The 57,671-nt window shown below is 32.6% G+C and carries 49 protein-coding genes and 1 tRNA gene (2 of these 50 running past the window's edge); 37 read left to right on the forward strand and 13 right to left on the reverse strand.

What is annotated here, in order from left to right; genetic code table 11:
- From FLV_RS13270 to FLV_RS13325, 12 genes are all read left to right on the forward strand, one after another.
- A protein-coding gene (locus FLV_RS13270) for an argininosuccinate synthase (RefSeq protein ID WP_243234506.1) crosses the window boundary here: on the forward strand, positions 1 to 389 show its 3' end. Its footprint begins 805 nt before the window's first position; 389 of the gene's 1,194 nt are visible here — the last part of the coding sequence; its start codon lies off the left edge, out of view; it ends in the stop codon at positions 387 to 389.
- A complete protein-coding gene (gene argC / locus FLV_RS13275) occupies positions 382 to 1,359 on the forward strand; it encodes an N-acetyl-gamma-glutamyl-phosphate reductase (protein WP_243234507.1) in 978 nt (325 codons plus the stop codon). The genes FLV_RS13270 and argC overlap by 8 nt, the downstream gene beginning before the upstream one ends.
- 170 nt (positions 1,360 to 1,529) lie before the next feature.
- Positions 1,530 to 2,669 (forward strand): aspartate aminotransferase family protein, encoded by a 1,140-nt coding sequence (locus FLV_RS13280; protein WP_243234508.1) that lies wholly within the window; start codon positions 1,530 to 1,532, stop codon positions 2,667 to 2,669.
- Positions 2,670 to 2,764: 95 nt separating this feature from the next.
- Positions 2,765 to 3,958: a glutamate-5-semialdehyde dehydrogenase gene (locus FLV_RS13285; protein ID WP_243234509.1), complete on the forward strand. Its 1,194-nt coding sequence runs from the start codon at positions 2,765 to 2,767 to the stop codon at positions 3,956 to 3,958.
- A 98-nt stretch (positions 3,959 to 4,056) separates the two neighbouring features.
- Positions 4,057 to 4,818, forward strand: coding sequence for a glutamate 5-kinase (gene proB / locus FLV_RS13290; RefSeq protein ID WP_243234510.1), 762 nt, complete (start codon positions 4,057 to 4,059; stop codon positions 4,816 to 4,818).
- Between the two features lie 86 nt (positions 4,819 to 4,904).
- Positions 4,905 to 5,855 (forward strand): N-acetylornithine carbamoyltransferase, encoded by a 951-nt coding sequence (locus FLV_RS13295; RefSeq protein WP_243234511.1) that lies wholly within the window; start codon positions 4,905 to 4,907, stop codon positions 5,853 to 5,855.
- 91 nt (positions 5,856 to 5,946) lie between these two features.
- The gene (argB, locus tag FLV_RS13300; protein WP_243234512.1) at positions 5,947 to 6,720 is read left to right on the forward strand and encodes an acetylglutamate kinase; all 774 of its coding nucleotides are present in this window, start codon (positions 5,947 to 5,949) and stop codon (positions 6,718 to 6,720) included.
- A 177-nt stretch (positions 6,721 to 6,897) separates the two neighbouring features.
- Positions 6,898 to 7,968, forward strand: coding sequence for a M20 family metallo-hydrolase (locus tag FLV_RS13305; protein WP_243234513.1), 1,071 nt, complete (start codon positions 6,898 to 6,900; stop codon positions 7,966 to 7,968).
- A 40-nt stretch (positions 7,969 to 8,008) separates the two neighbouring features.
- Complete coding sequence (locus FLV_RS13310) at positions 8,009 to 8,998, forward strand: virulence RhuM family protein (protein ID WP_243234514.1); 990 nt, start codon at positions 8,009 to 8,011, stop codon at positions 8,996 to 8,998.
- A gap of 63 nt (positions 8,999 to 9,061) precedes the next feature.
- Entirely contained in the window at positions 9,062 to 10,342 is a 1,281-nt protein-coding gene (argH, locus tag FLV_RS13315) for an argininosuccinate lyase (protein ID WP_243234515.1), read from the forward strand.
- 118 nt (positions 10,343 to 10,460) lie between these two features.
- Positions 10,461 to 11,462 (forward strand): DUF2157 domain-containing protein, encoded by a 1,002-nt coding sequence (locus FLV_RS13320; protein WP_243234516.1) that lies wholly within the window; start codon positions 10,461 to 10,463, stop codon positions 11,460 to 11,462.
- Positions 11,459 to 12,625, forward strand: coding sequence for a hypothetical protein (locus tag FLV_RS13325; RefSeq protein ID WP_243234517.1), 1,167 nt, complete (start codon positions 11,459 to 11,461; stop codon positions 12,623 to 12,625). The genes FLV_RS13320 and FLV_RS13325 overlap by 4 nt, the downstream gene beginning before the upstream one ends.
- A gap of 83 nt (positions 12,626 to 12,708) precedes the next feature.
- On the opposite strand, the gene FLV_RS13330 is transcribed toward FLV_RS13325, so the two are convergent.
- The 3 genes from FLV_RS13330 to FLV_RS13340 form a co-directional block, all read right to left on the reverse strand.
- On the reverse strand, positions 12,709 to 14,013 hold the full coding sequence (locus tag FLV_RS13330) for a T9SS type A sorting domain-containing protein (RefSeq protein WP_243234518.1): 1,305 nt from the start codon (positions 14,011 to 14,013) through the stop codon (positions 12,709 to 12,711).
- A 465-nt stretch (positions 14,014 to 14,478) separates the two neighbouring features.
- Complete coding sequence (locus FLV_RS13335) at positions 14,479 to 15,267, reverse strand: anti-sigma factor domain-containing protein (protein ID WP_243234519.1); 789 nt, start codon at positions 15,265 to 15,267, stop codon at positions 14,479 to 14,481.
- Positions 15,267 to 15,797, reverse strand: coding sequence for an RNA polymerase sigma factor (locus FLV_RS13340; RefSeq protein WP_243234520.1), 531 nt, complete (start codon positions 15,795 to 15,797; stop codon positions 15,267 to 15,269). Before FLV_RS13340 ends, FLV_RS13335 begins: the two co-directional genes overlap by 1 nt.
- A 941-nt stretch (positions 15,798 to 16,738) precedes the next feature.
- Here FLV_RS13340 and FLV_RS13345 point away from each other — a divergent pair.
- Positions 16,739 to 17,326, forward strand: coding sequence for a glutathione peroxidase (locus FLV_RS13345; RefSeq protein ID WP_243234521.1), 588 nt, complete (start codon positions 16,739 to 16,741; stop codon positions 17,324 to 17,326).
- Positions 17,327 to 17,374: 48 nt separating this feature from the next.
- On the opposite strand, the gene FLV_RS13350 is transcribed toward FLV_RS13345, so the two are convergent.
- From FLV_RS13350 to FLV_RS13360, 3 genes are all read right to left on the reverse strand, one after another.
- Complete coding sequence (locus tag FLV_RS13350; protein ID WP_243234522.1) at positions 17,375 to 18,322, reverse strand: tRNA dihydrouridine synthase; 948 nt, start codon at positions 18,320 to 18,322, stop codon at positions 17,375 to 17,377.
- A 345-nt stretch (positions 18,323 to 18,667) separates the two neighbouring features.
- Entirely contained in the window at positions 18,668 to 19,165 is a 498-nt protein-coding gene (locus tag FLV_RS13355) for a GNAT family N-acetyltransferase (RefSeq protein ID WP_243234523.1), read from the reverse strand.
- Positions 19,166 to 19,178: 13 nt separating this feature from the next.
- Positions 19,179 to 20,354: a thioredoxin family protein gene (locus FLV_RS13360; protein ID WP_243234524.1), complete on the reverse strand. Its 1,176-nt coding sequence runs from the start codon at positions 20,352 to 20,354 to the stop codon at positions 19,179 to 19,181.
- Between the two features lie 176 nt (positions 20,355 to 20,530).
- On the opposite strand from FLV_RS13360, the gene menD reads away from it, so the two are divergent.
- Positions 20,531 to 22,192 carry a 2-succinyl-5-enolpyruvyl-6-hydroxy-3-cyclohexene-1-carboxylic-acid synthase gene (gene menD, locus FLV_RS13365; RefSeq protein ID WP_243234525.1) on the forward strand — a complete coding sequence of 554 codons (1,662 nt, stop codon included), beginning with the start codon at positions 20,531 to 20,533 and terminating at the stop codon, positions 22,190 to 22,192.
- 139 nt (positions 22,193 to 22,331) lie between these two features.
- Positions 22,332 to 23,186, forward strand: coding sequence for a S1 RNA-binding domain-containing protein (locus FLV_RS13370; RefSeq protein ID WP_243234526.1), 855 nt, complete (start codon positions 22,332 to 22,334; stop codon positions 23,184 to 23,186).
- Positions 23,187 to 23,362: 176 nt separating this feature from the next.
- Here the strand turns inward: FLV_RS13370 and FLV_RS13375 are convergent, their stop codons facing one another.
- Positions 23,363 to 24,235 (reverse strand): lysophospholipid acyltransferase family protein, encoded by an 873-nt coding sequence (locus FLV_RS13375; RefSeq protein WP_243234527.1) that lies wholly within the window; start codon positions 24,233 to 24,235, stop codon positions 23,363 to 23,365.
- Between the two features lie 111 nt (positions 24,236 to 24,346).
- On the opposite strand from FLV_RS13375, the gene FLV_RS13380 reads away from it, so the two are divergent.
- The 9 genes from FLV_RS13380 to FLV_RS13420 all read left to right on the forward strand — a co-directional run bounded on the left by FLV_RS13380 (position 24,347) and on the right by FLV_RS13420 (position 39,068).
- On the forward strand, positions 24,347 to 24,985 hold the full coding sequence (locus FLV_RS13380) for a rhomboid family intramembrane serine protease (protein WP_243234528.1): 639 nt from the start codon (positions 24,347 to 24,349) through the stop codon (positions 24,983 to 24,985).
- Between the two features lie 52 nt (positions 24,986 to 25,037).
- A complete protein-coding gene (locus FLV_RS13385; protein ID WP_243234529.1) occupies positions 25,038 to 25,730 on the forward strand; it encodes an SIMPL domain-containing protein in 693 nt (230 codons plus the stop codon).
- Positions 25,731 to 25,927: 197 nt separating this feature from the next.
- Positions 25,928 to 26,893 (forward strand): YheT family hydrolase, encoded by a 966-nt coding sequence (locus FLV_RS13390; RefSeq protein ID WP_243234530.1) that lies wholly within the window; start codon positions 25,928 to 25,930, stop codon positions 26,891 to 26,893.
- Between the two features lie 585 nt (positions 26,894 to 27,478).
- Positions 27,479 to 28,048 carry an RNA polymerase sigma-70 factor gene (locus tag FLV_RS13395; RefSeq protein WP_243234531.1) on the forward strand — a complete coding sequence of 190 codons (570 nt, stop codon included), beginning with the start codon at positions 27,479 to 27,481 and terminating at the stop codon, positions 28,046 to 28,048.
- 161 nt (positions 28,049 to 28,209) lie between these two features.
- Complete coding sequence (locus FLV_RS13400; protein WP_243234532.1) at positions 28,210 to 29,388, forward strand: FecR domain-containing protein; 1,179 nt, start codon at positions 28,210 to 28,212, stop codon at positions 29,386 to 29,388.
- Positions 29,389 to 29,596: 208 nt separating this feature from the next.
- A complete protein-coding gene (locus FLV_RS13405) occupies positions 29,597 to 33,031 on the forward strand; it encodes a SusC/RagA family TonB-linked outer membrane protein (protein WP_243234533.1) in 3,435 nt (1,144 codons plus the stop codon).
- 4 nt (positions 33,032 to 33,035) lie between these two features.
- Positions 33,036 to 34,442, forward strand: a complete 1,407-nt coding sequence (locus FLV_RS13410) for a RagB/SusD family nutrient uptake outer membrane protein (RefSeq protein ID WP_243234534.1) — start codon at positions 33,036 to 33,038, stop codon at positions 34,440 to 34,442.
- Positions 34,443 to 34,473: 31 nt separating this feature from the next.
- A complete protein-coding gene (locus tag FLV_RS13415) occupies positions 34,474 to 35,868 on the forward strand; it encodes a TlpA family protein disulfide reductase (protein ID WP_243234535.1) in 1,395 nt (464 codons plus the stop codon).
- A gap of 386 nt (positions 35,869 to 36,254) precedes the next feature.
- Entirely contained in the window at positions 36,255 to 39,068 is a 2,814-nt protein-coding gene (locus FLV_RS13420; RefSeq protein ID WP_243234536.1) for a M16 family metallopeptidase, read from the forward strand.
- Between the two features lie 340 nt (positions 39,069 to 39,408).
- Here the strand turns inward: FLV_RS13420 and FLV_RS13425 are convergent, their stop codons facing one another.
- Positions 39,409 to 39,819 (reverse strand): winged helix-turn-helix transcriptional regulator, encoded by a 411-nt coding sequence (locus FLV_RS13425; RefSeq protein ID WP_243234537.1) that lies wholly within the window; start codon positions 39,817 to 39,819, stop codon positions 39,409 to 39,411.
- A gap of 110 nt (positions 39,820 to 39,929) precedes the next feature.
- On the opposite strand from FLV_RS13425, the gene FLV_RS13430 reads away from it, so the two are divergent.
- Genes FLV_RS13430 through FLV_RS13445 form a run of 4 tightly spaced genes read left to right on the forward strand, consistent with a single transcriptional unit; the run spans position 39,930 to position 43,590 of the window.
- The gene (locus tag FLV_RS13430) at positions 39,930 to 40,727 is read left to right on the forward strand and encodes an SDR family oxidoreductase (RefSeq protein ID WP_243234538.1); all 798 of its coding nucleotides are present in this window, start codon (positions 39,930 to 39,932) and stop codon (positions 40,725 to 40,727) included.
- A 35-nt stretch (positions 40,728 to 40,762) separates the two neighbouring features.
- A complete protein-coding gene (locus tag FLV_RS13435; protein WP_243234539.1) occupies positions 40,763 to 41,611 on the forward strand; it encodes an alpha/beta fold hydrolase in 849 nt (282 codons plus the stop codon).
- 1 nt (position 41,612) lies between these two features.
- The gene (locus FLV_RS13440; protein ID WP_243234540.1) at positions 41,613 to 42,572 is read left to right on the forward strand and encodes an alpha/beta fold hydrolase; all 960 of its coding nucleotides are present in this window, start codon (positions 41,613 to 41,615) and stop codon (positions 42,570 to 42,572) included.
- Positions 42,573 to 42,585: 13 nt separating this feature from the next.
- On the forward strand, positions 42,586 to 43,590 hold the full coding sequence (locus tag FLV_RS13445; protein ID WP_243234541.1) for an NADP-dependent oxidoreductase: 1,005 nt from the start codon (positions 42,586 to 42,588) through the stop codon (positions 43,588 to 43,590).
- Between the two features lie 265 nt (positions 43,591 to 43,855).
- Here the strand turns inward: FLV_RS13445 and FLV_RS13450 are convergent, their stop codons facing one another.
- The 3 genes from FLV_RS13450 to FLV_RS13460 form a co-directional block, all read right to left on the reverse strand.
- On the reverse strand, positions 43,856 to 44,239 hold the full coding sequence (locus FLV_RS13450) for a DUF4345 family protein (RefSeq protein WP_243234542.1): 384 nt from the start codon (positions 44,237 to 44,239) through the stop codon (positions 43,856 to 43,858).
- Between the two features lie 205 nt (positions 44,240 to 44,444).
- Positions 44,445 to 45,392 carry an NADP-dependent oxidoreductase gene (locus tag FLV_RS13455; protein ID WP_243234543.1) on the reverse strand — a complete coding sequence of 316 codons (948 nt, stop codon included), beginning with the start codon at positions 45,390 to 45,392 and terminating at the stop codon, positions 44,445 to 44,447.
- A gap of 61 nt (positions 45,393 to 45,453) precedes the next feature.
- The gene (locus FLV_RS13460) at positions 45,454 to 46,254 is read right to left on the reverse strand and encodes an SDR family NAD(P)-dependent oxidoreductase (protein WP_243234544.1); all 801 of its coding nucleotides are present in this window, start codon (positions 46,252 to 46,254) and stop codon (positions 45,454 to 45,456) included.
- Between the two features lie 104 nt (positions 46,255 to 46,358).
- Here FLV_RS13460 and FLV_RS13465 point away from each other — a divergent pair, with 104 nt between their 5' ends.
- A complete protein-coding gene (locus FLV_RS13465) occupies positions 46,359 to 46,943 on the forward strand; it encodes a TetR/AcrR family transcriptional regulator (protein WP_243234545.1) in 585 nt (194 codons plus the stop codon).
- 134 nt (positions 46,944 to 47,077) lie between these two features.
- Here the strand turns inward: FLV_RS13465 and FLV_RS13470 are convergent.
- Positions 47,078 to 47,161: transfer RNA gene (locus FLV_RS13470), tRNA-Tyr, on the reverse strand.
- A 361-nt stretch (positions 47,162 to 47,522) separates the two neighbouring features.
- Between FLV_RS13470 and FLV_RS13475 the strand changes: the two genes are divergently transcribed.
- The 7 genes from FLV_RS13475 to FLV_RS13505 all read left to right on the forward strand — a co-directional run bounded on the left by FLV_RS13475 (position 47,523) and on the right by FLV_RS13505 (position 56,239).
- Positions 47,523 to 48,425 carry a LamG domain-containing protein gene (locus FLV_RS13475; RefSeq protein ID WP_243234546.1) on the forward strand — a complete coding sequence of 301 codons (903 nt, stop codon included), beginning with the start codon at positions 47,523 to 47,525 and terminating at the stop codon, positions 48,423 to 48,425.
- A 343-nt stretch (positions 48,426 to 48,768) separates the two neighbouring features.
- Positions 48,769 to 49,677: a LamG domain-containing protein gene (locus FLV_RS13480; protein WP_243234547.1), complete on the forward strand. Its 909-nt coding sequence runs from the start codon at positions 48,769 to 48,771 to the stop codon at positions 49,675 to 49,677.
- Between the two features lie 744 nt (positions 49,678 to 50,421).
- Positions 50,422 to 51,255, forward strand: a complete 834-nt coding sequence (locus tag FLV_RS13485; RefSeq protein ID WP_070908004.1) for a 1,4-dihydroxy-2-naphthoyl-CoA synthase — start codon at positions 50,422 to 50,424, stop codon at positions 51,253 to 51,255.
- A gap of 125 nt (positions 51,256 to 51,380) precedes the next feature.
- Entirely contained in the window at positions 51,381 to 52,343 is a 963-nt protein-coding gene (gene menA, locus FLV_RS13490) for a 1,4-dihydroxy-2-naphthoate octaprenyltransferase (RefSeq protein WP_243234548.1), read from the forward strand.
- A gap of 25 nt (positions 52,344 to 52,368) precedes the next feature.
- Positions 52,369 to 53,046: a metal-dependent hydrolase gene (locus tag FLV_RS13495; protein ID WP_243234549.1), complete on the forward strand. Its 678-nt coding sequence runs from the start codon at positions 52,369 to 52,371 to the stop codon at positions 53,044 to 53,046.
- A gap of 448 nt (positions 53,047 to 53,494) precedes the next feature.
- Positions 53,495 to 54,829, forward strand: coding sequence for a DEAD/DEAH box helicase (locus FLV_RS13500; RefSeq protein WP_243234550.1), 1,335 nt, complete (start codon positions 53,495 to 53,497; stop codon positions 54,827 to 54,829).
- A gap of 147 nt (positions 54,830 to 54,976) precedes the next feature.
- On the forward strand, positions 54,977 to 56,239 hold the full coding sequence (locus FLV_RS13505) for an NAD(P)/FAD-dependent oxidoreductase (protein WP_243234551.1): 1,263 nt from the start codon (positions 54,977 to 54,979) through the stop codon (positions 56,237 to 56,239).
- Positions 56,240 to 56,278: 39 nt separating this feature from the next.
- On the opposite strand, the gene FLV_RS13510 is transcribed toward FLV_RS13505, so the two are convergent.
- On the reverse strand, positions 56,279 to 57,508 hold the full coding sequence (locus FLV_RS13510; protein WP_243234552.1) for a multidrug effflux MFS transporter: 1,230 nt from the start codon (positions 57,506 to 57,508) through the stop codon (positions 56,279 to 56,281).
- Between the two features lie 140 nt (positions 57,509 to 57,648).
- Between FLV_RS13510 and FLV_RS13515 the strand changes: the two genes are divergently transcribed.
- Positions 57,649 to 57,671 carry the 5' end (the start) of a hypothetical protein gene (locus FLV_RS13515; protein WP_243234553.1) on the forward strand. Its footprint extends 394 nt past the window's final position, so 23 of the gene's 417 nt are visible here — the first part of the coding sequence; it begins with the start codon at positions 57,649 to 57,651; its stop codon lies beyond the right edge, outside the window.

A 57,671-nucleotide genomic window follows, 5' to 3' on the forward strand; every position in this document is an offset into this window, starting at 1 on the left:
CTGCTGCTCCGTTAATTATAATTAAAGCACACCATTTATTAGAAAAACATACGCTTGGAAAATGGCAACAATACTGGAAAGAACAGTTAGGGAACTGGTATGGAATGTTATTTCACGAAGGTCAGTTTTTGGATCCAGTGATGAGAAATATTGAAACTTTCTTGCAAGACACACAAAAAACAGTAAACGGAACGGTAACAGTTTCATTGAAACCATATCATTTTTCGCTTGATGGTATTGAATCTAAAAACGATTTAATGAACACTGGTTTTGGTCAATATGGTGAAATGAATAATGCCTGGACATCTGATGATGCAAAAGGATTTATTAAAATTCTTGGAAATGCACAAAACATATTTTCATCTGTAAATCAATTAGATCATGATTAATATCGGCATTATTGGTGGTTCGGGCTACACGGCCGGAGAACTCATCAGAATTTTAATGTATCATCCAAATGTAAACATCGATTTTGTTTACAGTACAACGAATGCCGGAAAACCCCTTTCTGTAGCGCATCACGATCTAATGGGTGATATTGAAATGAATTTTACGGATAAAATCAATCCAGAGGTAAATGTTGTTTTCTTGTGTTTGGGTCACGGAAAATCGATTTCTTTTTTAAAGGAAAATCAGTTTGGAAACCACACCAAAATCATCGATTTAGGAAACGATTTCAGACTGAACAAAGATGCTCATTTCGAAGGAAAGGATTTCGTTTACGGTCTGCCTGAAATCAATAAAGCAGAAATTAAAAAAGCAAATTATATCGCAAATCCGGGTTGTTTTGCAACTGCTATTCAGCTGGCTTTATTGCCTTTAGCAAAACACAATTTGCTAAACAATGATGTACATATTAATGCTACAACAGGAAGTACAGGAGCAGGAGTAAGTCTTTCTGAAACTTCTCATTTTAGCTGGAGAAATAATAATATGTCGCATTATAAAGCTTTTGAACATCAGCATTTAGGAGAAATTGGAGAAAGTTTGGTTCAGTTGCAGGATGATTTCGACAGCGAATTGCTTTTTATTCCGAACAGAGGAGATTTTCCAAGAGGAATTTTTGCAACCTTATATACATTATGTGATGATAGTTTGGAAAATTTGGTTGCAAAATACGAAGAGTTCTATAAAAACGAACCTTTCGTAACGGTTACAACAACAAACATCAACATGAAACAAGTGGTTCAGACGAATAAATGTATCATTAGTTTATTGAAAAAAGGAAACCGGGTTCTCATAACATCAATTATAGATAACTTAACCAAAGGTGCTTCAGGACAAGCGATTCAAAATATGAATTTAATGTTCGGATTAGAAGAAACCACAGGTTTACATTTGAAACCAAGCGGATTTTAGGAAAAAATTGTTTCAGGTTTATAGTTTCAAGTTTTACGTTCTGTGCGTAACTTGAAATCCAAATACTGAAACTCAAATCAGTTTCAGGTTTAAAATTCCAAGTTTCACGTTCTGTAAGCAACTTGAAACTTTAAACCTGAAACAAAATAAACAAAATAAACAAAATAAAAATGAACTTATTCAACGTTTACCCATTATACGACATCACTCCGGTAAAAGCAATTGATTGTACCATTATCGACGACAAAGGAGTAGAATATTTAGACCTATATAGCGGACATGGTGTGATTTCTATCGGACACACGCAGCCGGATTATGTAGAAAAATTGAAGAATCAATTAGATCATTTAGGTTTTTATTCGAATGCGATTCAGAATCCTTTACAGGTTGAATTGGCACAGAAATTAGGAAAGCTTTCCGGATTAGAAGATTACGAATTGTTTTTATGCAGTTCTGGTGCTGAAGCCAATGAAAATGCTTTAAAATTAGCCTCTTTCCATAACGGAAAATCAAGAGTAGTAGCTTTTCATAATTCTTTCCACGGAAGAACTTCTGCAGCAGTTGCCGTTACCGATAACAAAAAAATCGTAGCGCCAATTAATGCACAGCAAGTGGTTACTTTTTTACCCTTAAACCAAATCGAATTAGTTGAAGCGGAATTGGCTAAAGGAGATGTTACTGCGGTAATTATCGAAGGAATTCAGGGTGTTGGAGGTTTAGACCAGGGAACAACTGAATTTTTTCAGGCTTTAGAAAAATCATGTAAAAAACACGATGTTGTTTTAATTTTAGACGAAGTACAATCAGGATACGGAAGAAGCGGAAAATTTTTCGCATTCCAGCATCACGGAATCAACGCTGATATTATTTCAGTTGCAAAAGGAATGGGGAACGGTTTTCCGGTTGGAGCAATCTTGATTTCTCCAAAATTCGAAGCAAGTTTTGGATTATTAGGAACTACTTTCGGCGGAAGTCACTTGTCATGTGCAGCTGGAATCGCAGTTTTAGATGTAATTGAAAAACTGGATTTACAGAAAAATGTAAATGAAGTTTATGAATATTTCTTAGAAAAAATCAAAGAAGTTGAGGGAATCAAACAAGTAAAAGGAAAAGGTTTGATGCTGGGAGTAGAATTTGATTTTGATGTAGCGGCGCTAAGAAAGAAATTAATTATCGAAAAACACATTTTTACAGGAAGCGCAAACAACAAAAATCTGCTTAGAATCTTACCACCGCTTACAGTAAAAAAAGCGGATATTGACACGTTTGTAAAAGCTTTGAAAGAAAGTTTAGAAGAACTTAAAAATTAATTTACCAATATACTATATTAATTTGTTTAATTGTTTAACTGGTTAGACGATTAAACAATTAAATAAATTAACGATTAACCAATTAAACCAAAAAAATGAATCCATTATCAATTGAAAAACGAAATCTGGTTTTGCATTCCATGGCAAACTTGGTCGAGCAGGAGCGGAGTTCTATTATTTTAACCAATAAAGAAGATCTTGATGCTTACGATGGTTCTGATTTAGCAATGGAAGAGCGCCTGAAAGTAGATGATAAAAAAGTTGATGAGATGATTTTATCTTTAAATCAATTGGCTGCTCAGGAAGATCCTGTTGGGGTCGAACGTTTTAGTTTTGTTCATGATAATGGAATTCGGGTAACGAATAAAACAGCTGTATTTGGCACGGTTTTAATTATTTATGAATCCCGACCTGATGTAACAATTGAAGCAGGAGGGATTGCTTTTAAATCCGGGAATAAAATTTTATTAAAAGGCGGAAAAGAATCTTTAAAATCAAATTTAAAGATTGTAAGTCTTTGGCATAAAGCTCTGGAAGAAAATGGTGTTTCTAAAGACTGGGTTGAGTATTTGAATTATAATCGCACAGAAACTCAGGCTTTCTTAGAAAATCCGACTCAAAAAGTGGATTTGATTGTACCTCGTGGTGGAGAAAAACTGATTGAGTTTGTTAAAAAACATGCAACTTGTCCGGTTATTGTAAGCGGTCGAGGAAATAATTTTGTTTATGTGCAACAGGAAGCCGATTTGGAAATTGCTTTAAAAGTAATTCTGAATGCCAAAACTGCTAAAATTTCTGCCTGTAATGCTGTTGATAAAGTTTTAATTGATAACAGAATAGAAAATTTTGAAGGTTTTACAGCCATGTTAATTGAAGCCTTAACTGAGTCTAAAGTTGAAATTTTGGTTGACAAATCGCTGGAAACATTTAAAAATACAAAACCGCTTTCAGATGAAAATATCTGGTACGAAGAATTTTTAGATTATAAAATTGTTATCGGAACAGTTAATTCAGATTCTGAGGCTATTTCAAAAATTAATAAATATTGTGGCGGGCATTCGGCTTCAATCATTACAAAAAATGATAAAATAGCACAGGATTTTATGGAAAGTATTGATGCTGCAGCGGTTTATCAAAATGTTTCAACCCGATTTACAGATGGTTTTCAGTTAGGTTTGGGTGGTGAATTGGCGATTAGTACAGACAAATTACATCAAAGAGGACCAATTGGATTACAGCATCTTGTTACCAATAAATGGTATATTTACGGAGAAGGACAAATTAGGTAATTGAGGTAATGTGAAAATTGAGGTAATTAGATAATTTTGAAAACTCTAAAAAAAAATAGGATTTCAGCGTCTTAAAACCTTAGCATCTTTTAGAAAAAATGGCTAAAAAACGGATTTTATTAAAAATAGGAAGTAATACTTTAACCAAAGAAACCAATCATATTTCGCGGGGAAAGATTGAAGACCTCGGAATACAGATTGCAGCTTTAAATGACGAATATGAATTTATCATAGTAAGCTCCGGAGCAATTGCGGCGGCAAAGCAATTTGTAAAGCTGGATAATCAGGATAAAGATGTTTTTGTAAAGCAGGCTTTGGCCTCCATCGGACAGCCTCATTTAATGCGAATTTACAATGAAAACTTTAAGGATTTAGGATTGAATACTTCACAATGTCTACTTTCTTATTCTGATTTCGAAAAAGAGCAGACCAAAAAGAACATTGTAAATACAATAAATGTATTAGTTAAAAACAATTACATCCCGATTATCAATGAAAATGATACCGTTGCGACAGATGAAATTCGGTTTGGGGATAACGATAAATTAGCGGCTTTAACTGCAGTATTGCTAAATGTTGATATTCTGATAATTGCAACCAATACAAACGGAATATATACAAAAGCATCCATCCATGATGAAACTCCGGAAACGATAAAATTGGTTAATGATTTAAAAACGCTTGAAAAAGAAATCGGAGATTCAAAATCATCACACGGAACAGGAGGGATGCAGTCGAAAATTGAAGCTGCCGGAATCGCAAAAGCAGCCAACATAGAAACCTGGATCGTCAATGGATTAAATGATAATTTTATTCTGCGGGCATTAAAAGACGAAATTCCTTTTACTAAAATAATCTAATGAGTCAATTAGAAAATTAGTTAATTAGATAATGCACAATTATCCAATTTTCTAATTATCACATTATCCAAATTAATTAAAAAAACATGAACTACATTTCAATAAAAGATATCGACTCATTATCAAAATGGGTAAAAAGTGCGATAAAAATCAAAAAAGATCCGCTTAAGAATAAGAAACTCGGAAAGAACAAAACTTTGATAATGTTGTTTTTTAATTCTAGTTTAAGAACTCGTTTAAGTACACAAAAGGCGGCCATGAATTTAGGAATGAATGTTATGGTGATGAATTTTGGCAGCGAAGGCTGGACTTTAGAATTTGAAGACGGCGCTGTAATGAATTCGGGTGCTTCAGAACACATTAAAGAAGCTGCTGAAGTAGTTTCTCAATATGGTGATATCATTGCAATACGTGCCTTTGCAGGTTTAGTTGACAAAGAAAAAGATTATGCAGAAACTGTTATTTCAGGGTTTTTAAAACATGCTACAGTACCAATCGTAAATATGGAAAGTGCTGTACGTCATCCATTACAGTCCTTAGCAGATGCGATTACGATGGAAGAATTCAAAACAAAACACAAGCCCAAAGTAGTGCTTTCCTGGGCACCACATCCAAGAGCTTTGCCACAGGCTGTAGCAAATTCATTTGTTGAAATGATGCAAATGCAAAAAGATATGGATTTTGTAATCACACATCCGGAAGGATATGAATTGAGTCCGGAAATTACAAAAGACTGCAAAATCGAATACGATCAAAACAAAGCTTTCGAAAATGCCGATTTTGTTTACGTAAAAAACTGGAGTAATTTTAACGATTACGGAAAAGTAACCAACAGCGATCCTAACTGGACCGTTACAGCCGAAAAAATGGCTTTAACCAACAACGGAAAATTCATGCATTGTCTTCCGGTTCGTCGTAACGTAATTGTAAGCGATGAAGTAATTGATAGTGAAAATTCAATCGTAATTGAACAAGCAAATAACAGAACGTATTCGGCACAATTAGTGTTGCAGAAGATTTTGAAGAAATTGAAATAAAGCTTCTAAGATTCTGAGTTGCTAAGCTGCTAAGTGTTTCAGAATCAAAAAAAAAACTTAGCAGCTTAGAATCTCAGCAACTTAGCACCTTATGCAAGTATCAGTAATAAAAATAGGTGGAAACATCATCGATAATCCAACAGAATTAGAACAATTCTTAACTGATTTTTCTAAAATAGAAGGACATAAAGTTTTAGTTCACGGAGGCGGAAAATCGGCTACGAAAATGGCACAGAGTATTGGCTTGGTTCCACAAATGATTGACGGACGCCGAATCACAGATGCTCCAATGCTGGACGTCGTGGTAATGGTTTATGCAGGACAAATCAATAAACATATTGTCGCGCAATTGCAGGCGAAAGATAACAATGCAATTGGTTTTTCGGGAGCTGACGGGAATTTAATCCAATCTGTAAAGCGAAATCATCCGACAATAGATTACGGATTTGTTGGCGACGTAAAACAAGTTAACACCAAATTACTGGCTACTTTATTAGAAGCCGGAGTTGTGCCGGTTTTTTGTGCTATTACGCATGATAAAAATGGACAATTATTAAATACAAATGCGGACACAATTGCAAGCGAATTGTCAATTGCATTGTCAGAAGTTTTTGATGTTACGCTGACTTATTGTTTTGAAAAACAAGGTGTTTTGCAGGATTCAGAAGACGATTCGTCGGTGATTACAGAGATCAACGAAGTATTATACAATAAACTGAAAGAGGAAAAAGTAATCCATTCCGGAATGATTCCAAAATTGGATAATTGCTTTAACAGCTTATCACGCGGTGTGAAGAAAATCAAAATTGGGCATCACAGAATGCTTCAAAATTCAGATATTTTGCATACAACAATTACATTATAAGATATAGCCACAGATTAAAAGGATTAAAAAATCAGTGAAAATCCTTTAATCTGTGGCAAAAAAATAGAATTGCGCAGTACTTTTAAATTTTAATTTAAGAAATTTGCGCAAATTAAAAATGTCACAGATTTCAAGAGATTATGTGACTTCGAGCCTTAGCGGCAAAGAAACCATACTATGAAAAATATTGCAACGCTTACCCAGGAAGCAATTGATTTATTAAGAAACCTGATTGAAACCCCTTCATTTTCAAGTGAAGAAGATCAAACGGCTCTTTTAATAGAAAATTGGTTCAATCAGAATGAGATTCCTTTTAAAAGAGAAAATAACAATGTGTGGGCTTTCAATAAATATTTCGATGAAAATAAACCTACACTTTTACTAAACTCACATCACGATACTGTAAGACCCAATCAGGCTTATACCAATGATCCTTTCAAAGCGATCGAAAAAGAAGGTAAATTATTTGGTTTAGGAAGTAATGATGCCGGAGGCTGTCTGGTTTCGTTGTTGGCGACGTTTGTACATTTTTACGAAAATCAAAATTTATCACATAATATCGTCATTGTTGCTTCCGCCGAGGAAGAAAGTAGCGGAAAAAACGGATTAAACAGTGTTTTAAAAAGCTTGCCAGAATTAGATTGTGCCATTGTTGGAGAACCAACATTAATGCAATTAGCAGTTGCCGAAAAAGGTTTATTAGTTCTTGATGTCAAAGTAAAAGGAACCGCAAGCCACGCCGCACATCAAAACGACGATAATGCTTTATACAAATCAATTCCGGTAATGGAATGGTTTAAAAACTATAAATTCGACAAAATCTCAGACGTTTTAGGTCCTGTAAAAATGACTGTAACCCAGATAAACGCCGGGAAACAGCATAATGTAGTTCCGTCAGAATGTGATTTGGTGGTTGATATTAGGGTAAACGACTGTTACACTAATTCTGAAATTTTAGAAGTAGTTACAGCCAATGTAAATGCCGAAGTGAAACCAAGATCCATGCATTTAAACGCATCATCTATTCCAATTGCTCATGGTCTGGTTCAGGCCGGAATAGCTTTAGGAAGAACCACTTATGGCTCTCCAACATTATCAGATCAATCGGTGTTGAGTTGCCAGTCCTTGAAATTAGGACCAGGAGAAACCCTACGGTCGCATTCAGCAGACGAATTTATTTTTGTAAATGAAATTGAAGAAGGAGTCGACTTGTATATCAAAATACTAACCGATTTCTTTAAATTATAAATCAATTATATTTTATAGTTTTTAACGAGAACAATTAAATATGCAAAGGCCTATTTTACTTTATCAAACATCAGACAGCAATATAAATGTTGAAGTAACATATATAGATGAAAGTTTTTGGTTAAGTCAAAAAGCTATTGCGCAATTGTTTGGTGTTGAATCAAATACTGTGACTTATCATCTAAAAGAAATTTTTAAAAGCGAGGAATTAGAGGAAATTTCAACTACTCGAAAAATTAGAGTACTTCAAAAAGAAGGAAATCGTGATGTAAATCGCGAAATTGATTTTTACAATCTGGATGCTATTATTGCAATTGGTTACAGGGTAAATTCAAAGCAAGCAACCCAATTTAGAATTTGGGCAACAAAAACCTTAAAAGAGTTTATTATAAAAGGCTTTGTATTAAATGATGAAATGCTAAAAAATGGGTCATCATTTGGTAAGGACTATTTTGAAGAATTATTAGATAAAATTAGAGAAATAAGATCTTCTGAAAGAAGATTTTATCAAAAAATAACTGATATTTATGCTCTGTCTGCAGATTATGATAATAATGCAATAGAGACAAAAAGTTTTTTTGCGTCTGTTCAAAATAAATTACATTGGGCAATTTCTGGTAAAACAGCAGCAGAAATTATTTATACAGAAGCAGATGCCACAAAGGTTCATATGGGTTTGTCAACTTGGAAAGATGCTCCTGATGGAAAAATACAAAGATCTGATGTTGTAATTGCTAAGAATTATTTGAGTAAAAATCATATCCAGGAATTAAATAGAATAGTTTCTGCCTATTTGGATTTAGCTGAAAATAATGCTAAAAGACAATTACTAATGAAAATGGAAGATTGGAGTAATTTTTTGAATAATTTTCTTCAACTTTCTAATTATCCAATTTTGCTCGATAAAGGTAAAATTTCGCAATTAGAGTCAAAGATAAAAGCTGAATCTGAGTTTGAAAAATTCAGAATTATTCAAGACAAAAATTATATATCTGATTTTGATAAAGAAATTTTAAAAATAAAAAAGTAAGATACTTAAAATAATAATTTCAGCAGGATTTTTAAATCAGTTGAATTTCTAAAAATATAATCTATGAAACTTTGGGAAAAAGGAATACCAACAGATAAACAAATCGAACAATTCACAGTTGGAAACGATCGTGAATTGGATTTAGTTTTAGCAAAATATGATGCTTTAGGTTCAATCGCACATGCCAAAATGTTAGGTCAGATTGGTTTACTTACTCAGGAAGAAACGACTTCTTTAGTTGATGCATTAAATGAAATCATCGCTGACATCGTTGTTGGAAATTTCGAAATCGAAGACAGTTTTGAAGATGTACATTCCAAAATCGAATATTTACTAACTGTAAAATTGGGCGATGCCGGAAAAAAAATCCATACCGCACGTTCCCGTAACGATCAGGTTTTAGTAGATGTTCATTTGTATTTAAAAGACGAATTAAAAGCGATAAAAGAACAGGTAAAAACGCTTTTTGATTTGCTAATGGAGTCTGCAGAAAAACATCAAAACGTATTATTGCCGGGTTATACGCATTTGCAAATTGCGATGCCATCGTCGTTCGGAATGTGGTTTTCTGCTTATGCGGAAAGTTTAATCGATGATATTACGATGCTGAACGCCGCTTCAAAAATTGTAGATCAGAATCCGTTAGGTTCTGCGGCAGGTTACGGAAGTTCTTTCCCAATCAACAGAACCTTTACAACTCAGGAATTAGGTTTTGAAACCTTAAAATACAATGCTGTTGCAGCACAAATGAGTCGTGGAAAAGCAGAAAAAACAGTCGCTTTTGCGATGACAAGTGTGGCAGGAACGTTATCAAAATTTGCCATGGATGTTTGTTTGTACATGAGCCAGAATTTTGATTTTATTGGTCTTCCGGCGCATCTTACAACAGGATCGAGTATTATGCCTCACAAGAAAAATCCGGATGTTTTCGAATTAATCAGAGGAAAATGCAATAAGATTCAGGCGCTTCCATACGAAATCACTTTAATTACCAATAATCTTCCAAGCGGTTATCACAGAGATTTACAGCTTTTGAAAGAAGGTTTATTTCCTGCGATTCAAAATTTAAAAGCTTGTTTGGATATAGCCATATTTTCAATTAAAGATATTACGGTGAAAGATCATATTTTAGAAGATAAAAAATACGATTATTTGTTTACTGTAGATACTTTAAACGAAATGGTGGTTGATGGAATGCCATTTAGAGATGCTTATAAAGCCGTTGCAGAACAGTTAGAAGCCGGAACGTATAAGTCTCCAAAAGAAACCAAACATACACACGAAGGAAGCATCAATAATTTGTGTTTAGACGCGATAAAAGATAAAATGAAAGTCGCTTTTTAAAAGTTCTTTCTAAAAAATACAGAAACCGATTTGTGAATTGTACAAATCGGTTTTTTTATTCTTTAAAACTTAAGAAATTTCGACCTAATTATATACATTTGAGAATTACTTTTAAATTATGACGAAATTTGACGAACAGGCAGTTCAAAATCTATTTGAGAAAAATCTAATTACTGAAAATCAGTTTCAGGAAATAAAAACGTATCGTGTTCTTAATATTTTTTCATTACATGCAGAATTAAAATTATTTCTTTATTTATCCGTATTGCTATTTACTACAGGAATCGGAATATTAATTTACGAGAATATTGATACAATCGGTCATATTGCTATTCTTTGCTTGCTTCTTATTGTTATTGCAGTTTGTTTTTATTACTGTTTTAAAAATTCGAAAGGATTTCAGAAAGCAGAAGCTACTTTTGAACATCCCGTTTTAGAATATTTGGTTTTAGCAGGGAATATTTTGACCTGTATATTTATCGGTTATCTGCAGTTTCAATACAAACCCTTTGGAGAACATTACGGATTAGCAACTTTGATTCCAACGGTCGTGAGTTTTTTCTGTGCTTACTATTTCGACAATAAAAGTGTTTTAACGATTGCGGTTACAGGATTGGCAGCTTATGTCGGACTTTCGGTAACACCACAAGACATTTTTAATGACAGTAATAATTTATACGCAAGCCAGAGTTTGAGCTATTCAGCTGTTATGTTGGGAGTTTTATTAATTTTATGGACTATTTACAGTAATCGAATTTTACTAAAAAAGCACTTTAGCTTAATTTTTCTAACTTTTGCATTACATATTATCAGCATTGCATCTATTAGTAATCTTACCAATTACGATACGCTGACCTGGTTAATATTTGCTGTTGTTTTGGCGTGTTCGACGTATTATTTTTATAAAGTCAGTTATGATAACAAAGCAATGTCTTTGTATGTGTTTATGATTCTTTACGGATATATTGGAGCAAATATATTTTTGTTCAGAATATTTGAAGGTGTTGATTTTTCTGCCATTTGGGAATTGTTCTTTTTTCTTTTACCGGCCTATTTCATTGGTTCGATAGTATTATTTATAAAACTGATTAAAAAATTCAATAAAGAAATAGCCGAATGATAGTATACGATAAAAAAATGTTGGATAATGAGATTCTGACAGATAAAGCAGATGTTTTGTGTAAAGGAGGTTTTATCAGTAAGGAACAGAAGAAGTTTATTGAAAAAGAATTACCTGTTTTAAAAGGTCAAAACAATATTCTGGTTAGAATAGGATTCTTTTTATTGGGCTGTTTATTATATCTTTCGATTTGTGGAGCTATTTCTATTTTTGGATTGAACACTGAAGATGCATATCTGCAAATCTGCTGTTATCTTTTTGCGGTAGTTGGATTTATTGGGACTGAATTACTGGCAGCACAAAATTATCATAATAATGGTTTGGATGATGCTTTTATTTTGGGAGCGCTTTTAAATCTTGGAGTTGCGATTGGTATTACCACAGAGGGATATGAAGCTGTAATTGCTTTTTTTGTTGCAATTGGAGCATTTTTTATGTTCATTCGATATGTTTATCTATTGTCGATGTTAGTCTTTTGTATGGCAGTTACAGCTTTTTTATTTTTTGTAATGTTTGAATTTGGTGATATTGGAAAATCAATCTTGCCTTTCACAGCAATGATTTTTGCAGGATTTTTTTATTTTTTGACTAAAAAAATGATAAGTCGACTAACCGAAAGCTATTATTACAACGGACTTTTACTGGCAAACAGCTTTTGTTTAGTTTTGTTTTATCTTTCTTGTAACTATTTGGTTGTAAGAGAGCTTTCTGCTGAACTTTTAGGAACCGAAGTGAAACCAGGTACAGATAATCCGTTTGCATTTTTCTTTTATGCCTTTACGTTTATTGTTCCGGCAGTTTATTTGGTTCAGTCCATAAAGACAAAAGACAGAATAATGCTTTGGATTAGTTTTTTAGCGATTGGATTTTCAATTTATACCATTCGGTTTTACTATTCAGTTTTGCCAATTGAGGTTGCACTTACACTTGGAGGTCTTGTATTATTTGCAATAGCTTATTTTTCAATTAAAGCATTAAAAGAAAAAGAAAGAGGATTAACATTCAGGCCTGACAGAATAAATCATTCCGATAATTTTCTAAATGCCGAAGCATTAGTAATTGCTTCAACATTTGCAATTAAACCAGAAGTTAAACCGTCTGAGTCTCCAATGGAATTTGGTGGTGGAGGTTTTAGCGGAGGCGGCTCAGGTGAGAGTTTTTAAAATCAAAGTTTAGAATTTGTCTAAAAAAAAACAGTAGCAGAATTGATGTCTGCTACTGTTTTAAAATTTATTGATGTTTAAAACTAATTTTTTATAACCTTAAAAGTTTTAACTCTGTTTTCAATTTGAACTTTACAGATATAAACACCTTTGGCAAGGTTTACAATATTTAATTCTACTTTTTCACTACCACTAACAGATTTAGAAGAAGTATAAACTTTAGTACCATTTACAGAAAATATTTCTATAGAAGCCAAACCGTTTTCGATACTTGAAAATTCGATATTTAATAGATTATCAATAACTGTAGGGTAAAATTTAAGTTCTAAGTTGGATACATTATCATTAACTCCTAAAGTATTAGGGCAATTTGTCGAAATCACACCAGTTGGTGTAACCTGTAATGTAGCTCCAGCACCGCAAAATTCATCTTTAACATAAGTAGCTACTTGTGATGTATTAAGTTTTGTATATGAGTATGATGGCTTGGAAACTGTTCCAATATTTGCGACTGAAACAGGCGTAGAACTTGCTCCCTGAACAGAACCACTGAATTCTAAACCAATTGTTCCTCCATCACTAGAATAAGATTGATAAACTCTAGCGATGTTTGCAAAATCTGAATTTTCAACATAGCAAGTGGTATTATTATCTCCTCCGCCTAGTCCAATTGCCAAAGATCCTGAAACAGTCGTATTATAATAACAGTTTAAAATATGTAATTCGGCATTTCTTGCTCTAGGCATTCTTTCTTTACAACCATCTGCCCAATAACAGTTTTTAAAAGTAATACTATAATGGCCATCTGTAGGGAAATCATCATGATCAGAACCTATCAAATTTGAAAAACGGTGGTCATTTGTGAAACTTTGTGCATTTCGGGGTATTGGCTGTTGTTTATAAGTAAATTTACACCAGGATATTGTAATGTTGTCAGCTTTTCCTTTGTTGTCGAAATTTCCATCCATTCCATCCTGAAATTCACAATGATCCACCCAAATGTTGGTACCTTCGTTAGTAAGTAAATCTCTACCATCTACATCAAAAGCTGCTGGCCCCTGAAATATAAGATTTCTGAAAATAACATTAGATGAATTTTCTTTTAGACCAAAAATCCCGGATACACTCTTTGAGGTTGTTACATTATTAATATCAATTTGAGTGTTTCTCAATATTGCACCAGGCAATCCAATAATGGTTTTATCATTTAATAGTACACTTAGATAAGTACAATCGATTGTTCCTGATACCAAAATTACAGAATTAGCAGTTGTTGTTGATTGTAGTGCAGCCTTTAAAGCAGCAAATGTTGAAACAGTCACAGTATTTGAAGGAGTAGGTATTCCTCCTCCATTTGCTGCAGCACCAAAACCTTCGGGCGCTGACATATAATAATTTTGAGCAAAAATGCCCGAAAAACTGAGTAGGAAAAAAATTAGGGGTAGTGCTTTTTTCATTTTAAAATTTAAATTTTAGATTGTTTAAAAAGTTTACAAGTGGTTAATGTAATCGATTGCACAAATTTAATTCAATAAAATTTATTATAATTATTTTTATAAAAATAATTATAATTGAATAGCACATTTTTGAGTTAATAGATGGTTAAATTTAATATTTGTATGAATAAGCTAATTATTAGAGGATTTTTTTAAAAATCTATAAAAATTGTTACAGTATTGTAAATCCGGAGAAAAATATTACGGTTCTGTATAGTTGTAAATAATTGATTTATTCTTTAAAATCACTTTTAGGAGATTGAGAATATAAAACCTGATTTTTTAAGGAGTTATATTGATAAAAAAATCCCCAAATTTTTTCAATTTGAGGATTATAAAGTTTTGCTCTTTCTGAAATTAGACTTTACCTAAAGTATACAGTTGTTCCATTGTAGGTGTAAGACTTCCTCCTTCGGGTTCTAATGTAATACCAAAAGCTTCAGCGTAAACAGTTTCATTAACAGTAAATATTTTTTGATTATTGCTGTCAAAATCACTTAATAAACCAATACTTGTTGGGGTAAGGGTAGGACTTAGTTTAAGTGCCCATACCTGATACACTTTTCCTTTTGGAGGTTTTGGTAAACCCGCAGCATCAATATAAGTGGTTTTAGTTTCCTTATTCCAATAGACCCTTGCAAAAGATGCTGGCGAAACTGCCTGGCCTCCTAATGTTACTCCGGTATTTTTAATATCCCGAACGATGGTTAGGCTTTTTTCTGTTTCTTTATTTTGTTTATCTAAATAAGCAAATTCTCTTTCGATTTTGTTTTTTTCGTTGCCAACAGTTGCAATAGCCCCTTTTGTTTTTGTCAGTTCTAAAGTCTGATACCCCAATCCCAGCAACAATAATACTGCTGCAGCCCAGCCAATATATTGTGTTCGGTTTGATGTTGGTTTCATTTCGATTACTTTGCCGTGTTTCAGTTCTAAACGGTTTTTTATCTTTTCGAAATTAGCTACCGAATGAAAAGGGGAAAAACTCGATGATAAAGCCACAATGGCTTTTTCTATTGAAAGAATTTCCTGTTCAACTTCGGGATTTTTTTTTGCCATTTCGGCTATTTCCAGATTTTCAGCTTCGGTCAATAAACCATAAACATAAAGTTCCAGAATTCCTGATTCAATATACTCTTTTGCTTCCATTATATTTTTAGATAATTGCGTAAATCATTAATACAGTTTCTGTTTTGTGTTTTAACAGTTCCTAAAGGCATTGCCAATTCTTCTGAGGCTTCTTGCTGTGTATATCCTTTAAAGAATAATAAATCAATAATCTCAATACATTTAGGTTTTAATTTTTTTACAAATTCCTGAATTCCAATTGTATCAATTTTATTAACCAGTTTGTTACTGTCGTCTAAAAGATTTACGAAATTATCAGAGGAAAGGTTTTTTTGACTGTTATTAAAATTTTTAGATCTTAATTTATCAATAGATGTATTTCGGGCAATATTAAGGATCCAGGTATAAAAACGACCTTTACTTTCATTATAAGTATCGATATTTTTCCAGATTTTTACGAAAACTTCCTGTAAAACATCTTCGGCTTCTTCACGATTTTTTATTAAAACATTGATGACCGAAAATAAACTTTTGGAATACATATCATACAAGTGGGTAAAAGCTCTTTCGTCTTTCTTGTAGATTAAAACTAATAATTCTTCCTGACTCATAAATTTAGATTTTAAAGTTTTAACAAAATTTAATTTACTTTTTTAGTACCTCGATATAAAGATAATTTATTTTTTTGATTGTTTTTTTTTTTTATTTTTTTCTCTGAGAAGCGTTATGAAATGGGGAATGGTAAAAAAAAAAATATTTTTTTCATTTTTTTTAAAACCATAAAGAATCTTTTTACGTAAATGCTATTATAACATAAAAAGTTAATATTTATAATTTAATAGCAAAAGTAAAAGAGATTGATGAAAATATTTTTTTAAGTAGATTTAAAAAAAACATGAGAATAAAATATTTATAGTTGATAGTTTCGGACTTTCAAATAGATGGTTAATAATTTGAAGTAGCAATACGTAACAATTGATTTGAAGGCTGGTTTCTAATTTAAATACCACATTTTTAGGAATCACTTTCTGTAAGTATTTTTAATTATACTGTTGAATACCGGAGACTCAACTTTTCGAGATAATCGAAGTTAATTGAAAACAATATTAAAGAAATTAAAGTATTGGGGACGGAAGCGAAGACAGTTCAGTTTATTTAGAACGACTGAACTGTTAGATCTTCCGGTTATTTAGGATTTTAAAAGAATGTTGTCTTAAACAAGTATGCCTCCTCGAACTGACGAAAAATTATCATCAAAAATTAATTATACCTAATGGGGTAGTATGTATAAATTTTGCACATGGTTTGATTTGTTTGTAGTAGAAGCCTAACGCCTGATTAACGTTGGGCTTTACTTTTTTTAATCTTTAGGTTTAAGAGCTTGTTTAGATTTTATATAATATAACGCTGCTATTCTAAAGAAATTTGCTTCATTTCGCTCAAAAATCCTTTAATAATAAATCTCAAAAATAAATTTTAAACAGGCTCTAAAAAAAAACTTTAGGATTCTTGATTTCAGTCAGAATTGATTAATTTTATAAAAAATTTAGTGATGAATAAAATAGCATTTTTAGTTTGTAGTGCAGTCTTTTTAATAGTAGCACAAGTTCAGGGGCAAACGAGTATCAATAAAAAACCTAACACAGAAAAAGTTATGGGAAAACAAACCATTTATCAATATAAGGTACAGGATTTATCAGGTGATACTTTTGATTTTTCTTCTCTAAAAGGGAAAAAAATCATGATTGTAAATACAGCTTCAAAATGTGGCTTAACACCACAATATAAAGAATTGGAAGCTTTGTATAAAGAATACGAATCGAAAGGTTTTGTAATTGTAGGTTTTCCTGCGAATAATTTTGCTTCTCAGGAGCCGGGTACAAATAAGGAAATTGCAGCTTTCTGTCAGCAAAATTATGGTGTAACTTTTCCAATGATGGACAAAGTTTCTGTAAAAGGTGATGATATGTGTGAAATTTATAAATTCCTGACACAAAAATCTAAAAACGGTTTGCAGGATTCTGAAGTAGAGTGGAATTTTCAGAAATATCTCATTGATGAAAAAGGTGAACTGGTAAAAGTAATCAAACCTAGAACATTACCTACTGATCCTGAAATTGTAAACTGGATTAAAGGATAATATTTAAAAACAATAATTTGAAATGAGGTTTTCGGGTAACTGAAAATCTCATTTTTCGTTTTTAAAAATAGAGGCAACGGCAGCTTCGTAATTTCGAATGCTTTTTGCCTTTTTTATCTGTTTTAATATTTTATGAGGATTTGAAAAAGTTTCAGCAAAATATTCCCATAAATGATACATTTTTAGTAAAATATGAGTTTGGCCCGATAAGGATTCACTGTAAATAGCATATAGAGTATCGTGAAACGCACTAAATAACTCCATTTTATTTTTAGGATATTCTGGTGTATTGTTTTTTATCATAGAGGGTAAAAAAGGATCAGAAATCAAGCCGCGTCCAATCATCCAGTGGTCTATGGTTGGAAAACGCTGCTGCATTTCATGAAATTTAGCTACCGAAGTAATATCTCCGTTATAGTACAATTTATGTTTCGTATTATCGATACACTGCTGAAACGCATCTAAGTGTACGCCGCCTTTGTATAATTGCTTGCCAATGCGGGCATGAATAGCAATATTCTTAATGGGATAAGTGTCTAAAATTGGTAAAACATCCAAAATTTCTTCGGTAGTATCATAGCCCAGACGCATTTTCATGGATACAATAATATCAGTTTCAGAATGTGCTCTGTCCAGAATATGATTGATCTGGTCGGTATTTTTAATCAGCCCCGAACCCATTCCGGATTTGGTAACCATTGGGTAGGGACAGCCTAAATTCCAGTTTAATTCTTTATAACCCAATTCCCGGACATATTTTGCCACAAATAAAAATTCATCAGCATCATTCGTTATCACTTGCGGAATCACCTCTAAACCTACATTGTTTTCAGGAAGTAAATCTCGTTCATAAGATGCTTTTATAACCAACTTTCCGTTTAAACGAATGTATGGAGAGTAAAAAGTGTCAATTCCGCCAAAAAGTTTGTTTTGGGCATTTCTGAAACGAAAATCGGTAAATCCTTGTAAAGGCGAAGAGAGTAATGTGAAGTTCATAGTATTTGTAAAGCTGTAAAGATACTATTTGTTTTACTGTTATTATTATCAAGGCCAGAGCAAACGCTTTTAAAAATCACCACAGATAAAAAAGATTTCCAAGGATTTAAAAAAAATAAAAATAAAAATTGATGGTTCTTCATCATAATTAATGGAAAATCAATTTTCGGCAGCTACGGAATTAGCAGATTTTTTTATGTTTCACTAAGAAATTGTCTTTTTTGAAATCTGCTGTTTTAGGCGAAGAGTCAAAATTGTCAATAATTTTAAAAAAAAATGTTATTAACATTTTTGAACTATTTTGTAGAAGCCAACGGTATAAGCCGAAGAGAAAATTTGAAATAATTATTCTAAAATCAACTGCATAAAAACCACGTCAAGCCAATGGTTAAATTTGTAACCTACTTCCCGAATGGTTCCGGCAGCAACAAATCCAAATTTTTTATGAAAGGCTATACTTCCTGCATTATCGGCATCAATGGCACCAATCATAACATGATAACCTTGTTCTTTTGCGATACGAATCAATTCAGGTAATAATTTTGACCCAACGCCTTTTCCAATTACATTATCAATAACATATACAGAATGCTCAACGGTATATTGATAGCCAATTTTTTCACGAAATTGCCCATAACTTCCAAACCCAACAACTTCACCATTTAAATCGGCTACAATTACGGGTAGATTTTTAGCAGTTTTATCTTCAAACCATTTGGTTTGAATTTCGAGAGTTTGAATTTCATAACTATAATTTGCTGTAGTATGCAAAATAGAATGATTGACAATCTCCAGAATCTTTTCTAAATCGTTTGTTGTTGCAGGTCTGAGTTTCATGTTCATTTTTTAGTGTAATTTATTTTGAATTTAATTCTGCCAGTAGCGTATCAGCATCTTTTGTATTCCAGCCCATTTGTTTGCCAATTGCTTTGGCGTTTTTGGCATATTTCAAAGCAGATTTTTTGTCTTTGATTTTATTGTAAAGCCTTGCTAACAGCAGATTTCCATCATAAGATTCGTTTAGTTCTAAAGAATGATTTACCCATAAAACAGCTTTTTTTAAACTTTCAGAATCGCTGATGTGTTTTAAATATGTTTGTCCAATTTCTTTTAAAAAAACAGCATCGTTCCAGACTAGACGTTGTGTATCTTCGAGAGTTACTTTTTTATAGAATTGCCATTTTTCAGTACGTTCAGCCAAAGTCAAATCGAATTTAAAGACCAATGAATCTGTTTTTTGTAATCGAATTGATTTTGCAATTTCTCTTTGCCTGTAATAATTTATTGTATCTAAATTATCTACGTACGGGCGCAATAATTCGGTTACAATACTTTCTGTTTTTTTATCTATACGATTTTGTGAAGCTACGGCGGCAAATTCTTTTTGATGTTTTAAAACATATTGAAATTCTCTCGAGTTAATATCGGTTACACCATTTGCAATGGCACGCCAGTTTGTTTCGCTTACTAATTGCGTATCAGATTGCGTTTTTAGGTAAACATGAGTAGGAATAGATAATTCGGTTCTGTCTTTTCCTTTTTTTAATACATTCAAATAATTGAAAAACTTATTAGAATTCCCGGAATCAGCTAAAAAAATGGATTCTAAGTAAGGTAATTGCATTTTTGGATTTAAGGCATAATTGGCTTCAGCTAAAAATTCGGTTTTTTTTATTTCTCCTTTTAATGCATATAAAAGGGTTTCATTAGTATCTAAAAACAAAAAAGTGGGTAATGATTTGGTATTGAATTTATTTTTGAGAGTTATACCTTCTTCTTTTTCAACATTTTTCCAAATACAGATGTAATTTTTATTCAAAAAAGCTATTACTTCAGGATCGCTGAAAACATCTTTTTTCATCTGATTGCAATGTGGGCACCAATCAGCATATAGCATTACAAAAAGTGGTTTTTGCTCAATTTTAGCATTTTCTAACGCTTTTTTGTATGATATATCTTTAGTTGTAAATTGATTTTGCGAATTTATAGTTAGTGTCGGGAACAAAAGTAAAAACAGGTATAGATAACGCATAAATAAAGTATATTTTTTTATGTTAAAAAGACTCTTACAAAGATATTTTCTTTTTCTGTAAACCGACTTAATATCTTCCCATTTATAAGTTAAATCAAGTGTGAACTTTGTAACTTTGTGTTTGTAAAAGGAAAATCTTAGAAATCAATTTTCTTTAAAAAGTAATACAACATAGAATGATTTACCCCAAAATACCGCTTGCGCAAAGCATTATCGAAATTTGTTCAGCAAAAGGAATTCTTAATATTATAATTTCTCCGGGATCCAGAAACGCCCCTTTAACTATTGGTTTCGCCCAAAATCCTAATTTTAATTGTTACAGTATTGCCGATGAGCGCTGTGCAGCCTTTTTTGCATTGGGAATTGCCCAACAAACAAAAGTTCCAACTGCAATTGTCTGTACATCAGGATCTGCATTATTAAATTATTATCCGGCTGTAGCCGAAGCGTTTTACAGCCAGATTCCGTTAATTGTAATTTCGGCAGACCGCCCGCAAAGCAAAATTGATATTGGCGACGGGCAGACCATTCGTCAGCAAAATGTTTTTCAAAATCATTCCGTTTTCAACGCTAATTTAACTGAAGAAGCTTCTGAAGAAAATGATTTAAAAATAAATATAGCCATAGAAACTGCCATTCTTCAAAAAGGTCCTGTTCATATCAATGCCCCTTTTGAAGAACCTTTGTATGAAACCGTTGAGACACTTTCGGTTCAGCCAATAATCACACATTCTGAAGGAAATATTGGAACGAATAAAATTGAAAACATAGAAGAATTTGTTTCAATCTGGAACACTGCAAAACGTAAACTTGTTTTAGTTGGTGTAAACGAATCCAATACTATCGATAAAGAAATAATAGAAAATCTGGCAAAAGATCCGTCTGTTGTGGTGCTTACAGAAACGACTTCTAATTTGCATCATGCTAGTTTTATTAATAGTATTGATACTTTAATTACACCTTTTGAGGATATTGATTTTAAGGAATTTGAACCTGAAATTTTAGTAACTTTCGGCGGAATGGTGGTTTCAAAAAGAATTAAAGGTTTTTTACGAAAATACAAACCGCTACATCATTGGCATATTGATACGTTACGTGCTTACGATACATTTAATGCTTTAACAAAACATGTTGTAATGCCGCCAAATGATTTTTTTAAAGATTTATTTTCTAAAACGGTTTTTACAGAAAGTAATTATTTCAAACAAATCAATGAAATTTACGAGCAGCGAAAAATTAAAAAGAAAAAGTATTTAGATAAAATTCCGTTTTCAGACTTTAAAGTATTCGAAAAAGTAATCGAATCTTTGCCTAAAAACAGTCAGTTGCAGATAAGCAACAGTTCTGCCATTCGATATGCACAATTAATAGATGTCTATTCGTCTATAGAAGTTTTTTGCAACAGAGGAACAAGCGGAATCGATGGGAGTACATCAACAGCAATAGGTGCAGCAACAGGGAGTTCAAAGCAAACGATTTTTATTACCGGCGATATTAGTTTTTTATACGATAGTAATGCTTTATGGAATGCTTATATTCCTAAAAATTTCAAAATTATCCTTATCAATAATGGAGGAGGAGGCATTTTCAGGATTTTACCTGGTCATGAAGAAAAACCTGTTTTTAATACTTATTTTGAAACTTCGCATCATTTGACAGCAGAACATCTGGCAAAAATGTATCAGATGAATTATTTTACAGCTGCAGATACAGATTCATTAGAACAAAACATAAAATCTTTATATGCTGCTAATGATGTTCCGGGTATATTAGAAATTTTTACGCCAACTGCTGAAAATGACGTTATTTTGAAACAGTTTTTTAAGGAATTGGTTTAATCAATGGTTAAATACAAAAACCGTCACGATACTACATTGTGACGGTTTTTTATATAAATATTTTTTTCGCTGTACCATTTTCAAACTTCGTACATTTGCACTTTAAAACTTAGTTAGTTTAGCTTAGAACTTCAAGAATATGATTGAAATAGGAAAATACAATACACTTACCATATTACGTGATACTAAAGTTGGTTTATTTTTAGGAAATCCTGAAAAAGACCCTGAAGGAATTCACGATATTTTATTACCCAATAAATACGTTCCCAATGAATTTGAAATAGGCGAAGAGCTTGTTGTTTTTGTTTATCTGGACCATGAGCAGCGTCCGGTTGCGACCACGCTTGAACCTTATATTTTATTGAATGAATTTGCTCTTTTACGAGTAAATTATATCAATCAGGTTGGGGCTTTTATGGATTGGGGAATGGAAAAGGATATTCTGGTACCGTTTAAAGAGCAGGCGCGCCCTATGGAAAAAGGAAAACGTTATCTGGTTTATCTTTATATGGATGATAAAACAAAGCGATTAGTAGCTTCCAGTAAATTGAACCAGTTTTTAAAGAACGATCAGCTTACGGTTGAAAAAGGCGAAGAGGTAGATTTGATCGTTTCACATATTACCGAATTAGGAATCAATGTGATTATTAACGAACAACACAAAGGTCTTTTATATAAAGACGAAGTGTACGATGATGCAATTAGAACCGGAGACAGAATGCGAGGTTATATCAAAAACATTCGACCTGATAATAAAATAGATGTGGCGCTGCAGGTACAGGGATATCAAAGTATTGAACCCAATGCAGAGAAAATTCTGGATGAATTAAGAGCAAATCGTGGGTTTTTACGCTTAAACGACAATTCACATCCTGAAGATATTAAGACGGTATTGAAAATGAGTAAAAAAACGTTTAAAAAAGCGGTAGGATCTTTGTATAAAGAAAAACTCATCGAAATTAAAGATGACGGAATTTATTTGGTAAAAGAATAATACGGTTCTTGGCTATAATTAATGGAAAATCAATTTGCGGCAGCTACAGATTTAGCAGATTTTTTTATGTTTCACTAAGAAATTGTCTTTTTTGAAATCCACTGTTTTAGGCGAAGAGCCAATTATGCTTGTAATAAAAAAAAATGCTCAAAAGTAGATAACTTTTGAGCATTTTTTTATTTTTTTTGGTGTTTCCATCTTTTATGGGTCCATAAATAATATTCCGGTGCTTCAAGAATTTGTTTTTCGACTTCTTTTAAATACATTTCTGTAATTTTAAAATCTTCAAAATCTTTAGGATTGTCGGCTAGAGAAACAAAAGTGGCTTCATAGTAACCTCTTTTGACTTTTTTGACTTTTACAAATACAACACTTAAAGCGTATTTTTTTGCCAGCATTTCAGCACCGGTATGTACGGGAACTTCAACTCCCATGAATTTACTCGAATGAAAAATACGGTCTAATTTGGGCGACTGATCGCTTGCTAATCCATATAAGCTTAATACTCCGTCACGCTGGTTTTGTGCCATCAGCGGAATTGCTTTTTTGGTTTCGATTAATTCGGTATTGTATTTTGAACGAATTTTTCGAATCAGTTTATCAAAATACGGATTGGCAAGTTTTTTATAAACAGCGACACCCTGGAACCCAATTTTTGGATTAATCGTTAAAAGCCATTCATAACTGGCATAATGTGAGGCTACCAGAATTACGCTTTTGCCTTTTTTTGCATAATCTAATATCAAATCTATATTAGTGACATGAAATCTTTTTTCCATTTCTTCAGCAGAAATACTCATTGTTTTGATCATTTCTAAAAACATATCACACATATGCTGATAAAACTTCTTTTCAGTTTTTTTTCGTTCAGTATCGCTTAAATGAGGTAAGGCAAGTGCCAGATTTGCACGTACCACTTTTTTACGGTAGCCAATAACATAATATACAAGTAGATAAACACAATCTGAAAACCAGTAAAATATTCTAAATGGAAGTATTGAAATAAGCCAAAGTAGTGGATAGGCTAAGATATAAACGAGAAATTGCATCTAACTTTTTTTTACAAAGATAAAATAAAAAAAACTTCAGCTTTAAAATTTAGTAATTCTCTAACCTTTCCTGAGAATGATTATATTTACAATTCAAATATAATAGCGTTTATGAATACCATTTTGATAGGAATTATCATTGCCAATGTTTTGATTAGTTATAAAGGTTTTAACGATCTTTATTTTTTTAGAAAGTACGAATTCCATGTAGGAAGCATTCGTTCAGGAGAACAAATCAGGATGCTCTCATCCGGTTTTTTGCATGTAGATATGATGCATTTGATGTTTAATATGCTGACACTTTGGTTTTTTGCACCGGTAGTTTTAAATTGGCTGGGTACTTTTTCTTTTGTTTTGGTTTATTTAGGGAGTTTAATTTTTGGAAGCCTCCTTACGATGTTTTTTCATAAAAACGATTATAGCTACAGGGCTGTAGGTGCATCCGGAGCTGTAACTGGGGTTTTGTATTCGGCTATTTTACTGCAGCCTGATATGATGTTGGGAATCTTTTTTGTCATTCCGATTCCGGCTTATCTTTTCGGAATTTTATATTTATTGTATTCGATTTATGGAATGAAAGCAAAAAATGACAATATTGGTCATACGGCACATTTTGGAGGTGCTGTAGGGGGGTATTTGATTACTTTGATAAAAGAACCGTCATTAATTTCAGATCATAGTTTGATGACGATTTTATTGGCAATTCCAATTTTAATACTTTTTGTAATGGCCAAATTAGGAAAATTATAATGATGGCATAACTTTTGAAATGCCCTTATCAACAATTTAAAATATAACAAAAATGAAAAAACTAGTATTATTTTTAACAATCATGTTTATGACTATGTCTTATGGCCAGGAAACCAAACAAATTCCTCTTATCAATGTAAACGGGGAAGGAAAAGTAAAAGTAGCGCCAGATCAGGTTTGTATTTCGGCTACGATTGAAACAAAAGGAAATAATGCTAAAGATGTCAAAAAGCAAAATGACGAGAAAATGGATGCTGTTTTAAAATTCATTAAAAAGATGAATATTCCAACAGCAGATTTTAAAACCAAACAAGTTGCGCTGAATCCGCAATATGATTACGAGAAAAAGAAAACAAGTTATAATGCAGTACAAACTGTAGAAATAGTGGTAAAAGATCTGTCTAAATATGACGAACTGATGGAAGGTTTGGTACAGCAGGGAATTAACCGTATTGACCGCGTATCTTTTGAATCGTCAAAAGAGTTACTATTGCAGTCTGAAGCCAGAAAATTAGCAATGAAAGATGCTAAAGTAAAAGCAGACGATTATGTTTCTGTATTAGGTCAAAAAGTTGGAAAAGCTTTCGTTATATCAGATAATTCACAGGTGTACCGTCCACAGCCAATGTATGCCTCTATGAGAATGAAAGAAAGTGCAGATGCATTGGGAGCTTCAAATGAAACTCTGGCTATTGGAGAAATTGAAATTACGGCAAATGTGAGCGTTAGTTTTATTCTGGACTAAAACATTTAAAATCCAATATCATAAATTCCAAATTCCAATTTAGTATTGGGATTTGGAATTTTTTTATTCTAAAACATTAACTTTTATTGCTAAAATTCATTTGGTTCACGATTTTGTAGTGAAATAAAAAGACCGTTTTAAATTACTTATGGATTGATTTCTTAGATTTGTATTAAGCATCATAAAAAACTTGTATCATGCCAATAATTGAACAATCAGAATATGATTCTCCTTCTGTAATTCATCGCAACAGACACATTTCTACTATTTATGCTGCTTTGTTTAAAAAGTTTGAAGCTCCTGACTACACAAGAAAAAAGCATGAATTAAGTGACGGAGATTTTATCAATATCGATTTTATTGTAAATGATCCTAAAAAGGCAGTTATTTTATGTCATGGTTTAGAAGGTGATTCGCGCAGGACATACAATAATAGCTGTTCGGCTTATTTTCAGCAAAAAGGTTTTTCAGTTTTTGCATGGAATAACCGCACCTGTGGAGGCGAAATGAACCGACTTCCGAGACTTTATCATCACGGCGCAGTTGATGACCTTGATGAAGTGGTTCAGTTTGTTTTAAAGAAAGGATTCGAAGAGGTTTATCTCATTGGTTATTCAATGGGAGGTGTTCAGCTTCTGAATTATTTGGGCTGGACAAAAATCGATAAGCGCATAAAAGCGGCTGTTTCGATTTCAGTACCCACTCATATAGCAACAAGTGCTGCTGTCCTCAAACAAGGTTTTAACAGAGTTTATTTAAAGAATTTTACAATAGATATTAAAAGAAAGCTGAAATACAAAGCGGCACAGTTTCCTGATTTTATAAACCGTGATCAGATTGATAAAATTTCTACTTTTGATGAAGTTGACCAGTATTTTACAGCTCCATTGCACGGCTTTGCAAGCAGGGACGATTATTACGAGCGTGTTTCGCCGGAGTTTTCCTTAAAAAATATCACTACTCCGGTTTTAATTATTAATTCACTTGATGATCCTTTTTTAGGAGAGAGATGCTACCCGAGAACTATTGCTCAGGACAGTACGTATGTTTATCTCGAAACCCCAAAATATGGTGGGCACTGTGCTTTTCCTATGCGAAATTCAACCTATTCTTATGCAGAGAAAAGAGCTTATGAGTTTTTTGAATCCTGCAGGTTAAATTAAGTTCAAAGATTTTAGAGATTTAGTTTTATATTATTTTAAATATTGATAAAGAGATATTTGTGTTTTTATAAAATGAATTTCGTAAAAGAGAAAAATCAGAATGTATAGATGTTTAAAATTAGAAGAATCCTAATTCGTTTATTCAGAAACCAGGATTTATTCTCTTTTGTTTAATCCTCAACTTTTTTGAATTGATCCTTAGAATCTAGGTGTTTTTAGGAACCGAATAATCGTTCTAGAGTTAGTGATGATGTAAATTGTCCAAAATTTAAAGTGAAAAGTTAATTAAAAACCGAGAGAGCAAAAACAATAAACATTGTCAGAAATATCATGAAACCAATTATTAGCAAGGAAAAAATTTATGCAGTTGATACACCTTGCACTTACATTAGATTCATTACTTCAATTTTATATGAAGTACATAAAAAATACTTTTATTAATTAACGGTAATATATATTCTACATCTAATAAATATATTTTTGATAGATAATTCTTAAAAAGACAGATATTTATTTGTAATAACAAGAAAATTTGTTTGAATTGTTAACTTTTGGTTAAATTGCGGTCATATTTCGATTATAAAAATGATCATTTCTGACCACGAATTAATAGAGCGGCTTAAAGCGAACGACAAAGGTGCATTGACTATACTTTATGATAGTTTTTGTAAACAACTTTTGGTGTTTTCTTATAATGTTTTAAAAGATAAAGAATTGTGTGAAGAAATGGTACAGGATGTTTTTATTGAAATATGGAACAGACGTTCTGAGCTTCAAATCAAAGTGTCATTGCAGAGTTATTTGTATGCCGCTGTGAGATACAAAATTTTCGCCGAGTTCAGAAAGGATAAAGCTATACGGGTTGAACTTTATGATGACATCAATAGCAGACTGCAGTATTGTACACCAGAAACTAGAATGATTCATGAAGAATTAGAAGAACAGGTAAAACAAATTATCGGAAGTCTTCCCGATAAATGTCAGCTGGTTTTTAATATGAGCAGAAATGAGGAATTAACTCATAAAGAAATTGCAGAACGTTTGGGGATTTCTGTAAGAACTGTCGAAACTCATATCACAAATGCTCTTAAAATGTTAAGAGATTCCTTAGGGTATGCCGTGACTCTTGAATTTATATTACACTTGTTAAAATAATTCAATAACACATGGTTATTGAATTGTTAATACAATGACTTTGTTTTTATAAATTCATTATTTAAGCTTCTTTTTATTTGTGTTGTTTTGCGAATTTGATAAAAAATATTTTTCTTTTACGTGTTGTTGCCTTTTATCTACACTATACATATATACATACAATGGGAAAACAAAATTTAATGGATAATAACTTTAACAAACAGCATTTTCTAAAGCTCATTGAGAAGTATCTCGATGGCAAAGCTTCTTTAGATGAGATAGAACTGCTAAATAACTATTGTTATAGTTTCCAGCAGGATAATGCTTGGGATGAATTTAAAACCGAGAGTGATTATAGAGACAGAATGCTTGAAAATATTCTGAAGGAAATTAAGGAGGATGAATCTCATGAGTCAAAAATAATAAGAATTTTTAGAAGCAATCTTTTTAAACTTAGTACTGCCGCAGCTGTCTTATTAATTATGTTTTCTACTGCAGTTTATAATAGTAACATTTTCAGTAAGATTCAAACACCTGTAAATAAAGTTGTTTTTAACGATATTAAAATAGGAACTGATAAAGCTACATTAACAACTGAAGACGGCTCTGTAATAGTTCTTGAAAAAGGAAAATCTTTCAAAGGACAGAATGCTGCAAGTAATGGTGAGAAATTAGTTTATAATAGTGGAGGAGTAAAGACAACAAAAGCCTATAATTATTTATCGATTCCTCGTGGAGGGAGATTTTATTTGAAATTATCGGACGGCACAGAAGTGTGGTTGAATTCAGAATCAAAAATTAAGTATCCAATTGCATTTACTGAGGGAGAAACAAGAAACGTTGAGTTAGTCTATGGTGAAGCTTATTTTGAAGTGTCACCAAGCACAGCGCACAAAGGATCCCACTTTAATGTAAAAGTAAAAGACCAGAATGTTGAAGTTTTGGGTACACAATTTAATGTTAAAGCGTATGAAGATGAGGGCAATATTTTTACCACTTTAGTAGAAGGTAAAGTAGAATTATCAAATAACAAACATGTTATAGAACTACATCCTAACCAACAAACCGTTCTAAATAAATCATCTAATATTATGAAAACTAAGTCGGTGGATGTCTATGACGATATCGCATGGAAAGACGGTGTATTTAGTTTTCAAAGAAAATCATTAAAAGAAATAACGTTGATATTATCAAGGTGGTATGATATTGATGTGGTGTTTAAAAATTCAACATTACAAAATAAAGGATTTAATGGTTTGTTTGAAAAAAATCAGGGTATAGTAGAAATTTTAGAAACATTTAAAAAGTTAGGTGCTATATCCAAATATACCATTCGTGAGAAAACAGTTGTCCTGGAATAAAAATAATTAAGCAGGATAAAATATTAAAAAGTAAATAACAAAAAAAAAAAGAGAACGAAGCTGAATCATTTGGCGGTGACAAACTTCGTATCTCTTTCTTAAATCAATAATTAATTAAACCAATGTCCAACTAATCAGAAACAAATTTATGAATTTTAATTTAAATTCAGCCAGTTCCCAATTTAGGAAAAGGCTAACCGTATTACTTATGCGAACATTCCTATTGCTAATGAGTTTTGTACTTTTATCATTTAGTCCGACTAATTCTGTAGGGCAAGTAAAAGTAATGATAGAGTCGAGTAAAACACGTACAATCGATGAAGTTTTCGATTTAATAAAAAAACAAACCAATTATCATTTTGTCTACGAGCAGGATTTAAATCAGAAATTACCTTTAGTTTTAATACCAAAAGGCAAACTAACTGTAGATGAACTTTTAAAAAAAGTACTTGATAATACTAATTATGAGCATTTACAATCAGGAAAAAACACGATTTTAATCAAAAAAAGAGAAATCCCGGCCCAGAAAATAACGGTTATGGGAAAGGTAACTGATAAATCAGGAATGCCGCTTCCGGGGGTAACGGTTCATATAAAAGGTAAGGCGACTGGGACTACAACAGATTTTGATGGTATATATAAATTAGAAGTATCATCTGGTCAGGATGTTATCGTATTTAGCTATGTAGGTTTTAAAACCATTGAAGTAAAAGTTAATTCTCAGAAAGTAATAAATCAAACTTTGTTAGAAGATGTCACAGAACTTGATGCTTTACAGATCGTATCTACGGGATATCAAAACATTTCTAAAGAAAGAGCAACAGGGTCATTTCAGAAAATTAATGAAGAGGTTCTGGATTTTAAGATATCCCAGGATATTATTTCAAAAATTGAAGGAGAGGTTTCAGGAGTATTATTTGATAATACTGATGGGGTAACCATACGAGGATTAAGTACTATTAATGCTAACGATGAGCCTTTAATTATTGTTGATGGTTTTCCGGTTTCTCAGGATTTAAATTCTATTAATCCCAATGATGTAAAAAGCATATCAATCCTTAAAGATGCCGCCGCCGCTTCTATATGGGGTATTCGGGCTGCTAATGGTGTAATCGTAATTGTTACTAAAAAAGGGAGTAATAAAGAAACACCAACAGTTAGTTTATCATCCATAACTAAAATTACGTCAAGATACGACCTGAATGATTTAAAATACGCACCTACGTCCAGTTATCTGCAATTCGAGAAACACAGAGCAGATAACAAATGGATTAATTACCCAACCAATTACAGCGCACCAAGGTTAAGCAAAGGTATTGATACTTATTTAAAGCTAAACAATAAAACTATTACGCAAAGCCAGGCAGATGGTATTATTAATGGATTATTAACTAAAGATAACAGAAATGAGTTTGAAGACTTATTTATGGCGAACACTATCTGGAGCCAGCATAATGCCAGCATATCAGGCGGAGGAACACACAATACCTATCGTGCTTCACTTACCTATAATAAAAACGAAAGTTTAAATTTTTTTAAAAATAATGATCGGGATGAAATTATTATTAACCTGAACAACAGCATTAATCTTTCAAAAAAATGGCAGCTGAATTTAAATTTTAACTTTAATACCTACGGTTATAAAAACAACGGATTATCGTTTTCTGATTACAGCAACTTAAGCCAATATCAGGATATACTAGGAAGTAATGGAGAATATTTGCCGCAACGTTACGGATTTTACAATGCTACAACAGCCAGTAACTATCCTTATTCATGGGATTACAACCTAAAGCAGGAATATGATAATAAAAACAATGATACAAAAACAACCTTAATTCGTTTACAGTCGGAATTAAAATATGATATCACCGATTATTTAAATATTCAGGGTAAATATCAATATGAATGGGGACAGAATACTATGAATAATTTATTTAATGAAAACACCTTTTACGTAAGAAACCTTGTTAATATTTATACTGCCTATAATACAGCACAAGCTAAGTATGTAAGTACGATACCTAAAGGAAGTGTTCTGGCGAACCAATTTGGACAAAACAAAACACATTCCGGGAGGTTTCAGCTTAATTTAGATAAATCGTTTAACGACAGAGAACATAATATTACTTCTGTTGCAGGTTATGAAATCAGACAGGAGACAAGTAATAGTTTTGGGACATCTAAATTTGGATATGATCCGGAATCCCTAACCTATGCCAATATTCCATTTGGTACCATAGTAAATATTTCTCCTTCCGGAACAGGAACGTTTAATGACCCCACAACAATAACTGAAATTGAAAATCGATTTATATCTTATTTTGGCAATGCAGCCTATTCATTTAAAAGAAAATATATTCTTTCCGGAAGTATAAGACTTGATGATGCGAACCTGTTTGGCGGAAACAGGGAGTACAGAAATATTCCACTATATTCAGTTGGACTTAAATGGAATTTACATGAAGAACCGTTTATGAAATCAATAAAGAATATTAATCTCTTAAGTCTTAGAGGAACGTATGGTAGTAACGGAAACGTAGATAATAGTACAAGTCCGTTTTTACAAGCCGGACTATCTAGAGATTCTCAAACAAATAATCAATATGCTTTTGTTTCTACTGTAAAAAATCCATCATTAAGACTAGAGAAGACCTTTGTGCAAAACCTGGGGTTAGACTTTGGATTTTTTGATAACAGATTAAGCGGGAACATTGAATACTATTACAAAAAGAGTATTGATTTATTATCGACAGTTTCTATTTCCTCTACTCTGGGATTTAATTCGGCTCTTATAAATGCCGGAGTAATGACCAATAAAGGGGTAGATATGCAGTTAACCGGCCGCATCATCAATAATAAAAAGTTTAAATATGAAACAACTTTAAACTTTAGTTATAATAAAAATGAAGTTACTAATGTTGATGTACCTACCCAAACCATAAATACCTACTTAGACGGAGAGCCATTAGAAGGCAAACCATTACGATATTTGTTTAGTTATGATTATATCGGTTTAGATTCAAACGGATACCCATTGACATTAAATCAAAATGGGGATGTAATTGATGTAAATGGCAGAAATGAACAAGGAGTCAGTGACCTGATTACAGATGTAAATGCTTTGGTGTACAATGGTTCTTTGACACCTAAATATTATGGAGGCTGGATTAATAATTTTAATTATAAAAATTTTAATCTTCGAATTCTGACTACTTATAAGTTTGATTATGTATTTAGAAATAGGAATGTTTTTGATTATTATGATGTTCGTTATACTCTCAATAGTGGTCATATACATCAGGATTACGATAAAAGATGGCAAAATCCAGGGGATGAAAATAATACTACTATACCGAGATTACCTGCGCTGGCAAATGATTTAGCTAAACCCGGATATAATTACTACGCAAACGCAAATCAGTTTATTGATGATGCAAGTCATATCCGATTAAAGCAAATAGCATTAGGATACAATCTTAACAGTACTGCATTAAAAGCAATAGGTATTCAGCAATTTGAACTTGGTTTTCAAGCTGATAATCTGGCCATTTTTACTTTTAATAAATGGAATGTTGATCCGGAAAGCATGTATTACAAAACACCAGCATCTTATACATTTAATATTAAAGCAAACTTTTAACGAAATGAAAAATATATATATAGTATTGATTTGCCTTATATCTTTAACGGCATGTAACAGAGAGGAGTGGCTGGATATAAAACCAAAAGGTATTATTATTCCTCAAAAAGTTTCAGATTACAGATTACTACTTGATCAGTCTACAATCACTGCAACTTCTAAATCACCAGGGTTTGTAGTTTCACCTGCCAATACAGATTTAATGGCAGATGAATACCAATATGATAATCCAAATGTAAGTTCATTACTGAGTGATTCTGAGGAGAATATGTACTTGTGGAATGATAATTTTTTCAACCCAGATCAGGAAGATCTGGATTGGCAAAAATTATATGGTCAAATATATGTTACCAATCTTGTCTCTGAAGAAATAATGAATGCGGAGGGCAGTACTGATGATAAGTTAACGCTGCTGGCAGAAGCAAAAATTCACAATGCCTATGCTTATTTTTCATTAGTCAATTTATATGCCACCCATTACAATCCGGCAACAGCCTCTAGTGTATTAGCAGTTCCATTTAGAAAAACTACCGATTTAGAAGATGTAAAGTTACCACGTGCGACGGTAAAGGAAATTTATGATCATGTTATAGAAAATATAACCTCTTCCATTCAATACTTGCCAGATTCGCAGGCTAATACAACTCTAAAACACAGACCGGCTAAAGTAACTGCTTATGCATTTTTAGCCAGGGTATATTTATATATGGGCGACTATGAAATGGCATTAAAATACGCAGATATGACACTGGTTCTTAACAACAAGTTACTTAATTATAATACTGTTTCAAATAATCCTTCTTTTAGTATATTAATTAATATGCCACAACCCCAAAATAACCCGGAAGTGATATGGTTAAAAAAATCTGCATTACCCTACAGAACATTAATTCTAACACAGGAACTATATAACTTATACGAGTCTAAAGACCAAAGAAAAAGACAATTTGGACCTTTAAGCAGTTTATTCGGTATTGCCGGAAATGATCAGGTATTTGCAACCTCCTATTTTACAACATTTAGATTTTGTGGGTTTTCTGTACCGGAAACTTTACTGGTAAGAGCGGAATGTAATGCCAGATTAAATCATTTAGATGCCGCTTTAGCCGATATTAACTATTTACGACAAAATCGTATCCCGGCAAGTGATTATGTCGCTTTGACAAGTACCAGCCAAAGCGAAGTTATTAATATAGTGTTAAAACAAAGACGATTAGAGTTAGTAGGGCAGAGTTTACGATTTTTTGACATTAAAAGAATAAATCAGTTTCACAATGCCAATATCAACTTAACTCACAAGTATAATGGACAAACGGCTGAGCTTAAGGCTAACAGTAAAAATTGGGCTGTGCCAATTGCTACAAAATACATTTTAGCAAACCCGGAAATTGGCGAAAATGATCGCGAATAAGAAATTTTAACTATCAATAATTTTAACATAAATGAAATTATCACATAAAATAAAAACATTGCTTGTTTTAACTTTAATGCTAAGCTATGTTTCAGGTATTGCCCAAAAGAAAAATGATTTTGTTGTTTTTTCGGGTGTGATCAGCAATAAGATTGAGGATCAAATCAAGATATATGATTTTCAGAACCAGATTGTTTCAGAAATAAAACTTTCACCCGAAGGTAAGTTTACTGAGACCTTAAAATTAAAAGAGGGTTTCTACACTATGGATCATGGAGATTTTTCTGCTAAATTATTTCTGGAGCCCGGATCAAATTTAAGTATTTCATTTGATGCCAAAGATTTTAAAAAAAGTTTAAAATTTTCAGGTCAGGGAGGGCTAATCAATTCTTATATTCAGAAAAAAGCAAGTAAGAATTGGGGAGTTACAGAGGACGTAAAAAATCGTTATGCACTTAATGAAACAGATTTTAAACGTATGATGACTAAAGCAAAAGTATCAAAAGATTCTCTGCTTCTTAGTCACGTAAATATTTCGGAAAATTTTAAAAATAAAGAAAAAAGGAATATCAATTATGAATATATTAATGAGATGATTAAATATGAAAGTGATCCTGCTCATTACACTCAAAATGCTGATTTTAAAGTGTCAGCAGATTTTTTACCTGAGTTAAAAACATTTGATTATGATAATTCAGAAGATTTTTCTTTCTCAAACTCTTATAAGAATATAGTATTGGGGCACTACAGAAAATTGGGTAAAGAAATTGCAGAAAGAGATAAACATGATAATTATTACCTTTCTTACATCACAGCGGTTTCAACCGCAAAAAATCAGGACATAAAGAATATATTTCTTTATGATCACGCTAAAAATGCAATGGCATATACCAGCGATGTTCAGGAATATTACAAAATATTTATCAATTCATCAACAAATGAGACTAACAATAAAGCGATAAGCGAGATTTATCAAAAATTGCTGCCTCTTTCTAAAGGAAATGCGTCTCCAAAATTTGTTGGTTATGATAATTATAGCGGAGGCAAGGTGTCTTTAGATGATTTAAAAGGGAAATATATTTATATAGACGTATGGGCAACCTGGTGTGGTCCTTGTAAAGTAGAAATTCCACATCTTGGTAAAATTGAAGAAGAATATAAGGGAAAGAATATTCAGTTTTTAAGTATTTCTATAGACAAACGTGCTGATATAGAGAAATGGAAAAAAATGATAAACGATCAAAAAATGGGAGGCATTCAGGTTTTAGCTGATAATGCCTGGGATTCTAAGTTTGTTCAGGATTATTTTATTAAAGGTATCCCACGTTTTATTTTAATTGATCCTCAGGGAAATATAGTCTCATCAAACGCACCAAGACCTTCGGAAGCAAAATTAAGAGATTTGCTTAACGGGCTGAATATTTAGTACAATTGGCAGACTTCGGTTATCGGCTTAATCAATACAAAGATTAAGCTGGTAAAATTGCTGTAACTGCTAAATTAAAATCTAAATGAGAAATTATTTTCTTGCTGTGCTGAGTTTTTAATTTGTCTGGAAAATTCAGTTAAGTCATGATTCGCCTTTAGAATATATCTCAGCAGAAAGGCTGAGCTTTGGAATATTTTTGCTTGCTTTTTCGAAGTGAAGCAAGCTTTAAAATTTTCATTATTTATTATTTTGAATTAGTAAGCAACTGTAAATGATGATAAAGGGTTGTTTATACAGCCCTTTAAAAAAATAAAAGTAATTTTAACAGGCTCTGATAACCAGAAGAAAAAGAAAGTAATCAATCAAATTGTATCCATAAAAAAATGAAACAAATTATAGTATCTCTGTTAGTCTTCGTGTCTTCTTTGATGGTTAAGGCTCAGGAAAATAGTTTAAATGAGGCGCTGCCTACTGATAAAAGTATTGTAAAAGGGGTTTTACCCAATGGTATGACCTATTATATAAAAAAAACCGATGTAGTTAAAGGAGCTGCGAGTTATTATATTATTCAGAATGTGGGTTCTATTCTTGAGAATGATGACCAACAGGGACTTGCCCATTTTTTAGAGCACATGGCTTTTAACGGTACAGAAAGTTTTCCGGGGAAAGGTATTTTGAATACACTTCAAAAAAATGGAGCTGTTTTTGGAAAAGATATCAATGCCTACACTTCTTTTGATGAAACGGTTTACAATATGAATAATATTCCAACCAAGGACGGTTTGGTTGACGTGTGTTTAACCGTTTTAAGAGATTGGTCGAATAAATTATTGTTAACCAATGAAGAAATTGATGCCGAAAGAGGGGTAATCAAAGAAGAATGGCGTACCAGACAAAACGGACAAATGAGACTTTTTGAAAAATCAGTACCCGTTAGTTACAACAATTCTAAGTATGCCCAGAGAATGCCAATAGGATTAATGTCAGTTGTTGAAAAATTTGATTACAAGGCACTTCGTGATTTTTATCATGACTGGTACAGGACAGATTTACAGGCTATCGCTATTATAGGCGATATTGATGTCAAAGAAGTTGAAAAAAAGATTCAGGAAAAATTTTCAGGTATTCAGGCGGTTAAAAATGCTAAACAGCGATTTGTTGTGGATATTCCAGGCAATGAAAAAATGCAATATGTCCTTGGAACCGACCCTGAGATTTCTTCAGCTTCAATAAGTTTAGGGATTCGTCATAATGTATTGAAAGAAGAAACAGCAGGAGATTTAAAACGAGGGCTTTTAGAATCTATAGCTTTGAGCATATTGTCAGAAAGAATATCCGAATTAGCACAGCAACCTACAGTTTCATTTCTTGGCGCACGTGTAGTAAATTCACCTTTGTCAAGAACAAAAAAAGTATTTAATATTGCCATTACTCCTAAACCAAATCAACAGCAAGAAGCTTTCAGTCAGGTTTTAACAGAAATAATCCGGGCAGTGAAATTTGGTTATACAGCATCTGAAATTGAAAGAGCCAAAGAAAACATTAAGACGGCTTATGAAAACCAAATTGCGGCAAAAAATCAAAAAAGCCATGCCAGTATTGAAAATCAGATACAGGAAAATTTCCTGACAAATGCTGTGATTACGGATATTGATAAAGAATATGGTATTGCAAAAGAATTATTAGCCGGAATTACTAATGAAGCGCTTCATGCTACTATAAAAGGATTCTACACTAAAGAAAACAGATTCTTAATTGTTACCGGAGTAGAAGGACAGCAAAATTTATCTGAAGACGAGGCCAATAAAATTATAACAGCATTAGAAAACAGCAGTTCAATTGAACCGTATAAAGAAGAACTTGCAGGAAAAACACTGCTGTCCGGTGTCGAAATTAAACCGGGTACGATTATTGCTGTAAAAGCAGATAAGAAAACAGGAGCTGCTACTTTTTATTTGAGCAACGGTGTTAAAGTACATTATAAGTTTGTTAATAAAGAGAAAAATCAGGTTAGTCTAAACGCAATTAGTAATGGTGGAGTATCACTGTTAAAAGATGCTGATTTGCCTTCTGCAGATTTTGTATCTAATTTAGCTCAGATGTCAGGTCTTGGAGCATTTAATGCTACTGAGCTTAAAAAAATAATGGCAGGTAAAACGGCAGGAGTATCCATAGGGCTAAGTGATATCAATGAATCTGTTTCTGGCCGTTCTAATACCAAAGATGTTGAGACCATGCTGCAGCTCATTCATCTTCATTTTGTAAGACCTCGTTTTGATGCAGAATCATTCAAAGTAATGCAGAGTAATATCAACAATTACATTGTAAGAAGAAGCAAAGATGTGGGCGAAAAAATGAGAGACAGCTTAACACTGGCGCTTTATGGAAAAAATAATCCAAGAGAAGCTCTTTTTAATCAGGACTATGCTGATGCTGTATCATTTGAAAAAATAAAACAGATTTATAAAGAAAGATTTGCGGACATTTCAGACTTTGAATTTTTTATAGTTGGAGATGTCGAAGAAGCTCAGTTGAAGCCTCTTCTTGAAAAATACATTGCAGGGATTAAAACTGAAAATAAAAAAGAGAAGTATCTTGACAATGAATCCGAATGGCTTTCAGCAAGAATTGATAAGGATATTTTTATAGAAATGAAAGATCCTAAGGCTGTTGTCAATATGGTGTATAGAAAAGAGATGCCTTACAGTATTAAAAATACAATTTACAGCAGTGTTTTAGGGAAAATACTTCAGCTGCGAATCACGGCAACAGTACGTGAAGCCGAAGGCGGGGCATACAGTCCAAGTGCTTCTGCAGGTTTTTCGAGAGAACCTAAATCCAGAGCTTTTGTTTCTTTTAGTTTTGACTGTAATCCTGATATGGCTGACAAATTAGTTGCTATTGTCAATGAAGAATTTAAAAAAATTACTGAAGGCAATATCAATGATGAAGATTTAAACAAAATTCGAACCAATCTTTTAAAAGAAAAAGAACAGTCTAAAGATAAAAACTCCTATGATATGCAGCTTATCACTAAATATTACAGATATGGAGAGGATATAAATGATCCTAAAAACTTTGAGGATATTGTAAATAAAATGACTAAAAAAGATATTCAGCTTATAGCAGCGGAAATTCTTAAAGGGGGCAAATCTTATGAAATAGTATTTAAACCTAAACCTAAACCTAAAGTATAAAAAAGACTTATTTTTTGAGTTCAATTTTTAGTGTTAACTTCCCATTAAAATTCATCAAGAATTTATTGGGAAGTTTTTTTTTGTTCTTTTTTATATTTTGTTCGGTTTTTAAAAAAATTGAAAAGCAGTAATGTTATAACTTGAGAAATTTTCAATTAAAAAAAAATCAATTCTTTTTAATTGAAAATTTTAAAAAAAGTAATTATTTATAGCAAAAGAAGTGTTCATTATAAACGGCAAGTAATAGTATTTAACTGCAAATTTTAGACTGTTGAGAAATTCTGAAAAGCTGCTTTAGCTTTTTGTGGCAAATCTAGTTGCAATTCCACTTTTCTTCCCGTCATTCAGCTGTCAATTCTTTTATGATCTGTTTTACAAATTTATCTTTATCATTTTTAGCTTCTTTAATTATCTCCTTTATTTCTTGCGGCATATTGAAATATTTATCAGACCAAATGTAAATTTCCATAATTATAGGCAATAAATCGATTCCTTTTTTACTCAGTCTGTATAAGTTTTTTGCCTTACTTTCAGGGTGTGCTGATTTCTCAATAATGCCATTTTCCTCCAATGCCTTTAGCCTTGATGCTAAAATATTGGTAGCAATGCCTTCTTCCGATTTTAAAAAGTCATTGTAGGTGCCTTTCTTGAAAAATAATAAATCTCTTATAATGAGTAAAGACCATTTGTCGCCAAAGACATCCAATGAGCAGCTTAATGGGCATTCAGACCTTTTTTTGTTTGTTTCCATGATATAAAATAAAAATATTTCAAAAATTAACTTGCATTTTGAAAGTTGTTTGTATATTTGCACTTGCAATTTGCAAGCAAAATTACAATATAAATTTTAAAACAAATAAAATGAGCAAGAATATTTTAATAACAGGAGCTTCTTCGGGTTTTGGTTTGCTTATCGCAAACGAGCTTCATAGAAAGGGTTTTAATGTAATCGGGACAAGCCGAAATCCAGAAAAAATGCAGCCGGCATTACCTTTCAAGCTAATTTCTTTAGATTTAGATTCAGAAGAGTCAATAAACAGTTTACCAAATAGAGTTTTTAAGGAAGTAAGCAGATTGGACATTCTCATCAATAATGCTGGATTTTTGGTCTCTGGAATTGCAGAGGAAACGCCGATTGAATTGGGAAGAAAACAATTGGAAACTAACTTTTGGGGCACAATCAAAGTTACCAACACAATGTTGCCTCATTTTAGAGAACAAAAATCTGGTAAAATAATAACTGTCGGGTCTATTATTGGTTTGGTAGCATTTCCAAATGCAGCTTATTATGCAGCTTCTAAACATGCACTTGAAGGATACTTTAAGGCTTTGCGATATGAATTAGATGGATTTAATATTAAAGTTGCTATGATTGAACCTGCAGCTTTCAAAACCAGTATTCTAGATAATTCTTCATCACCAACCAATAAAATTGAAGACTACAATTCATTGAGAAGCAAAATTGAAAAATTTACAAATGATTTGGTAGATAAAGCTGAAGATCCTGCAATGGTTGCCGAAAAAGTACTGAAAGTAGTTCAAACAGCGAAGCCAAAATTTAGGAATATTGTGGGTAAAGGTACTTCTGTACTGATTAACCTGCAGCATTTTGCTTATGGGATTTTAGAAAAAAATGTTCTTAAGCAATTAAACAAATAAATCAAAAGTTAAGATTTAAATAAAAAAATAAAAAAATGGAAAATAACGCATTAACAACAGAAACACAATATGCAAATATTGAAAACAAACAAATTGCTTACCGTAAAATTGGTGCTGGAACACCGCTGATTCTGGCAAATCGTTTTAGAGGGACTTTAGATACCTGGGATCCTCTCTTTCTTGATTTACTGGCAAAAAATAATACAGTAATTACTTTTGACTATTCAGGTATCGGGTATTCGGAAGGAGAATTACCAATTGATTTGCACGAAGTTGCATCAGAGGTAACAAAAATAGCAGACTACCTGAAATTCGATAAATATTTTGTCGGAGGATGGTCTTATGGTGGTTTGATAGCTCAATACGCTACTTTCCTCTATCCGGCAAGAGTATTAGGTACGATTGTAATAGGCAGTAATCCAATGGGTAAAAACGATGCTCCTCTTTCTCCATTATTTTTAGAAAAAGCATTACAGCCTACCTATACTCCGGAAGATATTATTACCTTATTTTTTGAGCCGGCATCAGAAAAAAGCAGTGCAGCCGGAATTGCATCTTTACAACGTATTGCTCAAAGATATGATGAATCAAAGGTACCTGTTAAGCCTGAAATACTCCAGCGCTATTTTGCAGCTACACCACAATTGACAGAAGACAAAGATAATTTTAGAGAAGGTTACAAAACATTGCAAACTCCTGTATTAGCAATTTCAGGGGATAATGATATTTCATTTGCGGTAGAAAATTGGTTTCCATTATTGAAAAAAGCTCCAACTTTACAACATATTATTTTTCATGCTGCAGGTCATGCACCTCATTATCAATATCCGGAATTGGCTACAACTTACATTACTACTTTCATTAATAATACTATTAATGAGTAAAATGAAAAAGTATTTAATTGCATTTATTCTGTTAATAGGTTATATTAGTAATCTATTTCCACAATCAAATATTTCAAAATCAAATAATTATGAAATTATGACTGCATCAGATTCACCAAGTGTAAATTACACTTATGCTACTGTTCCCACTCAGTTTGTTGAAGCCAACGGAATAAAATTTGCTTACCGCTCTTATGGAAAACAGGGAGACATACCGGTTATATATTTTAATCACCTGACCGCAAATCTTGATAATTGCGATCCAAGAATTATGGACTCTATTGCCCAGTACCGTCATATCATTTCTTTTGATTATCGCGGAGTTGGTGCCAGCACAGGCGAGCAGGGAACAAGTATTGCTGATATGGCAAAAGATGCTGTTGGCTTTATTAATGCTTTAGGATACAAGCAGGTAGATATTGTGGCATTTTCAATGGGTGGTTTTATTACTCAGGAATTACTATTGCAAGAGCCAGCTCTAGCCCGTAAAATTATTCTTGCAGGAACCGGGCCAAGAGGCGGAGAAGGAGTTAGTGATGTGGTTGGTTTAACCTATAAGGATATTTTTAAAGGTCTGTTCACATTCAGAGATCCTAAATTTTATCTGTTTTTTACGCAAAACAAAACAGGCAAACAAGCAGCTCGTGATTTTCTAAAACGTCTAAAAGAAAGAACAGAAAACCGTGATGAAAAAGTAAAATTAAGTGTTTTGAAAAATCAGCTTAAAGCTATTGAAAAATGGGGACATGACAAACCTGCTGATTTAAGTGTTTTCAAACATCCTGTATTAGTAGTTAATGGTGATAATGACAGAATGGTACCAACACCTAATTCCTATGATTTGGCAAAGCGTTTTCCTAATGCTGAAAAAGTAATAATTTATCCAAATTCAGGACATGGAGGTATTTTTCAATATTATGGAGAATTTCTTGAAAAAGCAATACCATTTTTAATTAAATAAAAATCAGATAATAATGAAAGCATTTATAGTAGAAAAATACAGTAAAAAAGAAAAATTACAATTTACCCAAGTAGCAGAACCAATTGCAAAAGAAAATGAAGTTCTGGTTCAAATACATGCAGCAGGTGTCAATCTCTTAGATTCGATGATAAAACAAGGTGAGTTTAAAATCTTTTTACCTTATAAAACCCCAATCATAAATGGACACGATATGGCTGGAACTGTCGTTAAGGTAGGCCCGGGAGTAACGAAATTTAAGATGGGTGATGAAGTTTATTCAAGAGTAGGCGATTACAGAATAGGTACTTTTGCGCAATACATTGCTGTCAATGTAAACGATTTAGCTTTGAAACCAAAAAATCTATCAATGGAAGAGGCTGGTTCTATTCCATTAGTTGGTTTAACAGCCTGGCAGGCATTAGTTGAAATTGCGAAGGTGAAAAAAGGGCAAAAGGTTTTCATACAAGCTGGTTCGGGCGGAGTGGGTACATTTGCAATTCAATTGGCGAAACATTTGGAGGCTTATGTGGCAACAACTACAAGTACAAAAAATATTGATTTGGTAAAAAGTCTTGGCGCAGACTTGGTGATTGATTATAAAACACAAGAGTTTTCTAATCTGCTCAAAGACTATGATGTGGTATTACACAGTAACCGAGAAAAGATAGTATTAGAACAATCGTTAGGAGTCTTAAAAAAAGGAGGTCAGTTAATTTCGTTAGTAGGACCGCCGACACCAGAATATGCACAAGAAATCGGTTTGCCTTGGTATTTAAAATTAGTAACAAAATTGTTAAGTTCCAGTGCCAGGAAAAAAGCAAAGCAATTAAACGTGTCTTTTAAATTCTTATTTATGAGGGCAGAAGGTAATCAATTAGGAGAAATCACAAAGCTCATAGAAGCAGGAATTATTAAGCCTGTTATTGATAAAGTATTTCCATTTGAGCAAATCAATGAAGCATTGTCTTACGTTGAAACCGGAAGGTCAAAAGGAAAAGTTGTTGTTAAGATCAAGTAGTTTGAAAAGGGGTAAACTGCAGTAAATTTTAATAGTTTAGTTTGCTGCATACCGCAGGAAAATATTGTTTTTTAAACTGGATTTTTTGGCAGAGTAAAATATATAAAAATGAAAGAGCGTGCACTATTTTGCATGCTCTTTTTCTTTGTGCATTCAAATTATTATCTCTGCGTTTTTATATACTTCTATATTCCTTATTAATTTTGTAATAACGACTTAAGTTTTTACAAATACCTTTTACTATAAGAGATTAATCTTATTGAGCTTAATTTTTAGAATGACCTGATTGTTTTGATGCAAAATACATTACTATAATAATGTAAAGTTCGGTTATGCATGCCGGTAATAAATCATTTGTGTAACCGTCAAATAGTACGCTGATAATTCTGCAAATCAATATTACACTTATTAGTAATAAAGACGCTTGATACCAGGTTTTATTTTTGGTAATTAAACCCATAAGCATTATTAAACTGCCTCCTATGAGCATGCCTCCGATTGCTCCTCTAAAGGTACTGTAAGTCATTATGCTTAATGGTTTAATGCCATACAATTCAAAAGTATTTAAAGGAGCAAATACATTTACTGCACCTAAAACCAATAAAGGGAGAATTGCCAGTACTACTAAAATATTGATTAGTTGTTTCATATGTTGATTTTTATTGTTTTTAATCGGTCATATGTAATTCGCACATCAACATTGGTGTTAGCGACCAAATTTTGAGTTATGCTCATTTCATTTTTTAATTTTAAAATTTCGCATATATCTGGATTTTGACTTCTATATATTTGTACTAAAAGCCATTGTAAAGATATATGCGAAAAGTGTTATAATTATTTATATTTATCTGTTTTTAAAGATTGACTACAATCTTACCAACAGTCCTGCCTGTTTCTAAATACAAATGTGCTTCTCCCATTTGGTCAAAAGAAAATGTTTTGGAAACGTGCGATTTAACGATGCCATTTTCCAGCAGTTGTGCAAGCTGCAGCATATTTTCACCAGATGACTGTACAAGCAAAAATGATAAATTGACCTCTTTTGATTTTGCTTTTTCAAGTATTTCGTCGGACAAACTGCTGGTTGTAATGGTAATAATTGTACCGCCTTCTTTTATTACCTCTAAAGATTTTAAAATCGTATCGCCTCCAACGGTATCAAGAACAAAATCGACATCTGAAACTATTTCCTGAAATTTTTCTGTTGTATAATCTATATGTTGATCTGCTCCATTTTGTAAAACAAATTCCCTGTTTTTCGCCGATGAAGTACCAATTACATAAGCGCCAAGATGTTTTGCAATTTGTGTAGCATAGTGGCCAACACCGCCCGATGCTGCGTGAATTAAGACTTTGTCTCCTTTCTTTACGTTTGCTTTTTCTACCAAAGCCTGCCAGGCTGTAAGGGCGGCAAGTGTAGCCGATGCCGCTTCCTGATGAGAAATATTTTCGGGTTTTAAAGTTAAATGTGCTGATGGAACTGCAACAAATTCAGCGTAAGCACTTCCTTTTCCAGGAAAATTAGCCATTCCGAAAACATCATCACCTATTTTGAAATCGGTTACCTCATCGCCAACTTCCACCACGGTTCCTGACAGATCCCAGCCAATAACAGCCGGTCTTTCTGAACCAAGAATCCAATTTAATGCTCCCTCATTTGATCTTACTTTATAATCAATTACGTTTACACTTAATGAAATTGTTTTTACCAAAACTTCATTGGCAGTAATACTTGGTTTTGCGCTTTCTGTATATAACAGATTATCAACACTGCCCGGTTCGTTTAAAATTATTGTTTTCATTTATATTTTTTATTGTTTAAGAATATTTTTTCTAAAATCTCATAAGTAAGGGGCTGAATTTCTAATTTATGTTGTATCGCTCTGCAGGCTGGCCAGTTTGTGAGCCCTGCAATAATTTTATACGAGCATCTTCATAAGCATCAATTAGATTCTGGTCGTTTACAGAAGGATGCGTCAGTAATTCGCCTTTATCTAGTCCGGCAAGAATGGCATCAACACATTCTTCGGTTTTCATAATTGTTGACTGCTCCAATGCAGATAAAGGAACACCACCAACCTCCCATATTTCGGTTGCAGTAGTAGCAGGATTTACCAATTGAATATGGATATTTGTTCCTTTTACTTCTTCCTGAAGCCCTTTGGTGTACTGAATAACAAAACCTTTTGTGCCGCTATATATGGCACTTATAGGTAAGGAATAAAAACCGAGCACTGAAGCTATATTAATTAAGGTTCCTTCGTTTTTCTCTAAAAACTGCGGTAAAATAGCATTCGATAATAGCATTAGAGCAGTGATATTTACATTCACCATCTCTTTTTGTTTCTCCACACTAGTCTTAGTAACTGATGTAAGTGTCGAAGTACCAGCGTTGTTAATAAGTAAAGTTACGCTCTTATCATTTCTTAACTCTTCTGCCACTTTTTCTAAATCTGTATCCAAACCTAAATCTGCAACTAAGTTGGTTACCTTAATTCCATATTGGCTTTCCAGTTTTTCAGCAAGTGCATCCAATCTATCCTTACGACGTGCTACTAATTTTAAATCATAACCACGTTTTGCCAGTCTTTCTGCAAATACCTCACCTAAACCTGATGATGCACCAGTTATTACCGCAGTCCCCATTTTATTGTTTTCTTTCATTTTGAAAATATTTAAATTATGTGTTTTTTTAAAGTAAACAGTTCTGTTTACATATTGCAAATGTAAACCGTTTAGTTTACATTTGCAATAAATTTTTTTTATTCATGGAAAAAAAAACAAATCAAGTTTCAAAAGCCCAAAAAAGGGAGGAAATGATTAAAAGTGCTTATGCCATTTTTTACAAAAACGGTTTTCATGCCACCGGTGTAGATACCATCGTTGATAGTACTGGAATATCCAAACGAACACTTTATAAACACTTCACATCAAAAGAGGGACTCATTCTTGCTGCAGTTAATTATTATCACCAAATCATGTATGGAGCAATAGCTGATTATATAGAAAAACCTGTATTAGATAATCCGGTTGATAAGGCTTTAATGATTTTTGACTTTCTTTCAGAACTGGTGGATGCCGGCAATCTTTATGGCTGCTTTGCAATGAATGCAAAAACAGAATATGCGCACAAGGCAGCAGAAATAGAATTAGCTTGTGATGTCCACACAAATGCCTTAAAGGGACTCATTGAAAAGTATCTAGTAGAAGCAGAAATTAAAGAAAGTGAATCGCTTGCTATCCAAATTATCATGTTGTTTGAAGGGGCAATACTGCGAAGCAAAGGGACTGAAAGTTCTTTGCCAATTCAATTAGCCAAGTCTGCCGCTAAAGTACTTTGTAATCAATATTAAGGCGGTTTTAAAAAATATGAAAAGCAGTATAAAACAAAAAAGCCTGCAAATCTTACGATTTGTAGGCTTTACCATGTTTTTTTGGTTTTTTTGAAAAGATTGAAAAACTTTCGTTTCGGCTTCTTTTACCCTTTTGGTGGGGAGAGCAGGATTCGAACCTGCGAAGTTCACACAGCAGATTTACAGTCTGCCCTCGTTGGCCGCTTGAGTATCTCCCCGATCTCAGTTTTGTTGTGCTTTGTTCTTCTAAGCAGTTGCAAATATAGGAACGTTTTCTGCATTTACAAACAAAAAATGAACTTAATTTTAAGTTATTTTTTAATTAGCTGGTATTGAATAAAATAATATTAAAAGATAAATCTTTTTTTTTCTTTAAGACCTGAAATTTCTTTTTTTATGAGATTTACCAGTCTAATTCATTAAGAAAAAACGTTTTTTTATGTATCAAGTTTTGGTTTATATAATTTAAACGATAATTTGAGCCCGTTGACGAGTATATTTCATAAAAATTAGTTTTTTACCTAATTTTAATAGTACTAGAATGATAAAATTGTTTTTAATCCTTAAAAATTAGCTATCATGAAAAAACTACTACTTATGTTAATCATCATTGTCACTTTTAATGTTGATGCTCAGGAACCAATTCAGGAATTTAATTTTAACGGAACACTTCATAACACTCAAAATACCATAACTTTTATGGGAGACGGGAATTATGTTATGGACAGGATGGGAATAACCAAAAGTGCCCAAAGACTCACAAATAAATCATTAGAAGCTATAATTGATAATCTTCCTCAGGGCTCGGGTTCAAGAACAATATCGATATGGGTCAAAATGAACGACATCACTGTTGCAAATTATATTTGGGGATATGGAACACCGTATAACGCTCAGTATTGTGGCTTATTGCATCAGGGAACAACAACCTCAAATGCAAATTTGAATTTTGCCGGATGGGGTGCCTCAAATGATATTATTATCAATGTTGATATAGCTAAAAATACCTGGTATCAATATAGTATTACTTTTGATGGAAAAGTTTCAAAAATATACAGAAATGGATCGCTATTGAAGACAGTTAGTGGAGTTTTCCGTGATACAAAAGGGATAATCTTTAAATTAGGAGAGGTAAATAGGGTAGTGGGAATCAATGCCGACATTGATGATTTAAAAATATACGACATCGCTTTATCAGATGAAGAAATAGTTTCATTATACAATAGTTCAAAACCAGTCGTTCAGGTAGTTTTGGCAACAGCAATAAAATCTTCAAAAACGGCAGTATCCACAAAAAGCACAAATACATCTAAAAGCACTGGTGCAAAAACAAATGATATAGCTGCGAAAAACATTGAAGTTTTTTCTCAGGGCCAAAAAGTTTTAAATGGCGATCAGCAAATGAACATAAGCGAATTACCAGAAGGTACTTATTTATTAAAAATTACTAATGATACTTCTAAAAAAATAACTGCAAAATAAATGCACTATAAAATTACATTTATCTACGAATAGTTTTGATTGGTCTGTAAAAGCTTTCTGTGATTAACGCGGAAAGCTTTTTATAAAAAATCTTTTGAATTGAGTTAAAAGTTAATTTATTGAATTAACCGTATTTATACGTAAGAATAGTGCTTTTTTATTTTGTAAAATTTAAATATTTGATAAAATTATAAGAAAAAAAATAAAAATAAGATAATTTAATTTATTCTTTTCCTGTATTTCAACGGTTTTTTGATGTTGTTTATCGAATAAATTTCTTTGTAAATCGGGTTAGTGATATTTTGGTAGTATTAAAATGATTAATATTTTAACACAGAATATCATGAAAAAAATATTACTTACATTGATGATAGCCTTTTCTGCTAATATTGAAGCTCAGATACCTATTCACGAATTTAATTTCAACGGAACATTACATAATACAGAAAATACCATATCTTTTATGGGAACAGAAAATTATGTAAGCGATAGAATGGGGAATGAAAAAAGCGCACAAAGATTAACAAATAAAGCATTAGAGGCTGTAATTGATAATCTTCCGCAGAATGATGCAGCAAGAACGGTAACAATTTGGATTAAAATGAACGATATTTCTTCTCCAAATTATATATGGGGATATGGAACAGCATATAATGCTCAATATTTCGGGTTGCTTCAACAAGGCACAACGTCTTCAAATTCTGATTTAAGTTTGGCAGGTTGGGGAGCTTCAAATGATCTTTTAGTTAATATTCCTTTAGTTAAAAATACATGGTATCAGTACAGTATTACTTTTGATGGTAATACTTCAAAAATATACAGAAATGGCGAATTGTTAAAATACATCAAAGGAATGTCCCGTGATACAAGAGGAACCGTTTTTAAATTAGGTGAAATCAATACAACAATAGGGATTAATGCTGATTTTGATGAGCTGAAAATTTATAATACTGCTCTGTCTGATAAAGAAATATATGATTTATATAACACTTCAAAACAACTTGAAAGTGTAGTAGTTATAGATTCAAAAAAAAATACTGCGACTAAAAAAGATAATGAAAAAAAACAGTCAGAATCAGCTATTTCGACAGCAAAGCCGGTTGTCTTAAATTCAAAAAAAGTAGAGATATTTTCTCAGGGACAAAAAGTACTAAGTAATAATACACAGGAAATAAATATAAATCAACTCCCTGAAGGTACTTACTTATTAAAAGTTACCAATCTGCCATCTAAAAAAAATATATCTAAATAAAGGTCTTAGATACTTATCAAAAGGTTTCTTTTACCAAAGAACAAGAAAGGCTATCCTTTACGAATAGCCTTTCTCTTTTTATTCTAGTTTTAAAAAATTGTAATTAAAAAAAAACAGAAATAAAATAATCCTTAAATTTTAATGTATTGTAAAAAGTAAAAATTTTACGAATTTTAAGATTTACTTTTTTTAAACGTATGTCTTTTAAATAATCTATACATTTTATTCAAAAACAATCAATTAATTTCACGGCTTACCCTTTGGTTTTGAAATATTTTTACAGAAAGTCTTCAATTTTAATTTTCATCTATCGTACTCTTTCTTTTGGTAAATTGAATAAACATTTCTAGTGTTTAACCCTCGGTGTTACTATCTTTTTCTTGAAGTTGAAACATATGAATAAATCATTTGCTCATTATTTTTTGTTTTATAATTAAAAACCATTAAAAAATGAGCGACAAATTTTTTAATTTTTCTCAAAAAAAGTCATTTTTTAGGTTAATAAATCAGTGAAAGAAAATCAATCTCTAAATCAATAAATAAAATGTATCTTATTGATTTCTAGGTTGTAAAATTACTTATTATTTTTAAATACAAGTGTTAAAAAATGTTATTTTTTATTTTTGAGACATAATTATCTTCAAAATTTGATTTAGAAAAAAGACTTGCTTAGAATTGAGTAGGTAAAAATGTAAAAATGGTTTATTTTTACACTGATAATTATTTAAAACAAAATAAATAGAAATGGATTGGATAACTGCCAGAGAATTCGAAGATATAACCTATAAAAAATGTAACGGAGTCGCGAGAATAGCTTTTAACAGACCAAATGTTAGAAATGCTTTTCGCCCAAAAACAACCTCCGAATTATACCAGGCCTTTTATGACGCACAAGAAGATACTTCAATAGGAGTGGTTTTGCTTTCGGCTGAAGGACCATCAACAAAGGATGGAGTATATTCTTTTTGCAGCGGAGGAGATCAAAATGCACGAGGGCATCAGGGTTATGTGGGAGATGATGGACAGCACCGTTTAAATATTCTTGAAGTACAGCGATTGATTCGTTTTATGCCAAAAGTAGTTATTGCGGTTGTTCCGGGTTGGGCAGTTGGCGGTGGTCATAGTTTGCACGTAGTTTGCGACATGACTTTGGCGAGTAAAGAACATGCTATTTTTAAACAAACAGATGCAGATGTAACCAGTTTTGATGGAGGATACGGTTCTGCTTACCTGGCTAAAATGGTAGGACAGAAAAAAGCACGTGAAATTTTCTTTTTGGGAAGAAATTATTCAGCTCAGGAAGCAATGGATATGGGAATGGTAAATGCAGTAATTCCACATGACGAATTAGAAGCTACTGCTTACGAATGGGCGCAGGAAATTCTTCAAAAATCACCAACTTCTATAAAAATGCTAAAATTTGCCATGAACTTGACAGATGACGGAATGGTTGGACAACAGGTTTTTGCAGGCGAAGCAACACGTCTCGCTTATATGACCGAAGAAGCAAAAGAAGGACGAAATGCCTTTTTAGAAAAAAGAAAGCCTAATTTTGGCGAGAATAAATGGTTGCCATAAATTAATATAATTGTTTCAGGTTTCAAGTTTCATGTTATCCGTTCTGTAAAAAACCTGAAACCTGAAACCTGAAACCTGAAACCTGAAACTTGAAACCTGAAACAAAATAAAACTAAAAAAACATAATGAAACATTGGATTGAAGCCGCCAGATTGCGCACATTACCTTTATCTGTTTCCGGAATTATAGTAGGAAGTATTTACGCCTTATCTAATCCAACAGAAGCCATCAATACACCAACAGAAGTATTTAGTTGGAAAGTTTTTGGTTTTGCACTTTTAACAACGCTTGGTTTACAAGTTTTATCCAACTTTGCAAATGATTATGGAGACGGGGTAAAGGGTACGGATAATGCTGATAGAGTAGGGCCTCAAAGAGCTATTCAGAGTGGTGTTATTACGCCTCAGGCCATGAAAAAAGCAATTATAATAACTTCTTTGCTAACATTATTATCTGCCATCATCTTAATCTATTTTGCTTTTGGTAAAACTAATTTTATTTATTCGCTCTTTTTCTTAGTGCTCGGAATTGCTGCAATTGCTTCTGCAATTCGTTATACGGTTGGTAATTCAGCTTATGGATACAAAGGATTTGGAGATGTGTTTGTTTTTGTGTTTTTTGGATTGGTAAGTACTTTGGGGGTTAATTTTTTATATTCTAAAGAAGTTGATCCGCTTTTAATTTTGCCGGCCATTTCTATAGGTTTGTTAAGCGTAGGCGTTTTAAACCTGAACAATATGCGTGATGAAGAATCCGACAGAAAATCCGGAAAAAATACCATTGTGGTTCAGATTGGCGGAGCAAAGGCTAAAATTTATCATTTTTCAATAATCATTACAGCAATGCTTTTGGTGATTGTTTTTGCGATTTTAAGCGATTATAATTTTGATCAGTATTTATTTTTATTAGCCTATATACCTTTAACAAAACATTTAATTACCGTTTATAAAAATCAAAATCCCAAGTTGTTAGATCCCGAATTAAAAAAACTGGCACTCAGTACTTTTTTGCTTTCTATATTATTAACAGTTTGTATGATATCTTTAATCTCAGATATCATTGTAAATCTTTTTTTAGGAGGAAGATAATTGTTTCACTTTAAATTTTTATCAAATGAAAATTACATTTTACGGTCATGCCTCTTTAGGAATTGAAGTAGGAGGAAAGCATATCATTGTAGATCCTTTTATAACGGGAAATCCGTTAGCTTCAGCGATTGATATAAACACATTAAAAGCCGATTATATTTTGCTTACCCACGCACATGGCGACCACGTTCTAGATGTTGAGGCAATTGCTAATCGCACAGAAGCCACCATAGTTTCAAATGCCGAAATTGCCAGTTATTATGCAAAATTAGGTTTAAAAGCACATCCAATGAATCATGGTGGAAGCTGGAATTTTGATTTCGGAAAGGTTAAATATGTAAACGCAGTTCATTCCAGTTCATTTCCCGACGGAAGTTATGGCGGAAACCCTGGAGGTTTTGTAATCGAAGGTGAGCATAAAAACATCTATATTGCCGGTGACACAGCCTTAACAATGGATATGAAACTGATTCCAATGCGCACCAAATTAGATTTAGCCATTTTTCCAATCGGAAATAATTTTACAATGGATGTCGAAGATGCTATTATCGCTTCTGATTTTGTAGAATGTGATAAAATACTCGGCTACCATTTTGACACTTTCGGATACATCGAAATCAATCATGAAGAGTCTATTCGTAAATTTTTCGATAAAGGAAAAGATCTAATGCTTCTCGAAATCGGAGAATCAATTGAATTGTAATAATGTCATCCTGAGCAGAGTCGAAGGAAGGAGCTGTTTCCTGCTGTACACTATATCTTTTATGCCGAACACCGGCATAAAAGGATGCCGTTTCCATCAGGGCTAGGGCTTCAGTTTTTATAAGAAGCTCTTTGAAATTGAGTTTTTTACTAATTAAATCTATCGACTTAATATGTCGTTCGATGAATATTTTTTTTACAAAAAAAGCAATATAAGATTACGTTTGTTTTGTCAGGCTGAGCGGAGTCGAAGCCCTAGTTAAACAAAAACGTCATTGGCAGTGAATTTTCTGAAAATGCAATAGCTTTTTCAGAAAATTTGTATCGAGAACCATTTTTAATTCTAATTTTTTTAATCTCGACAGAATCCGCTCCAAACTGGATCACTTGGATCAACGAAAAATCAGAATTAATAAACCAGAATTCTAAAATAAAAAAAAATAAAAAAAATGTCTAAACAATTCGCATCATTAGGAATTTCAGCACCAATTTTAAAAGCATTAAGCGAATTGAATATTGTTGAGCCAACAGAAATTCAACAAAAAACAATTCCGTTACTTTTATCTGAAACCCACGATCTGGTTGGTTTAGCCAAAACAGGAACTGGAAAAACCGCTGCTTTCGGATTACCATTACTGCAATTAATCGATACAAAATCAACTGATATTCAGGCAGTAATTTTAGTTCCAACAAGAGAATTGGGTCAGCAGATTTTTAGAAACCTGGAAGATTTTTCAAAACATATCCCAAATATTTCGATTGCAGCAACCTGTGGTGGAATCCCGATAAAACCTCAAATCGAAAGACTTACAAATTCAACACATATTGTGGTGGCAACTCCCGGTCGTTTAATCGATTTGATCCAAAGAAAAGCAGTCGATTTAAAACAAACCCAATATTTGGTTTTAGACGAAGCCGATGAAATGGTTTCTATCCTTAAAGAAAGCTTAGATGAAATCATTGCCGAACTTCCTAAAAAACACCGTACTTTATTATTTTCTGCCACTTTACCGGGAACGATAAAACAATTGATTCAGAATTACTTAAATAAAAATGTAGTTCAAATTAGTGCCAATATGGAAACAGTTGGTAACCAAGGTATTGATCACGAATATATTGTAGTAGATCCTATTGAAAAATTAGATGTATTAATGCATTTTTTAAACTCAAGAGACGGAGAACGCGGCATTATTTTTTGTAAAACCAAAGCAGCCGTAAACAAATTGGCAAAAAACTTAGCTATAAATCGTTTTTCTTCAGGAGCAATTCATGGAAGTTTATCACAGGGAATCCGTGACCGAATTATGGAGCAATTTCGTGAAGGGCATATCAATATTTTAGTAGCAACCGATTTGGCTGCTAGAGGAATTGATGTAAAAGAAATATCCTACGTTGTAAATTATCATTTGCCTGATGTGTATGAAACGTACGTGCACAGAAGCGGAAGAACCGCAAGGGCAGGAGCAAAGGGGCTTTCTCTTACTGTTTTACAACAGGAAGAAGTTGTTGAAATTGCAGATTTTGAAAGAGAGCTGGGTTTGAAATTTATCGAATTCAAAAAACCTTCTGTTGCAAGTTTAGAAGAAAACAATACGCTTTTATGGGCAAAACAAATCTTTAAAACAAAACCAAATCACGATATTTCAACCGATTTAAAAACGAAAGTCAAAACGGTTTTTCATCATCTTACAAAAGACGAATTAATAGAAAAACTACTGGCTAACTATGTGTTGCAGAATAAAGTTGAAACAGCAGAGAAGCCTGTTAAAAAGTTTAAAAAATAATAACCATCGAAAAACTGTATAAGAATATCGATGTAGTTAAAAAATCTGTTAAAAAAAATAAAAAGTAATGTTTTTGTTGCTTTGCATAACCAATTAATATTGTAATTTTAGAGGTAATTTTCATTAAACCTACATAATATATCATATATGAACATAGTCATTATTGGAGGTGGTTTCGCAGGATTAAATCTTGCAAAAGAGCTTCTAAATCATCCTGAAATACAGGTAACCCTTGTAGATAAAAACAATTACAATTTTTTCCCACCCCTTATTTATCAGGTTGCTACGGCTTTTTTAGAACCTTCAAGTATCAGTTATCCGTTTAGGAAATTTTTTGCCGGTAAAAAAAATCTTCAATTTAGGTTAGGTGAATTATTATCTGTTGTTCCGGCAGAAAATAAAGTGATTTTGAGTAACGGCGAATTATCATACGATCATTTGGTTTTTGCTACTGGTGCCGAAACCAGTTATTTTGGTATGGAAAACGTAATGAAAAACGCCATTCCGATGAAAACCTTAAATGATGCCATCGTAATGCGAAATACATTGCTTAAGAATTTAGAAAAAGCAGCTATTTGTAAAGAAATTCGTAAGCGCCGTAAATTATTGACCATTGTTGTAGCAGGCGGTGGGCCAACAGGAGTAGAGGTTTCAGGCATGTTTGCTGAAATGCGAAAAAATATTTTATTAAAAGAATATCCTGAATTAGATACCACCGCAAGCAATGTTTATTTAGTCGATGGAGGAGATGCATTGCTCGCACCAATGAGCGAAGCTTCTCAAAAAGACACTTTGGAAGCGCTTACAAAATTAGGTGTAGTAGTTAAATTAAACAGCAAGGTAACTGATTATGTAGACGACACAGTATTTTTTGAAAACGGAGAAACCATTAAAACCAAAAATTTAATATGGGCTGCGGGTGTTACTGCAAAAATATTTGAAGGAATGCCAGCTGAAAGCTACGGACGTGGAAGAAGAATGGCTACTGATGCTTTTAATAAAGTAAATGCTACGGAGAATATTTATGCCATTGGTGATACTGCTATTTTAACTGCAGATAAAAATTTTCCAGATGGTCATCCTCAGGTAGCCCAAGTTGCTATACAACAAGGAATAAATCTTGCTAAAAACTTTAAAGCTTCACTTCAAAATAAAGCACTTAAGCCTTTTGTTTACAACGACAAAGGGTCAATGGCTATTATTGGAAAAAATAAAGCAGTAGTTGATTTACCAAATCCTAAATGGCATTTTAAAGGATTCTTTGCTTGGTTTATTTGGCTATTTGTTCATTTGATTTCGCTAATCACTTACAGAAACAGATTAAAAACTTTCTATAATTGGATGATAGCCTATTTTGCCAGAGACCAATCTCTTAGAATGATAATCAGGCCTGATAAAAAACAGGTATAAAAAAATCCGGAATTTTGAATTCCGGATTTTTTTTATTATTTAATGACCAATTGTAATTTCGTCGTCAGAGGATATTTCTACTTTTTGTTTGATAAAACGTTTTCCAATATTCAGAATAATAAATGCTAAAATGGTGGTCGCTGTCATGATGGCTACCATTGGTGCTACTGAATCTTTAACAAAAATTCCGACAGCAAAAGAAGCCAACGCTCCCAATCCAAGCTGAATCGCTCCCATTAAAGCAGAAGCGCTCCCGGCATTTTTAGCAAAAGGAGCCATTGTAAGTCCCGCTGTATTAGGATTCGAGATTCCTAAGCAGCCTAAAAACAAAAACAGCATCCCAATCGTTTCGTACAATCCTAAAAGATTATTCAAAGAAAGAAGCAAAAAAACAATACTGATTACAGATTGTGCTATTAGGGCACTAAAGATCATTTGTTCACTGGAAAATCTCTTTAATAAAACCGAATTTAATTGACTGGATGCAATAAAACTAACAGACATAAAGGCAAAAATCCATCCATATGTTTTGGCATCAACATGATAAATATCCATAAAAATAATAGGTGAGGCTGCAACGTATGAAAATAATCCGGAAAAAGCTATGGAACCTGTAAAGGCATAAGTAAAAAATTGAGGTTCTTTCAGTACTTTTAAAAAGTTAGAAATGATAGGTCTTGGTTTTAATGAAATTGAAGTATCAGGTTTATAAGTATTTGGCAAGCCTAATTGTGAAGCTGTCAGAATAGCAATACCCATACACATTAATATTAAAAATACAACATGCCAGCCATAATCTTCAGTCACGTAACCGCCAATTGTTGGCGCCAGCATTGGCGAAAGTCCAAGAACAAGCATCAATAATGAAAAAACTTTAGGAATATCTTTTACAGGAAATAAATCTCTTACCATAGCTACTGAAGCAACTGTAGCAGAACAGCTTCCAACAGCCTGAATAAAGCGTAATAATATAAAATTATCAATATTTGTTACATACACACATCCTAAAGAGGCCAGAATATAAATCATCAAACCAATAAATAAAGGCTTTTTTCTCCCAAAGCGATCTAATAAAGGTCCATAAAGTAATTGTCCTGCCGAAATTCCGATAAAATAACTCGATAGACTCATAGAAACTTTTGCAACAGTTGTATTTAAATCTGTTGCAATTCCAGAAAACCCAGGTAAATACATATCGATTGAAAAAGGGCCTAATGCTGTTAAAGAACCCAAAATAAGAATAAGTTTAATGTATTTTTTTGTTGTCATTTTCTTAAAATATAGCATTTAATTTTGTTCAAAGATATATTTTTATTATCTTGTTGTAAATAATAATGCGTTTTATTTAAAAATGATTATTATGTAACTTTTCTGAAAAATTTTGAAACAATAACATTAAAATTTAAATTATGAAAAAAATTATCTTATTACT

The sequence above is a fragment of the Flavobacterium pectinovorum genome (genome assembly GCF_022802975.1).
GTDB lineage: Bacteria > Bacteroidota > Bacteroidia > Flavobacteriales > Flavobacteriaceae > Flavobacterium > Flavobacterium pectinovorum_B.

What these genes read in the sequence shown, in the direction of transcription:
- argC (WP_243234507.1), top strand. Translation starts at nt 382, where the DNA reads ATGATTAATATCGGCATTATTGGTGGTTCGGGCTACACGGCCGGAGAA.
- FLV_RS13280 (WP_243234508.1), top strand. Translation starts at nt 1,530, where the DNA reads ATGAACTTATTCAACGTTTACCCATTATACGACATCACTCCGGTAAAA.
- FLV_RS13285 (WP_243234509.1), top strand. Translation starts at nt 2,765, where the DNA reads ATGAATCCATTATCAATTGAAAAACGAAATCTGGTTTTGCATTCCATG.
- proB (WP_243234510.1), top strand. Translation starts at nt 4,057, where the DNA reads ATGGCTAAAAAACGGATTTTATTAAAAATAGGAAGTAATACTTTAACC.
- FLV_RS13295 (WP_243234511.1), top strand. Translation starts at nt 4,905, where the DNA reads ATGAACTACATTTCAATAAAAGATATCGACTCATTATCAAAATGGGTA.
- argB (WP_243234512.1), top strand. Translation starts at nt 5,947, where the DNA reads ATGCAAGTATCAGTAATAAAAATAGGTGGAAACATCATCGATAATCCA.
- FLV_RS13305 (WP_243234513.1), top strand. Translation starts at nt 6,898, where the DNA reads ATGAAAAATATTGCAACGCTTACCCAGGAAGCAATTGATTTATTAAGA.
- FLV_RS13310 (WP_243234514.1), top strand. Translation starts at nt 8,009, where the DNA reads ATGCAAAGGCCTATTTTACTTTATCAAACATCAGACAGCAATATAAAT.
- argH (WP_243234515.1), top strand. Translation starts at nt 9,062, where the DNA reads ATGAAACTTTGGGAAAAAGGAATACCAACAGATAAACAAATCGAACAA.
- FLV_RS13320 (WP_243234516.1), top strand. Translation starts at nt 10,461, where the DNA reads ATGACGAAATTTGACGAACAGGCAGTTCAAAATCTATTTGAGAAAAAT.
- FLV_RS13325 (WP_243234517.1), top strand. Translation starts at nt 11,459, where the DNA reads ATGATAGTATACGATAAAAAAATGTTGGATAATGAGATTCTGACAGAT.
- FLV_RS13330 (WP_243234518.1), bottom strand. Translation starts at nt 14,013, where the DNA reads ATGTCAGCGCCCGAAGGTTTTGGTGCTGCAGCAAATGGAGGAGGAATA.
- FLV_RS13335 (WP_243234519.1), bottom strand. Translation starts at nt 15,267, where the DNA reads ATGGAAGCAAAAGAGTATATTGAATCAGGAATTCTGGAACTTTATGTT.
- FLV_RS13340 (WP_243234520.1), bottom strand. Translation starts at nt 15,797, where the DNA reads ATGAGTCAGGAAGAATTATTAGTTTTAATCTACAAGAAAGACGAAAGA.
- FLV_RS13345 (WP_243234521.1), top strand. Translation starts at nt 16,739, where the DNA reads ATGAATAAAATAGCATTTTTAGTTTGTAGTGCAGTCTTTTTAATAGTA.
- FLV_RS13350 (WP_243234522.1), bottom strand. Translation starts at nt 18,322, where the DNA reads ATGAACTTCACATTACTCTCTTCGCCTTTACAAGGATTTACCGATTTT.
- FLV_RS13355 (WP_243234523.1), bottom strand. Translation starts at nt 19,165, where the DNA reads ATGAACATGAAACTCAGACCTGCAACAACAAACGATTTAGAAAAGATT.
- FLV_RS13360 (WP_243234524.1), bottom strand. Translation starts at nt 20,354, where the DNA reads ATGCGTTATCTATACCTGTTTTTACTTTTGTTCCCGACACTAACTATA.
- menD (WP_243234525.1), top strand. Translation starts at nt 20,531, where the DNA reads ATGATTTACCCCAAAATACCGCTTGCGCAAAGCATTATCGAAATTTGT.
- FLV_RS13370 (WP_243234526.1), top strand. Translation starts at nt 22,332, where the DNA reads ATGATTGAAATAGGAAAATACAATACACTTACCATATTACGTGATACT.
- FLV_RS13375 (WP_243234527.1), bottom strand. Translation starts at nt 24,235, where the DNA reads ATGCAATTTCTCGTTTATATCTTAGCCTATCCACTACTTTGGCTTATT.
- FLV_RS13380 (WP_243234528.1), top strand. Translation starts at nt 24,347, where the DNA reads ATGAATACCATTTTGATAGGAATTATCATTGCCAATGTTTTGATTAGT.
- FLV_RS13385 (WP_243234529.1), top strand. Translation starts at nt 25,038, where the DNA reads ATGAAAAAACTAGTATTATTTTTAACAATCATGTTTATGACTATGTCT.
- FLV_RS13390 (WP_243234530.1), top strand. Translation starts at nt 25,928, where the DNA reads ATGCCAATAATTGAACAATCAGAATATGATTCTCCTTCTGTAATTCAT.
- FLV_RS13395 (WP_243234531.1), top strand. Translation starts at nt 27,479, where the DNA reads ATGATCATTTCTGACCACGAATTAATAGAGCGGCTTAAAGCGAACGAC.
- FLV_RS13400 (WP_243234532.1), top strand. Translation starts at nt 28,210, where the DNA reads ATGGGAAAACAAAATTTAATGGATAATAACTTTAACAAACAGCATTTT.
- FLV_RS13405 (WP_243234533.1), top strand. Translation starts at nt 29,597, where the DNA reads ATGCGAACATTCCTATTGCTAATGAGTTTTGTACTTTTATCATTTAGT.
- FLV_RS13410 (WP_243234534.1), top strand. Translation starts at nt 33,036, where the DNA reads ATGAAAAATATATATATAGTATTGATTTGCCTTATATCTTTAACGGCA.
- FLV_RS13415 (WP_243234535.1), top strand. Translation starts at nt 34,474, where the DNA reads ATGAAATTATCACATAAAATAAAAACATTGCTTGTTTTAACTTTAATG.
- FLV_RS13420 (WP_243234536.1), top strand. Translation starts at nt 36,255, where the DNA reads ATGAAACAAATTATAGTATCTCTGTTAGTCTTCGTGTCTTCTTTGATG.
- FLV_RS13425 (WP_243234537.1), bottom strand. Translation starts at nt 39,819, where the DNA reads ATGGAAACAAACAAAAAAAGGTCTGAATGCCCATTAAGCTGCTCATTG.
- FLV_RS13430 (WP_243234538.1), top strand. Translation starts at nt 39,930, where the DNA reads ATGAGCAAGAATATTTTAATAACAGGAGCTTCTTCGGGTTTTGGTTTG.
- FLV_RS13435 (WP_243234539.1), top strand. Translation starts at nt 40,763, where the DNA reads ATGGAAAATAACGCATTAACAACAGAAACACAATATGCAAATATTGAA.
- FLV_RS13440 (WP_243234540.1), top strand. Translation starts at nt 41,613, where the DNA reads ATGAAAAAGTATTTAATTGCATTTATTCTGTTAATAGGTTATATTAGT.
- FLV_RS13445 (WP_243234541.1), top strand. Translation starts at nt 42,586, where the DNA reads ATGAAAGCATTTATAGTAGAAAAATACAGTAAAAAAGAAAAATTACAA.
- FLV_RS13450 (WP_243234542.1), bottom strand. Translation starts at nt 44,239, where the DNA reads ATGAAACAACTAATCAATATTTTAGTAGTACTGGCAATTCTCCCTTTA.
- FLV_RS13455 (WP_243234543.1), bottom strand. Translation starts at nt 45,392, where the DNA reads ATGAAAACAATAATTTTAAACGAACCGGGCAGTGTTGATAATCTGTTA.
- FLV_RS13460 (WP_243234544.1), bottom strand. Translation starts at nt 46,254, where the DNA reads ATGAAAGAAAACAATAAAATGGGGACTGCGGTAATAACTGGTGCATCA.
- FLV_RS13465 (WP_243234545.1), top strand. Translation starts at nt 46,359, where the DNA reads ATGGAAAAAAAAACAAATCAAGTTTCAAAAGCCCAAAAAAGGGAGGAA.
- FLV_RS13475 (WP_243234546.1), top strand. Translation starts at nt 47,523, where the DNA reads ATGAAAAAACTACTACTTATGTTAATCATCATTGTCACTTTTAATGTT.
- FLV_RS13480 (WP_243234547.1), top strand. Translation starts at nt 48,769, where the DNA reads ATGAAAAAAATATTACTTACATTGATGATAGCCTTTTCTGCTAATATT.
- FLV_RS13485 (WP_070908004.1), top strand. Translation starts at nt 50,422, where the DNA reads ATGGATTGGATAACTGCCAGAGAATTCGAAGATATAACCTATAAAAAA.
- menA (WP_243234548.1), top strand. Translation starts at nt 51,381, where the DNA reads ATGAAACATTGGATTGAAGCCGCCAGATTGCGCACATTACCTTTATCT.
- FLV_RS13495 (WP_243234549.1), top strand. Translation starts at nt 52,369, where the DNA reads ATGAAAATTACATTTTACGGTCATGCCTCTTTAGGAATTGAAGTAGGA.
- FLV_RS13500 (WP_243234550.1), top strand. Translation starts at nt 53,495, where the DNA reads ATGTCTAAACAATTCGCATCATTAGGAATTTCAGCACCAATTTTAAAA.
- FLV_RS13505 (WP_243234551.1), top strand. Translation starts at nt 54,977, where the DNA reads ATGAACATAGTCATTATTGGAGGTGGTTTCGCAGGATTAAATCTTGCA.
- FLV_RS13510 (WP_243234552.1), bottom strand. Translation starts at nt 57,508, where the DNA reads ATGACAACAAAAAAATACATTAAACTTATTCTTATTTTGGGTTCTTTA.